The sequence below is a fragment of the Mesorhizobium sp. M8A.F.Ca.ET.161.01.1.1 genome, from assembly GCF_004792105.1.
Lineage (GTDB): Bacteria > Pseudomonadota > Alphaproteobacteria > Rhizobiales > Rhizobiaceae > Mesorhizobium.
Window position 1 is genome coordinate 114624 of the sequence record NZ_SRTD01000012.1, and the last position, 57671, is coordinate 172294.

The window sequence follows — 57671 nt, forward strand, 5'->3', positions numbered from 1 at the left end:
CGAATCAGACAGGAACCGGTGTAACCGATGGTCGTAAATTGCGCGTAAGCTTTCCCCGCCACCGGCACCCCGAAGGGGGTAACCGGCAGGGCGAAATCACTTGGCGATGACCGTATCGACGATGGCGCGCGTCCGGCCGCCGGTGGGAAATCAGCTCCAGGCGTGCAGCGGCGGATTCTCGCCATTGAGGAAATATTTGCCGAGGATCGAATATTTCCAGCGCACCGGATCGTGCAGCGTGTGCGTCCGGGCGTTGCGCCAATGGCGGTCGAGATTGTGCTCGGCCAATGTCGAGCGCGTGCCGGCCAGTTCGAACAGCTTGTTCGTCGCCGCAATGGCGATCTCGGTCGACAGGATTTTTGCTTCCGCGGTGACGATCTGGGCGTGCGCCACGATCTCGGCGGTCGGCTCGGCCACCGCCTTGTCGATCGCGTGGCCAGCCTTTTCGAGCAGCGCCTGCGCCGCGTGCAGGCGCAGCGTCAGGTCGCCGATCGCCTGGATGGTGTAGGGATCGTCCCAGGCATTGTCGACACCGCTGTCGATCCAGGCGCGGCTCCTGGTCCTGACGAAGTGGACCGTCTCGTCGATCGCCGCCTGGGCGATCCCGGTATCCACCGCCACCTGGATGATCTGGAAGATGGCGCCGTCGGCGGTCGGCTTGTCGTAGCCCTTGTAGCCGGGCACCAGATGCGTCTTCGGCACCTTGACATTGTCGATGATGACAGTGCCCGACAGCGTCGTGCGCTGGCCGAAGCTCGACCAGTCGTCGATGACCGTCAGGCCCGGCGCGCCGCGATCGGCGATAGCATACCAGGCACGGCCCTCGTCATCGAGCGCGACGATCGGCACCAGATGGGCGAGCAGCGCGCCAGAGGAATAGAATTTGCGGCCATTGACGACGACATGGTCGCCGGCATCGGTGAAGCGGGTTTCGAAATCGGCGGCGCGTTTGGAGCCGAACTCGGAAAAGGCGTTGCCGAACCGCGTGCCCTTCAGCGCCTCGGCGAAAAGCAGCTTCTGCTGCTCGATGTCGGAGACGGTGCGGATGGCGGCGACGACGCCGAGATGGTTCTGCGCGACCTGGCCGATCGAAGAATCGGCCGCCGAGATGATCTCGATCACCTTGGCCAGCGTTGCATAGGAGACTTCGGGACCGCCGAATGCCCTGGGCACGTTGATCGACCAGAGGCCGCTTTGCGAAAAGGCATCGAGTTCGGCTATCGGCCAAATCCGCTCGCGGTCGCGCTTCGACGAATCCTTGACGAATTCGGCGGCCAGCGCGTGGGCGACGGCGATCGCCTCGGCATCATCCCTGATGATGTGTGCCGGCGCCGAGGGCCTTGCGACAGGCAGGACGGCGGCGGAAGCCTGGTCGGTCTTGACGGTCGAGACGGTCATTTCATTGCTCCTTCGAATTTCGGTTCAGGCAACGGCATGGAGATGGGAGGACTTGGCGGCGGGCGTCGGCTGCTGGCCGAGATAGAGCGCCCTGATATCCTCGCGCTGGCGGAGATCGGCGGCTGTGCCGGAGAGCACGGAGACGCCGTTTTCGAGCACGGTGGCGTGGTCGGCATAGCGAAGTGCTACCGCCGAGTTCTGCTCGGCGACCAGGATCGACAGGCCGGTCTCGCGGTTGAGTTTCCTCAACGTCTGGAAAATATCCTGCACGATGAGCGGGGCGAGCCCCATCGACGGTTCGTCCAGCACGAGCAGGCGCGGCCGCGACATCAGCGCCCGACCTATTGCCGTCATCTGCTGTTCGCCGCCAGAGGTCAGGCCCGACAAGGTCCGGCGCTTTTCCTTCAGACGTGGGAAAAAGGCATAGATCCGTTCGAGGTCGGCGCTGATCTCGGCGCGGCGGCCGCTGCGGCCGATGCCGCCGGCGACCAGATTGTCCTCGACGGTGAGGCTCTTGAAGCAGTGGCGGCCTTCCAGTACCGGCACCAGGCCGGCACGCACCAGATCGCCGGGCTTGCGGCGCGCGACATCCGAGCCCTCATAGCGGATGGTGCCGGCGTTGACCTGGCCCCGTTCGGCCGGCAGCAGGTTGGAGACGGCCTTCAGCGTGGTGGTCTTGCCCGCGCCATTGGCGCCGAGCAGCGCCAGGATCTCACCGCGCCTGATCTCGAAGCTGACGCCGTGCAGCGCCGTGATGGCGTGGTTGTAGGTGGCGTGGACCGCGTCGACAGCAAGGATGATTTCGGTGTCGGGCATGACTGTCTTCCGTACTTGTCGGAACCGAACCGGCCCGGCGCCGCGGAAGGCATCCGCGGCACCCGGCCTGTTGATCAGTTGGTGGTCACTGCGTTGGCATCGTCGGCGGTGCGTAGCTTGATGCCCTTCTCGGCGGCATAGGCTTCGGCGGACTTTTCGATAATCGGCCGCAGCAGCGCCCAGTCCGGGGCGATCCAGTCGGAGACGACGTTCCACTTCTTGCCGTCCCACTGCTGGAAGGTGACGTAGCCCTCGCCCTCATGGTTGTCCCAGCTGACATTGATCGAGTGGAACAGGTCCTTGGCGCCGAGCGCCTCGACCTTGGCCGGATCGAGCTTGAGATGCTCGAAACCCCAGCGGACCTCATCGCCGGTCAGCGTGCGGTGGCCGAACTTCTCCTGGGCGACGCGGATCGCCTCGACGTTGAGAATGCCGTTGACGATGCCGAGATTGTGGTAGACCGAGCCGATACGGGACTTGTCCTCGAGGTTGCCTTTGCCGGCGCCGTAGACGGTCTTCACGATTTCCTTCACCACGGGATAGGAATTGCCCGAAGCCTGGGTGGTGATGGCGGTGTAGCCCTTGGCGGCGTCGCCGGCGGGAATGACGTCCTCTTCCGAGTTCGACCAGACATTGCCGACGATGTGATCGACGGGGTAGCCGACCTTAACGGCGGTCTTCAGCGCCACCGGGTTCATGACGCCCCAGCCGCGCAGGACGACGAAATCAGGCTTGGCGCGGCGGATGGTCAGCCACTGCGACTGCTGCTCGTTGCCGGGATGCGGCACTTCGATCTGCTGCACGGCGAAGCCGTATTTCTGCGCCAGCAGTTCGTAGATCGGTATGGTCTCCTTGCCATAGGGCGAGCCGTGATAGAGCACGACGATCTTCTTGCCCTTGAGCTTGTCGATGCCGCCCTCCTTCGAGGCGATGTAGTTCACGATGCCCGACGTCTCGCTGTAGGGGTTGAGCAGCAGCGGGAAGACGTAGGGGAAAACACGCCCGTCGGTGGAATCGGTGCGGCCGTGGTTGACCGTTATCAGCGGCACCTTGTCGGCGGTGATGCGGTCGATCATGGCGTAGGCGATGCCGACCGAGAGCGGGTTCCAGGCGGCCGCGCCGGCATGGCTCTTCTGGCGCTCATAGCATTCGACGCCGCGCTCGACCTCATACTGGGTCTCGCATTCGTCCCAGGTCAGCTTGACGCCGTTGACGCCGCCGTCGCGGATGTTGATGAGGTTGAGATAGTCGATGAAGCCGCCGAAGAAGCCGGTGCCGCCGGCCGCATAAGGCCCGACGCGATAGCTCTGCAGCGGGAAATATTGTTCGTCGGCATGGGCTGATGGCAAGGCCACCGACACGATCATCGCCGCGGACAAAGCCGCCGCCTTGAGTGTGCTGAGGAAGGTCATGGTTGGGGTACTCCCGGTATGGGCCGTCTTGGGTTCGGCCTCTGGTTCATTTTCAGGCGTGAATGCGGGGCTCAGGTCGACTGCCAGGCGAACAGGAGCCGTCTTCGGACCCTGTCCCACAGGGCCACCAGCCCATCGGGTTCCAGGATCAGAAACAGGATGATGAGGGCGCCGAGCACGATGCGCTGGCTCATGTCGAGCACGCCCGAGTCAAAGACGTCTCCAAGCAGGAAGCCGCCAAGGCGCGACAGAGCGAGCGGGAACACGACGATGAGGGCGGCACCGAAAAAGGCGCCACGGATCGAGGCCAGGCCGCCGATGATGATGATGAACAGGATCTGGAACGAGCGGTCGAGGTCGAAGCCATCAGGCTCGACTGTCCTGAGATAAGCGAAGGCCCAGATGACGCCGGCGACGCCGATGATGAAGGAGGAGATGGCGAATGCCAGCAGCTTGGTCTTCAGCACCGGTATGCCGATGATGCGGGCGGCGGTTTCATTGTCGCGGATGGCGATGAAGTTTCGTCCCGTCTGCGAACTGACCAGCCGATAGGCAAGGAAGGTGAGGATGCTGACGATGGTCAACGCGAAGAGATAGCGGCCGACGGCGCCGTCGAGCGCGAAGCCTCCTATCGAAAGCCTCGGCGCGTCTATGACGCCGGAGGCGGAGTTGTTCGAGAACCAGCTGAACTTGGTCAGCGCCCATTGCACGAAGAACTGTGCGGCAAGCGTCGAGACGGCGAGATAAAAGCCCTTCAACCGCAGGCTCGGCAGGCCGAAGACGATGCCGATCGAAGCGGCGACGATGCCGGCGAGAACGATACTGCCGATCAGCGGCAGGCCCTCGACGCGCAAGTTGAAATTATAGGCGGCGAAGGCGCCGGCCGCCATGAAGGCGGCGCTGCCCAGCGAGACCTGGCCGGCATAGCCTGTGAGGATGTTCAACCCCACACCGGCGAGACCGAGCGCCAGGAACGGCAGCAGTATGGCCTCGAACAAATAGCTCGATCCGATCAGCGGCACGACGCCATAGGCGAAGGCAAGCAACAGGACGGGCGCGATCCATTTCGGCAGCACCGGCGCGGAGAAGTCGGCTGCAATAGCGGCCATGGTCAGACCCTTTCCACGAGCTTCTGGCCGAACAGGCCGGAGGGACGGATCAAGAGGAAGACCAGCGCGACGACATAGGCGAACCAGCTCTCGATGCCGCCGCCGAAATAGTCGCCGATATAGACCTCGGCGAGCTTCTCACTGGCGCCGATCAGGAGCCCGCCGGCAATGGCGCCAAGGATGGAATCGAAGCCGCCCAGCACCAGCACCGGCAGCGCCTTGAGCACCACCAGCGACAGCGAGAACTGCACGCCGAGGCGGGCACCCCAGAGCAGCCCGGCGACCAGCGCGACGAGGCCGGCCGCCGCCCAGACGGTCGCCCAGATCAGCGGCAGCCTGAGGCCGACCGCGAGTGCGGCGAACTGGTCGTCGGCGACGGCGCGGAAGGCGAGGCCGATGCGGGTGTAGCGGAAGAACAGCGACAACACGACAACCATGCCGGCCGCGACCACCGCCGCGAAGATGTCGAACTGGCTGATCAGCACGCCGCCGATTTCCAGCGGCACGTCCTCGATGCCGAGGTCGAGACCGTGGACCTGCGTACCCCAGATCAATTGGGCAGCGCCCTCGATGATGTAGGACAGGCCAAGCGTCGCCATGAACAGGGTAATCGGCGGCTTGTTGGTGAGCGGCCTGAGCACCGTGCGCTCGATGGCGATGCTGATCACCACCATGATGGCGAAGGTTGCCACCAATGCCAGTGCAAACGGAACACCGCGTTCGACAAGACTGACGAAAGTCAGTGCGGCGAACAGCAGCATCGCGCCTTGGGCGAAGTTGAGCACGCCCGAGGTCTTGTAGATCAGCACGAAGCCGATCGCGACCAGCGAGTACATGACACCGGACAGCAGGCCGCCGACGAGCACTTCGATGAAGAACTGGTAGTCGAAATCGGCGATCATATGCCCGCCCTTCCTTCATCACAGGAGAGGGCCTCATTGTCGGAGGCGATGCCGAGATAGGCATCGATGACGCGCTGGTCGTTGCGGACCTCTTCGGGGGTGCCGTCAGCGATCTTGCGGCCATAGTCCAGAACGGCGATGCGGTCGGACAGGCCCATGACGACGCCGACATCATGCTCGATCAGGACGACCGTGGTGGCAAAGCGGTCGCGCGCGGCGCGGACGAAATCAGCCATTTCGCTTTTCTCACTCGCTGTCATGCCGGCCATCGGTTCGTCGAGGAGCAGCAGGCGCGGTTCCGCCACCAGCGCCCGGGCGAGTTCGACCCGTTTCTGCAATCCATAGGGCAGCGTGCCGGCAAGACGATCGCGAACGGCGGCGAGGTCGAGAAATTCCAGGATCTGGGCGGAGCGGCTCAAGGCGTCGCGCCGCTCGCCGCGCGAGCGGCCGATGCCGAGCACCTGGCCGGCGAAGTTGGAACGGACCTTGTAGGCGAGACCGGAGGCAACATTGTCGAGGACGGTGAGCCCCTTGAACAGAGCGAGGTTCTGGAAGGTCCTGGCGACGCCCAAATGCGCCAGCCGCTGCGTCGGCACCTGGGTATAGCCGACGCCGGCGAGCCGGACCTGGCCACGATCTGGGCGGTAGACGCCGCTAATGACGTTGATCAGCGAGCTCTTGCCGGCGCCGTTCGGGCCGATGATGGCGCGGATTTCACCTGATCGAACCGATAGGTCGATATCGGCCAGCGCGACGACACCGCCGAACGACAGGGCGATGCCCTGAAGCGACAGCAGCGGAGCAGTTGCATTGGCAGTAGATCCGGCCGCCCCAGCGTCGCCTTCGGACAACTGTGCAGGCTGGAGCACGGAGGGCAGGCCGCGCGCAAAGACTTCCGGCGCGTAGACCGAGGCTTCCATCGCTCCTAAGGCATAGCTGGGCAACGGCATTCCAATCGTCCTCGATTTCGCCCGCAGGCGCACGAATTCTCGATGCCGCCCGAAAGATCGAGCGCGCTTGAAAACCTGTGCTGGCCGGGCTGCCCGGCCAGCCTTTGGGGGAGATGACTATTCCGCTGCCAGCGACGCTGCCTGTTCGGCGTTTTCCAACTCGCGAACGAGCGGAATGACGTGGTTGCCGAAATACTCGACCTCCTCCTGGAAGTGCAGGAAGCCGAGCAGGATGAGATCGGCGCCGGCGCGCTTCAGGTCGACGATGCGCTCGGCGACCTGCCTCGGCGTGCCGATCAGGTTCGAACGAAAACCGTCATTGTACTGGACCAGATCGTCGAAGGAGGATTTTGCCCAGTTGCCCTCGCCTTCCGGCGAGGCCTTGCCGGCATTCTTGACCTCGTGGCCGAAGGCGTTGACAGCCTCGGGGTTAGCCTTGGCGATAATTTCGGCGAGCACCGCCTTGGCCTCGTCCTCGGTCTCGCGGACGATGGCGAAGGCGTTGACGCCGACCTTGACGGAATGATTGCTGGCCTGTGCCTTGGTCTTGAGATCATCGACCTGCTTGGCGATTTCGGCCGGCGAGTTGCCGTTGGTGAAGTACCAGTCCGAAACACGCGATGCCATGTCGCGGGCGGCGCGCGAGGAACCGCCCTGGAAGATTTCGGGCAGCGGCTGCGGCGGCTTCGGCTTCAGGGAGTATTCGTTGAAGCGGTAGAAATCACCCCGGAAGGTGAAGCTGTCCTGCGTCCATATTCCGCGCAGCGCGCGGATGAATTCCTCCGAGCGGCGATAGCGCTCGTCATGGTCGAGCCAGTGTTCGCCGATGGCGTGGAATTCGCCACGGAACCAGCCGGAGACGAGATTGATGGCGACACGGCCATTGGTCAGATAGCTGATGGTGGCAATCTGCTTGGCCGCCAGCGCCGGGTTCCAGGGGCCAGGCAGGATCGCGGCGATGACTTTCAGCGTGGTGGTGGCGGCCAGCAGATCATGGCTGAACGCGACCGATTCATGCTGCTCGTCGGCACCGTAGCCGGCGGTGAAACGGATCTGGCTCAGCGCGTAGTCGAAGCCCGCCTTTTCGGCGATCTGGGCCAGCTTGCGGTTGTACTCGGCCGAATGGTTGGTGCGCTGCTCGATGTTGGAAATCACCAGGCCGCCCGAAACATTGGGCACCCAATAGGCGAATTTGACCGCGTCGGTTCCTGCATGTGCCATGAACTGTCTCCCATTCCAGGCCGTGTCGTTGATCGGTCCGGCGCGTAGCCGGGTTTCTTCAATATTTATTATGTTTATGGAATTTATATACAAAGAAGGATTTTCCGTTTTTGAACCCTTTGCGGGACGGAAATACCAATTTTCTCCGGCCGGGGCGGCTTGCGCTTGTCAGCGCGCGACCGCAACGCTCCCGGCATTGGCGCCAACCGGTTCGGCTGAGGGGAGCGTGTCGAACAACCCAGCGATTTCGGCCGCGACCCTTTGGGCATGACGAGCGACCTCCGGCAGGCCCATGAGTTCGCCAAACGTGCCCCGCGCCAACGGACCGGCGACGAAAAGCCCGGCAACCGGCTTGGCATCGCTGCCGATCGCAAGGCTATCGAGGCTGGTCTCGATACCGAGCCCGTATGTGTCGGCCCTGATCAGCCCGGCCTCAGTCAGCGAAAGCAGCGCCGGGTTTGACTGGAGCGCCTGGCCATGAGCCGGCCCTGTCGTGTTGATGACGGCATCGAAGCGTGCCGTCTCGATCCGCGTCTGTCCGCGCCGTTGGAAGCTGACCGCGAGGCTCTCGCCCTCGTCGTTCGACGCGACAAGCCTGGCGGCGATGGTGTCGAACGCGCCGTCCGTCTGGCGGCGGTCGAGCACGGCAGCGACCTGGGGGGCGATCCTGAAGCGATGCACGTCCCAGAACACGCGCAGCTGGCGGACCAGCCTTGCACGCTCCGGCGGAGAAAGGGCCGCCCACAGCGCCGGCCCCTGCAGGCGCAGCTGGTCGAAGACCGACTGCCAGTTGACCCTGGCGGCCTGCGCCGCCGCCAGTGTGCCGCGAATGTTCTTCAGCAGGCCGAGCGCCGATGTGGCCGGTGCCGACGCAAAGTCGCCGAAAGGCTCATGTCTGATATCCGGGTGGCCGCGCGAGCGCAGGCCGCGGCGCGACAGTGCCAGGATGCGGCCGCGATGGCCGCGGCGATCAAGTTCGGCCACCATGTCGGCCGAGGTCAGCCCGGAGCCGACGATCAGGACCCACGCCTCCGGGCCGATCCCGGCAAGTGCCGACGGTGCATAGGGATCGGCGATGAAGCCAGGTGCTTCAGCCAAGGAGGCAAGTGGAGTTGGGATCGCCGGCAGAGGATGCGTCGCGGCAAGCACGACGATGTCCGCCGCGACAGGTCCGGCGGAGGTCTGCACGGTCCAAGCCGCGCCATTGGCTTCTCGTATTACCTGCGTAGCCTGAGCTTCGACATGGCGGACAGCACCGGAGTCGAGCCAGGGTGCAAGGTGCTCGGCGACATAGCGGCCGAACACACGCCGGCGCGGAAACACATCGCCGTTCTTCCACAAGGCATCCGGGTCCCGTTCGATTTCGCCACTGCCGGCCAACCAGCGCGCAAAATGCTGCGGGTCTTCAGGAGCCATGCTCATGCGGATGGCCGGGACGTTGACGCGGTGGGATGGTTCTTCGCTGGAATAGGCAAGGCCGCCGCCAAGCGCGGAACGCGGCTCGATCACCGAGATCGACAGGCGCTCCGGCCGATTTGTCCGCGCAAGGTGCCAGGCCACGGCGGCACCGGAAAAACCGCCGCCGATGATGGCGATGCGCAATCGGCGGGCCGGAGGCAGCGCGTTCACGAGGCGCTGGCGAGCGACTTCGGCCGATGGTCGCCGGCGATGGTCTCGCCGAACGGTCCGGTGTTGACCGAAGAGCTGGCGGCCTTGACCGGATGATCGGTCGGCAGTCTCGGCAGCACCAGTTCGCCAAAACGGTAGGCTTCCTCCAGATGCGGGTAGCCGGACAGGATGAAGGTGTCGATGCCGAGGCGCCGGTATTCGTCGATGCGCTCGGCGACCGTGTCCGGGTCGCCGACCAGTGCGGTTCCGGCGCCGCCGCGCACCAAGCCGACGCCGGCCCACAGATTGGGCGCGATCTCGAGCTTGTCGCGGCGGCCGCCATGCAGCGCGCTCATGCGCGCCTGGCCGACCGAATCCATGCGGGCAAAAACCTTCTGCGCCGAGGCGATGGTCGCGTCGTCGAGCCGGCTGATCAGGCGGTCGGCGGCGGCCCAGGCCTGTTCGGTCGTCTCGCGGGCGATGACATGCAGGCGAATGCCAAAGGAAAGTTTGCGGCCGGCCTTTTCGGCCAACTCGCGCACGGCGTCGAGCTTGCGTTCGACATCGGCCGGGGGTTCCCCCCAGGTCAGATATTTATCGATTTCCTGCGCCGCCACTTGCGATCCGGCGTCCGACGAGCCACCGAAATAGAGCGGCGGATACGGCGTCTGCACTGGCGGGAACAGCAGGCGACCGTCCTCGATGCGGAAATGCTTGCCCTGGTGCTCGACCGTCTCGCCGCTCAGCACGCGCTTGTAGATGTGGAGGAATTCCTGCGTCACCTCGTAGCGCTCAGCATGCGAGAGAAAAATGCCGTCGCCCTTGTTCTCCAGCGGATCGCCGCCGGTGACGACGTTGATCAGCAGGCGGCCGTTGGAGATGCGGTCGAGCGTGGCGGTCATGCGCGCGGCAAGCGTTGGGGACTGCAGGCCGGGCCGCACGGCTACGAGGAAACGCAGCTGCTCGGTCAGCGGCGCCAACGCCGAGGCAATCACCCAGGAATCCTCGCAGGCCCGGCCGGTCGGCAACAGCACGCCGTAATAGCCCAGCGTGTCGGCCGCTTTCGCCACCTGCGTCAGATAGGGCAGGTCAACAGCCCTGCCGCCTTCGGTCGTGCCGAGATAGCGGCTGTCGCCATGTGTCGGCAGGAACCAGAGCACCTTGATGCGGTCGGCGACATCGCGGCTCATGACCTGCCTCCCGCTGGATGGCGGCGGTGACGGCCTAGGTCTGGGGCGGTTGAAGGCAGGCGCAAAAGGTCGGGCATGGCGTGGTCCTGTCCGGGAAACAGATCGCCGATGCAGATTGCTTATTCTATAAATTCTGTAGAGTTAGTTTATTCCAAATCCTCCGCCGCAATTAGAAATTCTTCCTCATGCTGCGCCGTCCGCAACGAGCGGAGAGGCCGGCCAACTATGCAGGGCCGGCCTTGGCCTTGTCAGAACGCCGGTTCCACCGCGTTGACATTGTCCTTGGTGACGACGGTCAGCGGGATCGGCAGCCGGTCCTTGACCTCCTTGCCGTCGATGATCTCGGCCATGGTGTCGATCGCCAGGCGGCCGTCCTCGACCGGCGACTGCACGATGGTCGAATACATTTCGTTGGTGCGGATCGATTCGAACGCGTCCTTCTGGCCGTTGATGCCGACGATCGGCGGCGCCGCCTTGGAGGGATTGGCCTCCTTCCAGGCGTCGATGAAGCCGCGTGCCATGGTGTCGTCATTGGCATAGACGCCGCCGATCTGGTCACCGAAGCGAGTGATGAGGTCGCGGCTCACGACCAGCGCCTTCTGCTGGTCGAAGTCGGCATTGACGGTGTCGAGCACCTTGATGTCGGCGCTGGTTTCCTTGAGGCGGTCGGTGAAGCCGCACGGCCGATCGTCGTGCCGTTGCCGGCCTGGCCGGCGATGATCACGACAGAGCCCTTGCCGCCGAGCGCCTTGCTCAGCGAATCCGCCGCCAGCTTGCCTTCCTCGTAGACGTCAGGTCCGGTGAAGGACTTGATGAACGGCTTGGCGTCGTCGCTCATCGGCGAATTGATGAGGATCGCCGGGATGTTGGCCTGCTGCGCGCGGGCCAGGCCAGGGATGTAGGCCTGCGGGTCGAGCGGCCACAGGATGATGCCGTCAACCTTGCGCGCCACGCAGGTGTTGAGCTGCTCGGTGCCCTTCTGGACGTCGAAGTCCTGACTCAGGCTGAGAATCTCGACGCCGAGTTCCTTGGCACGGGCCTCGAGCGCCTTGTTGGCCGGCGTCGCATAGGCGTGCGAATCCGCCGCCGTCACATAGCAGACCGTCTTGGCATTGGCCCAGCCTGTCGACGCCAGCAACGCCACGGCGGCGATCTGGAGCATGCTTCTCTTGCCAATCATATCTTTCCTCCCAATCATGCTTTTCCTCCCAATCATGCTTTTCCTCCTTGAGTGATTGGATTGTCGCGAACGAGCGCGGGGCGTGTGCCCTGAGCCCTCCCCGTGGTGGTAACGGCCCGATCGAGCATGACGAGCAGGATCAGGATGAGCCCCGATACGACCTGCTGGACGTATGCGGGAACGGACTGGAACTCCATCGCGATGGTCAGCGAGCCGATCGTCAGCACGCCGCCAAGCGTGCCGAGCGCGGATCCCCTGCCGCCTTCGAGGCGGGTACCGCCGACAACGACCGCGGCGATGACGGCAACCGTCAGTTCCGAGCCGAAGACGGGCGACCCGGTGTTGGTGACGAGGCTCTGGAGAACCCCGGCGAAGCCAGCAAGCGTGCCGGCAAAGACAAAGCCGAGAAAGACGATGCGGTCCGAAGCGATGCCGCTCTCCTTGGCGGCCGCCGGATTGGAGCCGACGGCAAAGACATTGCGGCCCGGAATGGTGCGCGTCAGCCAGAAATGCAGCAGTACGATCAGGATGATGAACAGTGCGCTGCGAATGGTGAAGACATCGAGGTAGATCTTGGCCAGAGCCAGCGAAAGCATGATGTCAGTGCCCGACACCGGCTGGCTGTTGGTGATCCAGTGCGCCAGCGAGCGGAAGATCAGCATCGTGGCCAGTGTCAGGACGAGCGAATTCACCTTCAGCCCGACGACCAGGGCGCCGTTGATGGCGCCCGCCAGCGTGCCGGCAAGGATGGCGACGATCGCGGCGGGCAGGATGCCGATCTCTCGCTGCAGGATGACGGATACGATCCCGGCCAGCGCGAACACCGCGCCACCGGATAGGTCGATCTGGCCCGATATCAGAAGCACGGTAAGCCCAATGGCGATCAGGCCGATCGTGGCCGCCCTGTCGAGGCCGAGGCTGAGCGTCGAAGCCGACAGATAACCCGGAACGAGCAGCGCGGAAGCGACCAGGGTAAGGCCGAGGATGATCACGACCCGGTATCGCGAGGCGAGGACGAGAAGACGCATCAAGCCACTCCCCGCTTGCGCAACGCGGCATCCATGCCGACAGCCCCGACAATCAGGATGCCGAGCACGAAACCCTGGATCGGCGTGCGCACGCCGTCGAGCACCATGACGTTGGTCAGAAGCTGCACGAAGATCAGCCCGGCGATCGCCCGCGGCACGGAGCCGAAGCCGCCGATGATCGAGACGCCGCCGACCACCACCGCGGTGATGGCGCTGAATTCATAGCCGGCGCCGATGAGCGGTCGTGCGCTTTGCAAGGTCAGGCCGAGCAGCCCGCCTGAAATGCCAGAGGCGAGTGCCGTGATCACAAAGGCGCCGGCCTTCACGGCCTGCACGGGGACGGCACTTGCCTCGGCGGCGCTGTAATTGCCGCCGCTGGCGAGCGTCCATCGGCCCCAGAAGGAGCGCGACAGGACGAAATGGCCGATGAGGGCAATGACCAGGAAGATCAGCACCACGACCGGAATGCCGAACAGGCGGCCCTTGGCGAATTCGGCCGAGGCGGGATTGCTGCCATAGACGATGACGCCGCCAACGGCAGCCTGGACGATGCCCAGCCCGATGGTGCCGATGCCGAGCGTGGCGATGATGGGATTGATGCCGACATAACCGACCAGCACGCCGTTGAGCAGGCCGATCAGACCGGCGAGGCCGACCGCAAGGACAAAGGCGGGCAGAGGCCCGATCATCGGCTGCAGCCCGAGCGACAGGATGGCGCCGCAGGCGATCGTGGCCGGCACCGACAGGTCAGCCAGGCCACCGACCACCAGCACGAAGGTCATGCCGACGACGACGATGCCGACGATGGACATCGAGGTCAGCACATTGAGGAGGTTGCCGGATGTGAAGAAAGCAGGGCTGACAAGTGAGCCATAGAGCATGACGGCCAGGATGGCGAAAGCGAGGCCCGCCTTAGACAGGGCATCGACAAGCTTGCTGCCGCGCGTAAAGCGGTCGGGGGTGACGATCTCCACGGCCGCGTCGGTCACGCCATTTCCTCCCCGGTCGCCAGGGCCATGATGCGCTCTTCGCTGAGTTCGGCGCGCTCCAGCGGCTCGCAGGCATGTCCGTCGCGCATGACCACGACACGGTCGCAGACGCCCAGGATCTCGGGCAGTTCGGACGAGATCATCACCACCGCCATGCCGCTTGCGACGAGCTGGCCGATGATGTTGTGGATCTCGGCCTTGGCGCCGACGTCGACGCCGCGCGTCGGCTCGTCGAGGATCAGCGCCGACGGCCTGGCGGCAAGCCATTTGGCGATGACCGCCTTCTGCTGATTGCCGCCGGAAAGGAGATTGATGCGCCGTTCGCCATCGGGCGGCGAAATCGAAAACTGCTTCACGTAGTCCGCCGCCAATGCCCGGTCGGCACTTCGCCTGATGCGCCCGAAACGGCTCAGGCGCCGCAGGATGGGCAGGCTGATGTTCTCCCGGATGGACATGCCAGGCACGATGCCATCGCCCTTGCGGTCCTCCGGAACGTACGCAATCCCGGCCTTAACGGCCTGCGATGGGGAATTGATCGAGACCTCGCGGCCGTTGACGCTGACCGTGCCCTCGACGAGGCGCGACAGGCCGAAGATTGCGCGCGCCACCTCGGTGCGGCCGGCACCAACCAGGCCGGTCAGGCCCAGTATCTCGCCGGCTCGCACCTCGAAGCTGACATTGCGGAAGCGCGTGCCGTCGCTGATGCGCTCGACGCGCAGCACCGACTTGCCGATCTCGGCCTGGCTTTTGGGAAAGACGTTACTGACCTCGCGGCCGACCATCAGCCTGATCATCTGCGCGGCGGTGATGCCTTCGATCGGGCGCGTCTCGATCATGGAGCCGTCGCGCAGCACGGTCACCTCGTCGGCGATCTCGAGCACGTCCTTCAAGCGATGACTGATGTAGATGATGGCGATGCCGTCATCGCGCATCTTGCGCAGGATCCTGAACAGCGCTGTTGTTTCATGCTCGCTGAGGCTCGATGTCGGCTCATCCAGCACGATGATCCGGGGTTGCGCGGCATAGGCCTTGGCGATCTCGACGAGCTGCTGCTGGCTGATCGACAGATTGCCCAGCCGCTCGCGCGGATTGATGGCCGCTCCGAGTTCGGCAAGGACGGCGCCGGCCTTCCTGACCATCTCGCCCTTGCGCAGAAAGGTCCATTTGCCGGGCATGCGGCCGAGATAGACGTTTTCCGCGACAGTCAGGTCCGGCACCAGATTGATTTCCTGGTGCACCATGCGGATGCCGAGAGCCTGGGCGTCGGCGGGACGGCGAATGCGCACCTCGGCGCCACCGACCTTGATGGTGCCGCTGGTCGGCGCGTAGGAGCCGTTGAGCACTTTCATCAGCGTCGATTTGCCGGCGCCGTTCTCGCCCACGACCGCATGCACGGTGCCGAACCTGACGGCAAAATTGACGTTTGACAGAGCCTTCACGCCCGGAAACGTCTTGCTTATGCCTCTCATGTCCAAGGCGCAGTCGGCGGCGACAGTCATGTCTGGCTAGGTTCCTCCCGGCAGGCCGGCCCGTTGTCCTTGGCATCGAGCTGTTGTGTTATTTTAGTATAATTCCATTTTAGAGCGCGAACCAATGCGGCCAGAAGGCATGCCCTCTCGGCGTGCAGCTTGGTTCAGGCCTTCACTTCGCGGTGAAATTCATCACTATCGAGGATCTATTGCACTAATATAACAATTCTGGCAAGCTGGATTCCGATGACCTGCGCGACCATCCCATTGTCGATAGAGACCACCCCTCGCATCGGGTGCATTCCGATTTACATTCTAATATAATCTGATCATTTCCGGTGAACGAAGCTACGGATTTGCCATGGACCTTGACCCTTCGACCCTCAATCGGGCTCTGCCGCTCCGCGATCAGATCTATCACAAGATCCGCAACCTGATCGTCGTCGGGCAGATGAAGCCGGGGGAAGTGATCAACGAGGTGGCGATCGCCGAAGCGCTCGGCGTCTCGCGCACGCCGGTGCGGGAAGCCGTCAAGCGCATCAGCGACGAAGGCCTGGTGAAGATCCTGGCGCAGACCGGCACCTATGTCGCGCCGATCAGTCGTGCCGATCTGGAAGAAGCCTATGTCATCCGGCGGGCACTGGAGATGGAGAGCGCACGGCGCGCGGCCGTCAAGCTCACACCGGCGTCGGCCGAACTGCTGGAGGACAATATGGCGGCACATCGGCTTGCCATATCGCGCGGCCGATACGCCACCGCGATCCAGCTCGACGACGTCTTCCATCGCACCATTGCCGAGATTTGCGGCCTGCCGATGATTTGGCGCGCCGTCGATATTTCCAAGGCGCAGATGGATCGCGGCCGCTACCTCGCCATTCCAAAGCCCGGCTACGGCGAACAGACGATCGAGCAGCACGAAGCCATCCTCGACGCGCTGAAGCGTCACGATGCTGAAGGCGCCGCGCGGGCGATGGAGCACCACCTCGAAACGTCCTTCCGCAACACGCTCGAAGTCGCCGCCGAGCTTCTCGGCTGAAGCCGGACGGCACCGCAACCGGGACATGATTGGCGCATGCAAAGAATGGGACTTTGTATCGGCCTGAGGCATAGGCGATCGCGGAATACCAGGACGCACGCCGCGGTCTGGCCGGAGGTGCTGGCCGTCATCCGTTCCGCCACCAACTCTCTCCCTTAACACCCGGCGAACGCAGCTTATCCAGGCGACGCTTGACCACTAACATTCTATTATATTAGTATTCTTTACGCCTTTCGCCCCCCGGCTATGTTCGGGGTGGCCTTTTCAGAGTTTGGGTAATGACGCGCTTCATCAAGCTATCGCACGCCGACAACATCCTACTGGCGGTCGATCCATTGGCGGCCGGCGAAAAGGCCGGCGACGTGGCTGCGAGGGCTCGCATCCCGCGCGGCCACAAGATGGCCATGCTCGACATCGGGGCGGATGAACCGATCGTAAAGTATGGCCAAACCATCGGCTTCGCGCGTGGGCCGATCGCGGCCGGAGATTGGGTGCACGAGCACAATGTCTACCTGCGCGATTTCGAGCGCGACTACGAGCATGGCACCGACGTCAGGGAAACGCCGTTCCTTCCCGATGGCGAACGGGCGACTTTCATGGGCTACCGCAGGTCCAACGGCAAAGTCGGCACGCGCAATTTCATCGCTGTCCTGACCTCGGTAAACTGCTCAGCCAGCGTCGCCCGCTTCATCGTGGAAGAGGTCAACCGTTCAGGCATGCTGCGCGACTATCCCAATGTCGACGGCGCCATTGCGCTCGTGCACGGCACCGGATGCGGCATCGACACCAAGGGCCCGGCCTACGATCTGCTGAAGCGCACGCAGTGGGGTTTTGCCACCAATCCCAATGTCGGCGGCGTGCTGATGGTCGGACTTGGCTGCGAAGCTTTCCAGATCCCGCGTTGGATGCAATCTTATAACATCGAGGAAAGCACCACGTTCCGCACAATGACGATCCAGGAAACCGGCGGCACCCGCAAGACCGTCGATGCCGGGGTGAAGGCCATCGTCGAGATGCTGCCGATCGTCAATGCCGCGGAGCGGACGCCACAGCCGGCTTCCGAGCTGGTGCTGGCGCTGCAATGCGGCGGCTCGGACGGCTATTCCGGTATCAGCGCCAATCCGGCGCTGGGCGCGGCAGTAGATCTGCTGGTCGCCCAGGGAGGGACCGCCATCCTTTCTGAAACACCCGAAATCTACGGCGCGGAGCATCTCTTGACGCGCCGAGCCGAAAGCCGGGCCGTCGGCGAAAAGCTGGTCGAGCGTATCCGCTGGTGGGAGGACTATACCGCCAGGCACGACATGGAGATGAACAACAATCCGTCTCCCGGCAACAAGCTCGGCGGGCTGACCACCATCCTGGAGAAGTCGCTGGGCGCCTCCGCCAAGGGCGGCACGACCAATCTGCGCGCGGTGCTGGAATATGCCGAGCCTATCAACGAGCGCGGCCTCGTCTTCATGGACACGCCAGGCTACGACCCGGTCTCGGCGACCGGTCAGGTGGCGGGCGGCGCCAACATATTGTGCTTCACCACCGGGCGCGGTTCGGCCTTCGGCTGCAAGCCGACGCCGTCGATCAAGCTCGCCTCCAACTCCTTCATCTTCGAGCAGATGCCCGACGACATGGACATCAATTGCGGCGACATCCTCGACGGCGTGACGCTGGCGGACAAGGGCGAGGAGATCTTCGCCGAGATCCTGCGCGTGGCATCGGGCGGGCGCACCAAGTCGGAAGCGCTCGGCTATGGCGACAATGAGTTCGTGCCCTGGAGCATCGGCGCGACGATGTAGCAGTACCGCTCACTTTCAACACGTACCCCCCAGTATCTCAGACGGAAAGAACCGCTCGGCATGAACAGGATAGACCTTGACGGCCAACACGCCGTGGTTACCGGAGGCGCGCAAGGCCTCGGCTTCGCGATGGCAAAGCGTTTTGTCGCCTCGGGCGCGACGGTCACCTTGTGGGACCTCGACGAGGCGCGCCTCGATACGGCCAAGCGGGAACTCGGCAAGGCAGCCACGACGCTTGTCGTGGACATAGCCGATTGGGGTTCGGTGGACGCGCGCGTGCCAGGACGGAGGAGATCGCGAACAAGATCTCCATCCTCGTCAATTCGGCGGGCATTGCCGGCCCCGCCGCCCCGCTCGACACCTACGACGTCGATGTGTGGAAGAAAATCATCGACGTCAACGTCAACGGCACCTTCTACGTCAACCGCGCCGTGGTGCCGGGGATGAAGGAGCGCAATTACGGGCGCATCGTCAACATCGCCTCGGTCGCAGGCAAGGAGGGCAACCCCAACGCCGCCGCCTATTCGGCCTCGAAGGCCGCCGTCATCGGCATGACCAAGTCGCTCGGCAAGGAGCTGGCGCAGTACGACATCGCCGTCAACTGCATCTCGCCGGCCACTGCGCAGACGCGCATCCTCGAACAGCTGACGGCCGAGCACATCGAATACATGGGCTCGCGCATCCCGCGCGGCCGCCTGCTGGAGGTCGACGAGGCCGCCGCCATGGTCGCCTGGCTCGTCTCCAAGGAAAACAGCTTTACAACCGCTTCCACCTTCGACCTGTCGGGCGGGCGAACGACCTACTGACGGAAAGACGCTGTTCAGGCAGACAGCCGACCAAGGCTGGCGGCGAAGCGCTGCACCATCGCAAGCCCGGTCTCGTTTGGCCGCATCGCTGGCGCACGGTCGTGAATCTGGATACCGGCGCGGGCGCCGAACAGCCGCTTGCCGTAGCAGATCAGGTTCTCGATGCCTTGCATGACGAAGACCACCGCCGGCAGCATTCTTTCGTACGCCGCCTCGGCCGCTGCTTCGTCTTCGGCGCGGAACGCCTGATAGGCGCGCACGGCGTGGTCGATGCCATCAGGCGCCAGGATCATGCCACGGCAACCGATGCGGAAATTGTCGGTCAATTCCAGCCCGCCCCGCCCGTTGAAGACGGGGATGCGGCCTTCGGTGCGCTCGATCAGGCCGGCAATGTCGGTGACCGGGCCTTCGCCCTTGATCAGCCTGATGTTGGGGTGGAGCGTGACGAGCTCGCGAATCTCGTCCGATGTCAGGCCACGGCCGAAAAAGGCCGGCGCGTTCTGGATCGCCACCGGCAGGTCGGTTGCCTCGGCGACGCGGCCAAAAAAGCGGATGTATTCGGGCGCTCCATAGGATCCAACTGGCGGCGGCTGCAGGATGACCCAATCTGCGCCGAGGCTTTCCGCATGCCGGACCTGGGATATCTGCTCGGCAACGGAAGACCCGAAGATGGTGAAGGCGAGCGGTACCTTGCCGGCGGTGTCCTGCGCCGTCCACTCCATGATCGTGCGGCGCTCCGCCTCGGTCAGCTTGGCGACTTCTGTCGCGAGGCCAAGCGCCGCCATCCCATGCACGCCGCTCGCCAGGCAGATCTCGACCTGCCTGCGCATCGCCGCGCGGTCGAGTTTTTCCTGGGCGTCGAACAGGGCGTAGAGGATGGCGTGAATGCCGTGGAAATCATCGGGCTGGAATTTTGGCATCCCACGCGCCCTCAATGGCTTTCGCGCGGAATGGCGTGGCCACGGTTGCCGACCAGAAAGTCGAGATCGGCGCCACGGTCGGCCTGCAGGACATGGTCGACATAGAGGCCCTGATAGCCGCCGCGCATCGCCGGCTCGGGCGGCTGCCAGGATTGACGCCGCCGCGCCAGCTCCTGTTCCGACACGTCGAGATGCAGCTTCCGCGCCTCGACATCGAGTTCGATCATGTCGCCGCTCCTGACCAGCGCCAGCGGACCACCGACGGCGGCTTCGGGTGCGGCATGCAGCACGACCGTGCCGAAGGCGGTGCCGGACATGCGGGCGTCGGAAATGCGGATCATGTCGCGGACGCCCTTTTTCAGGAGCTTTTGCGGCAGCGCCATGTTGCCGACCTCGGCCATGCCCGGATAGCCCTTGGGGCCGCAATTCCTGAGCACCATGATCGAGGTCTCGTCGATGTCGAGTGCGGGATCGTCGATGCGCGCCTTGTAGTCGTCTATGTCCTCGAAGACGACGGCGCGGCCGCGATGCTTCATCAGGGATGGTGAAGCGGCCGACGGTTTGATGATGGCGCCATCGGGTGCCAGATTGCCACGCAGCACCGCGATACCGCCATGCGGCGTCAGCGCCCTGTCGCGCGGACGGATGACCTCGGGATTGTCATTCCGGGCGTCGGCGATGTTGTCGCGTACGCGCTTGCCGGTGACCGTCAGCGCGTCGAGATCGAGCATGTCGGCGATCTCTTTCATGACCGCCGGAATGCCGCCGGCGTAGCAGAAATCCTCCATCAGGAAACGGCCTGATGGCATCAGGTCGAGGATGGTCGGCACGTCGCGACCGAAGGCATCCCAGTCATCGAGGCTGAGTTCGGTGCCGACGCGGCCTGCAATCGCCAGCAGATGCACGACCGCATTGGTCGAGCCGCCGATGGCGCCGTTGACGCGGATGGCGTTGGCGAAAGCCTGCTTGGTAAGAATGGCCGAGGGGCGCAGATCGTCATTGACCATCTCGACGATACGCCGCCCGGTCATGCGGGCGATGCGGTTGCGTCGCGCGTCGACGGCGGGATAGGCGGCGTTGCCGGGCAACGCCAGCCCGAGCGCTTCGACCATCGAGGCCATGGTCGAGGCCGTGCCCATGGTCATGCAGTGCCCAGGCGAGCGCGACATGGCGCTCTCGGCATTGGCGAAATCCTGCTCGCTCATGATGCCGGCTCGCACATCCTCGGAGAATTTCCACACATCGGTGCCGGAGCCGATCTGACGACCCTGGAAGCGGCCATTGAGCATCGGCCCACCGGAAATGACGATCGACGGCAGGTCGCAGGAGGCAGCCCCCATGACCAGTGACGGCGTGGTCTTGTCGCATCCGGCCATCAGCACGACGCCATCCATCGGATTGCCGCGGATCGCCTCCTCGACATCCATCGAGGCGAGGTTGCGGAACAGCATCGCCGTCGGCCGCAGATTGGATTCGCCGCAGGAGAACACGGGGAATTCCAGGGGCAGGCCGCCGGCCTCCAGCACGCCGGCCTTGATGTGCTCGACCAAGCCGCGAAAATGCACATGACACGGGGTGAATTCGGAGAAGGTATTGCAGATGCCGATCACCGGGCGGCCATCGAAAGCATCGTCGGGCAGGCCGTTGTTCTTCATCCAGCTGCGATGGATGAAGGCATCCTTGCCTTGGCCGCCGAACCAATGCTGCGATCGTCTCCTGGTCAATGGCCTTCTCCCGGTGCTCAGGCGGGATGCTGAAGCTGGCTCAGCCCGCCATCGACGACGAGGGTCGCCGCGTTCATGAACGGGCACTCGTCGGAAATCATGAACACGGCGGCAAGGGCGATCTCGCGCGCCGAGGCAATGCGGCCGCCGGGATGCAGCGCCATGGTGTTGGCGCGCGCCGCCGCCGGATCAGGAAAACTGTTCCAGTAGTCGATGGCCTTCTGCGTCTCGACATAGCCCGGCGCCAGCGCGTTCACGCGCACGCCCTGCCCGGCATATTCGAGCGCCAGCGATTTGGTCAGCCCAAGCAGAGCGTGCTTGGCGACAGGATAGGGAAAAGTGTGTGGGATGATGGTGAAGCCGTGGGTCGAGGCGATGTTGAGGATCGCCCCGCCGCCATTCGCCAGCATGCCCGGCAGCACCGCCTTGCTGCAGTTCCAGGCGCCCTTGACGTTGACGTCGAAATTGCGGGTCCACTCTTCTTCGGTGGCCTCCAGCGGCGTCGAGAAAACGTTCATTCCGGCATTGTTGATCAATGCGTTAACCGGACCTATCTCGGCGTTCGCGCGGGCAACGGCTGCTTTTATCGCGACCCCGTCGCTGATGTCGGCTGTCGCATGCCCGACATGCCCCTTGGGTGCCGCGAGACCCGCGACGGTCTTCTCCAGCAACGTGCCGTCCTGGTCGACGAGGAACAATTTCGCACCCTCGGCAAGACAGGCCTCGGCGATGGCCAGCCCGATGCCTTGCGCGGCGCCTGTCAGGAAGATGCGTTTGCCGGACAGGCGCTCAGCCATGGGTGTCACTCCAGTCGAAGACGGGTCAACGCCGGCCCAAGGCCGACGAACGCAGATTGTCAAGCAGCACGGCGAGGAGCAGGATCACGCCGCGCACGATGTACTGGTAAAAGGCCGGGATGTTGAGCAGGTTCATGGCGTTCTCGGCGATGCCCATGATCAGCACGCCGACGATGACGCCGGACATTGTGGCACGTCCGCCGGCAAGCGACACGCCGCCGAGCACGCAGGCCGAGATGACCGAGAGTTCAAGCCCGACCGCCGCGTTGGGCTGTCCGGAGGTGATGCGTGACGCCAGCAGGATGCCGGCGATGCCGCAGACGACGCCTTGCAGGGCGAAAATCCAGATGCGCGTGCGGTCGACATTGACGCCGGCCAGCCGTGACGCTTCGGGATTGCCGCCAATGGCCAGCGTGTTCTTGCCGAACACGGTGCGGTTGAGCACGAAGCCAAAAATGCCGAACAGAACCGCCAGCACCCAGACGGGCGTCGGTATGCCTAGGAATTTCGACAGCGCGAGCTGATAGAAATCCGGGCTGTTGATGCCGACGGCGCGCCCGTCGGATGCGATGAGTGCAAGGCCGCGCACGATCTGCATGGTCGCCAGCGTCGTGATCAGCGCGTTGATGCGGAATTTGGCGATGACGACACCGTTGATGAAGCCGACAAAGGCACCGCAGGCGATCGCCGCCAGCAGCCCGAGCAGGATCGAGCCTGTGTAGTTCGACGCCATCACCGCGACCATGCCAGCGAAGGCAACGATGGAGCCAACCGACAGGTCGAAGTCGCGCGCCGCGAGACAGAACATCATGGTGCAGGCAACGATGCCGACGGTAACCACCGACTGCAGCAGGCCAAGCATATTGCGGTCGGTGAGGAAATTGGGAACCAGCAGCGAGACCAGCGCGAAGGCAACGACGAAGATGACGACGAGGCCCTGTTCGCCGAGCACAATCTTCTTCAGCTGATCGGTCATGTCAGGTCCTCAGGATGCGATGGCGTCGGGGGTTTTGGTGTCGGGAAGTGCCGCGGCCAGGATCGCCTTCTCGGCGAACTGGTTGCGTGCAAGCTCGGCATTGATGCGCCCGCCGCACATCACCAGGATACGGTCGCAAATGCCCATCACCTCCGGCAGGTCGGACGAGACGACGACGATCGCCATGCCATCCTCGGCAAGCTGGTAGAGCAGTTCGTAGATTTCCGACTTGGCGCCGACGTCGATGCCGCGTGTCGGCTCATCGACGATGAGGACGCGTACGCCCTGCTCCGACAGCCAGCGGCCAAGGATGACCTTCTGCTGGTTCCCGCCGGAGAGATTGATGATGTCCTGCTTGCGCGATGGCGTGCGCACCTTGAGCTTCTTGATGAAGGTTTCGGCCGTGGCGATCTCGCTGGCGCGGTTCAGGATGCCGAAGCGCGCGTGATGGCGCCGCGAGGAGATGTTGATGTTCTCCTCGATCGAGCGGCCCTGGATGATGCCGTCATGCTTGCGGTCTTCCGAACACAGCACGATGCCGGCGCGGATCGCGCCATGTGGGTCGGCGGCATGGATCGCCTCGCCATCCACCGTGATGGTGCCGCCCGAGCGCGGGTCGGCGCCGAAGACCAGCCGCATCAGTTCCGAGCGGCCTGCACCGATGAGGCCGAAGAAGCCGACGATCTCGCCGGCCCTTGCCTCGAAACTGGCCGGTGTCTTCAGTTTTGCTCCGGAGATGGCTTCGACCTCTAGCCTGATGTCGCCGGCCTTGCGTGGCCGAAACCCCCAGATGTCGGAGATTTCGCGGCCGACCATTTCGGCGACAACCTGGTCGCGGGTGACGCCTTTCAGCGATGCGTGGTGCGCCGCGAGCTTGCCGTCGCGCAGCACGGTCAGGCTGTCGCAGAGGCGGAACACCTCGTCGAGCCGGTGCGAGACATAGATGATGACCTTGCCCTCGCCGCGCAGGCGGTCGATCAGGGCAAACAGGATTTCGCTCTCGCGCGACGACAGCGACGAGGTCGGCTCGTCCAGCGCGATGACGCGCGCGTCGAGCATGATTGCCTTGGCGATCTCGATCATCTGGCGCTCGCCGATCGACAGCGTCTTGACCTTGCGGCTGATATCGATGTCGATGCCGGCCGATTTCAGCTTGGCGCCGACGTCCTCCAGCATCTTGCCGCGCGCGATGACGCCGGCGCTGGCGGGAAAGCGGCCGAGGCTGAGGTTCTCGGCGACGGTGAGTTCCGGCACGAGCTGCAATTCCTGATGAATGACGATGACCGCATTGTCGAAGGCATCCCTTGTCGAGGCATAGGCCTGGACCTTGCCGTCGATGCGGATCTCGCCTTCGTCCGCATGCTGGTCGCCCGACAGGATCTTGATCAGGGTCGATTTACCGGCGCCGTTTTCGCCCATCAGGCCATGCACTGCGCCCCTGTCGACGCCGAACGAGACGTCCGACAGCGCCTTGACACCCGGATAGGTCTTGGTGATGTGCGAGAAGTCGAGAAAGGACACGGGCGTCGATCCTTCTTGTGCCACGGCAAACAGGCGGCGGCATGAGCCGCCGCCTGTTTGTACAGGGAGGATTATTCGATGCCGAGGCCCTGGCGGACCTTCTGGTAGTCGTCGCGTTTGGCCAGCGCGCCGGAGGTCAGGATCAGCTTCTCCGGTTCCTTGTTGTTGGCGACCCAGTCATACATGTTGAGCGCCGTCTCGTAGCCATGGCGCTTCGGCGAGATGATCACGGTGCCGACAAAGCCAGTGGCGGTCGGCTTCTTGAATTCGTTGATCGCCGAATCCGCGCCGCCGATGCCGACGCCGATCATGCCGTCAGCAGCAATGCCGACGCTTTCGGATGCGCGCACTGCACCGAGCACCGCTTCGTCGTTGAGGCCGAAAGAGACCCACTTCTTGATGTCGGCATGGGCGTTGAGCACCACCGTCGCGGCATTGAGGGCTGCTTCGGTGTCGGTCTTGGCCTGGGGAGCGTCGAAAATGTTCTCGGCCTTGAAGCCGTTGGCCTTCAGCACCGAGATGGCGCCTTCGACACGGTCGACGGCGGTCGGCAACTGGTCATAGGAAACGCGGATCGCACCGACTTCGTCGGCCTTCCAGCCGCGCGCCTTCATCTCATCGACGATCGCCTGGCCGACGGCCTCACCGATCTTGGTGGCCGAGATGCCCATATGCGGCACGTCTTCGAGCGCCTTGCCGTCGGCGCCGACCAGACGGTCGTCGACGGTCATCAGCTTGAGATTGTTGGCGGTGGCCTTGGCGACGATGCCGGGGCCAAGCTTTACGTCCGGCGTGCAGACGATGAAGCCCTGGGCGCCTTGCGCGCCGAGATTGTCGATCGCCGACATCAGCTTCTCACCGTCCTCGGCGCCGATCTTGACGAGGGTAAAACCCTTTTCCTTGGCGGCCTGGTCGGCGAACTTCCATTCGTCCTGGAACCACGGCTCCTCGGGCTGTTTGACGATGAAGCCGATCTTGGTGTCCTGAGCATATGCAGCGATGGTCGTGACGGACAGCACGGCAAGCGCGCCCGCGACGAGCGCGGTCTTCAGAAGTCGCATGATTACCTCCCAGCGATGGCCGGGCGCTCAGCCCGGATGCAGGAGTCTCTAATTGTTTTTATCATACTCGTCAATTGATCTGGTATGATAATTAAGATACATGCTCTGACCAGGGATCGCTGGCGCAAATCATCCGCATCCGGTAAGGCCGGGCCGGTTGTGCGAAACCAGTGGGTTCGCCGCCTTGGAGGAGGGCTGAGGTGACCGAAACGTCTAAGAAGGCTTCAGCCGACACGACCACGCGCCGCCCGCGCGTCATGCCCGATGTGACGAAGGCGATCGCCTCCGACATCTTTTCCGGGCGCTATCCGGCCGGCTCTTCCCTGCCCACCGAAAACGAACTCGGCGTCGAGTATGGCGTCAGCCGCACCGTCATCCGCGAAGCCCTGAAGGTGCTGGCCGCCAAGGGGCTGGTGCTATCGCGGCCGCGCGTCGGCACCATCGTGTGCAACGAGGACGACTGGAACATCATCGACCCGCAAGTGCTGGCCTGGCACGCGCCGCATGCGCTTGACGACAAGCTGTTCGATGCCATCCTGGAGACACGCCGGGCCATCGAGCCGCTGGTCGCCGAGTTGGCCGCCACGCGCGCGACGCTGCAGGAGATCGCCGATCTGGAGGCCGCGTGGCGCGGCATGGCTGATGCCGGCGAGGACCTCGCCGCCTTCTCGCGCAGCGACATTGCTTTCCACCAGATCGTCTATGCCGCCAGCCACAACCCGATCTTCCGCCAGATCGGCAACCTGATCGACACCGGGCTGAAATTCTCGCTGGAAGCGACGGCAACCATCTCGCTCGACCGCCGCATGAAAGCCGTGGCGGCGCACCGCGAAGTGGTGGAGGCGCTGCGCATGCGCGACGCCGGGGCGGCGCGTGGTGCCGCCAACCGGATTCTCGACCTTGCGGCGCGCGACCTCGTCAGCGCCAAGAAACTCAAGAACAACTGAGACCGCGCATGAAAATCATCTCGCTCACCACCTACATCGTTCCGCCACGCTGGCTGTTCCTGAAGATCGAGACAGATGCCGGCGTCACCGGCTGGGGCGAGCCGGTGGTCGAAGGCCGCGCGTTGACCGTCGAAGCGGCGGTCAAGGAGCTTGGCGATTATCTCATCGGCAAGGATCCTCGCCTGATCGAGGATCATTGGACGGTGATGCATCGCGGCGGCTTCTACCGCGGCGGGCCGATCCTGATGAGCGCCATTGCAGGCATCGACCAGGCGCTGTGGGACATCAAGGGCAAGGCGCTCGGCGTGCCCGTGCATGAACTGCTCGGCGGCAGACTGCGCGACACCATCAAGGTCTATTCCTGGATCGCCGGCGACCGGCCGGCGGAAGTGGCGGCTGGCGCCAAGGAAGTCGTGGCCCGCGGCTTCCTGGCGCTCAAGATGAACGGTACGGAGGAACTGCAGATTGTCGACAGCCACGACAGAATAGATGCCGCCGTCGAACGCGTCGCGATGGTGCGCGAGGCGGTCGGGCCCAATATCGGCATCGCCGTCGATTTCCATGGCCGCGTCCACCGGCCGATGGCCCGCATCCTCGTCAAGGAATTGGAGCCCTACCGCCTGATGTTCATCGAGGAGCCGGTGCTCAGCGAAAACCGCGAGGCGCTGAAGGAGATCGCCGCCCTTGGCTCGACGCCGATCGCGCTCGGCGAGCGGCTCTACAGCCGCTGGGACTTCAAATCCGTGTTCGAGGAAGGCGTCGTCGACATCATCCAGCCCGATCTGTCGCATGCCGGCGGCATCACCGAGTGCCGCAAGATCGCGGCTATGGCGGAGGCGTATGACGTGGCGGTGGCGCCGCACTGCCCGCTCGGACCGATCGCGCTCGCCGCCTGCCTGCAGCTCGATGCCGTGAGCTACAACTGTTTCATCCAGGAGCAGAGCCTGGGCATCCACTACAACGCCGCCAACGACCTGCTCGACTACGCCGCCAACAAGGACGTCTTCCGCTACGAGGATGGCTATGTCGCCATCCCCGACGGCCCGGGGCTCGGAGTCGAGATCGACGAGGACTATGTCAAGGAGCGGGCCAAGGAAGGCCACCGCTGGCGCAACCCGATCTGGCGCCACAAGGACGGCTCCTTCGCCGAGTGGTGAGCAGCGAGGTCAGCAGCCAAGCTACCACATTTTTTTCTCAGCATTATCGAGCAACGGTCTTCTGACACGTCACCAACGCCGTCCGTGTTCACGATGAGATCAGACGGGAACTCTTTTCGATAACGAAACCCAGCTTCTCACAAGCGGCAACGCATCGAACGACGGAAATCGATGCGTTGTTCCCAAGCGAGTTGCGTCCAGAGTTATCCGCCCCGATGAAGCATAGAGCCTGTTTGTTGTCGCTATCGCGGCGCATCCTGACGATGCCCGGCGGAGGGTCGCATGCGGTAAGTGCCAGCGCCAACCCAGCAAGAGCGAGTGTAATCAGACTGCCGTTCCGCATTGACCTATCCCACCCCGCTGAAACGGAGACGGACCAGTTAGCATGCGCGCTGACAAAAAAGCTGAAACTCTAGAGAACTTGGTGGAGCCAATCGGGATCGAACCGACGACCTCTTGAATGCCATTCAAGCGCTCTCCCAACTGAGCTATGGCCCCACTCCCGGCAGTCTGCCGGCGCCGTTTCCGGCGAGAGATCGGCGAGGGTTGGAAGACCGCGCCGTTAGTGCAGGCGGCTTCTAACCCCGCCTTTCCCAGATATCAAGCCTTCATCGGCGGCTTTTTCTTCACAAGCCGTGAAAGCCGGCAAACGCTTGCGTTCGAGACCTTGTCAGACCTCGTCGTCGTCGTCGCCGACGCCGATCATGTCGGCAACGTCGTCGTCTTCTTCCTCTTCGTCGGCAAGGAAGGTGTCATCCTCGTCGTCGCCGAGATCGACATCATCCTCGTCGTCGCCGAGATCGGGAAGATCGTCGCCGCCCTTGGCCTCGTCATCGGCCTCTTCCAGCGAAACGACTTCGGCGCCCTCTTCGTCCTCGGCGTCCACTTCCTTCTCGGCCACTTCCTCCTCCTCCTCGACGGCGGCGATCTTGCCTTCGTCGAAATAGGAACGCGGATAGCTCTTGCCGGTATAGGGCGAGACGATCGGGTCTTTGTTCAGGTCGTAGAATTTCCGGCCCGTTTCAGGGTCGATGCGTTTTGTGCCAAGTTCGGTTTTTGCCACGGCAAGCCTCGTCAATAAAAGAGTGGTCCCCTTAACCACAGTTTGCAGCGCTGTCAAAGCGAAAAGCCGGCGTCACAAAACCAAGCATTCAAAGGCCTCGCGCCAAGTGACGACCATGGGGATGACCATTTCGCCTCGCCGTGATAGGAGACCGCCGCAACAAATGAAAAGCGCCGGACCGCCGGCATTCCGTCCAGGGAAATTCCATGTCACACGCCGCCGCTGCCAAGCCGGCCACCGCCCGCAAATCATCCGCCCTTTCCGGCACGGCCCGTGTGCCGGGCGACAAATCGATCTCGCACCGCTCCTTCATGTTCGGGGGGCTTGCCTCCGGCGAAACGCGCATCACCGGCCTGCTCGAGGGCGAGGACGTGATGCGCACGGGCGCGGCCATGAAGGCGATGGGCGCGCATATAGAGAAGCACGGCGCCGAATGGGTGATCCGCGGCACCGGCAACGGCGCGCTGCTGCAGCCGGAAGGCCCGCTCGACTTCGGTAACGCCGGCACCGGCTCGCGGCTGACCATGGGGCTTGTCGGCACCTATGACATGGAAACGACCTTCATCGGCGATGCCTCGCTGTCCGGCCGGCCGATGGGCCGCGTGCTCGAACCCCTGCGCCAGATGGGCGTGCAGGTGCTGAAGGCGACGCCCGGCGACCGCATGCCGATCACACTGCATGGCCCGAAGCACGCAGCCCCGATCACCTACCGCGTGCCGATGGCCTCGGCGCAGGTGAAGTCGGCGGTGCTGCTGGCCGGCCTCAACACGCCGGGCATCACCACCGTGATCGAGCCGGTGATGACGCGCGACCACACCGAAAAGATGCTGAAAGGCTTTGGCGCCAATCTGTCGGTCGAGACCGACGAGCGCGGCGTGCGCCACATCTTCATCGAAGGCCAGGGCAAGCTCACCGGCCAGACCATCGCGGTGCCGGGCGACCCTTCCTCGGCCGGTTTCCCGCTGGTTGCGGCGCTGATCGTGCCGGGCTCGGACATCACGATCGAGAACGTGCTGATGAACCCGACCCGCACCGGCCTGCTTCTGACGCTGCAGGAAATGGGCGGCCAGATCGACATTTTGAACCGGCGCAATGCCGGTGGCGAGGATGTCGCCGATCTGCGCGTGCGCTATTCCGAACTCAAGGGAGTCACCGTGCCGCCGGAGCGGGCGCCGTCGATGATCGACGAGTACCCGGTGCTGGCTGTTGCCGCCAGCTTCGCCGAGGGCGAGACGCTGATGCAGGGGCTGGAAGAATTGCGGGTGAAGGAATCTGATCGGCTGTCAGCGGTGGCCAACGGGCTGAAACTCAACGGCGTCGACTGCACAGAGGGCGAAGCTTCGCTCGCCGTGCTCGGCAGGCCTGGCGGCAAGGGCCTGGGAGGCCATCCCAACGGCCTGGATACGACCGTGCAGACCCATCTCGATCACCGCATCGCCATGAGCTTTCTGGTGATGGGACTGGCGACGGAAAAGCCGGTCACCATCGATGACCAGGCGATGATCGCGACGAGCTTTCCGGAGTTCATGGGGCTGATGACGGGGCTGGGCGCGGAGATTGAGTGATTGTCGATGGCAATTGCAAACCTCGGAGATTGGATGCCGACATCCCTCCCTTCGTCATCCTGGGGCGAAGCAAGGCGCGGAGCGACGCGGCGCAGACCCCAGGATCCATGCCGTGACTTCAACGCTCCACAACGGTGCAATATTCTGCTCCGCGGCATCCTTCGGTTGAGGACACGGCATGGATCCCAGGGTCTCCGCGACGGAGCTTCGCTCCTGCTCCGCCCTAGGATGACGAACGCGTTGGGATCGACGGCCCGCGAATGACCCACCCCTTCACCATCGCCATCGACGGCCCTGCCGGTGCCGGCAAGGGCACCCTCGCCCGCCGTCTGGCCGACCACTACCGGCTGAACCTGCTCGACACCGGCCTCACCTACCGGGCGGTGGCCTATGCGCTGATCCAGCACGCGCTGCCGCTCGACAATGTCTCGGCGGCGGAGACCGCGGCGCGCCAGGTCGACCTGGCAAAGCTCGACCGCGCGGTGCTGTCGGCGCATGCGGTTGGCGAAGCGGCTTCGAAGGTCGCGGTTTTCCCGACCGTGCGCCGCATCCTGGTCGAAAAGCAGCGCGATTTCGCCAGGACGCCGCCGGGCGCGGTGCTCGACGGGCGCGACATCGGCACCGTCGTCTGCCCCGACGCCGACATCAAACTCTATGTGACGGCGAGTGCCGAAGTGCGGGCACGCCGCCGGCTGGCCGAGATCGAAAGCATCGGCGGCACCGCCAATTTCGCCGAAATCCTTGCCGATATCCAACGCCGCGACGAGCGCGACATGGGCCGGGCCGACTCGCCGCTGAAGCCGGCCGCCGACGCGCACTTGCTTGATACCAGCGAAATGGCTATAGAAGCCGCGTTTCTCGCGGCCATGTCTGTTATCGACGACGTGCTGGCCAAGAGAAACAAGGCCTGATCCGGGTTTTCTCCCGCGTTTCCGTTGCCGGAGGCGAAGAAAATACCCATATCGGGCACGAACCAGCCTGCCAGCATTCTTCATGCGCCGGAATTGCCGCTCGAAAAGCGGCCCAGGGCTTTTTAGCCCGGAACGCCGGCAGGCCAACGCAACGCTAACCCACGGCGCCCGTCCCGCTCGAGATGCGGGGCACTCCAGGAGAAACAATGTCAGCTGCAAATCCCACTCGCGATGATTTCGCGAGCCTGCTCGAAGAATCATTCACCACCGGCCATTCCGGCGAAGGTCAGGTCGTCAAGGGTACGATCACGGCGATCGAAAAGGACATGGCCATCATCGACGTCGGCCTGAAGGTCGAAGGCCGCGTGCCGCTGAAGGAATTCGGCGTCAAGGGCAAGGACACCACCCTCAAGGTCGGTGACACCGTCGAAGTCTATGTCGAGCGCATCGAGAACGCGCTTGGCGAAGCCATGCTTTCCCGTGAGAAGGCCCGCCGCGAAGAGAGCTGGGTCCGCCTCGAAGAGAAGTTCACCAAGGGTGAGCGCGTCGAAGGCGTCATCTTCAACCAGGTCAAGGGCGGCTTCACCGTCGACCTCGACGGCGCCGTGGCCTTCCTGCCGCGCAGCCAGGTCGATATCCGCCCGATCCGCGACGTTTCCCCGCTGATGCACAACCCGCAGCCCTTCGAGATCCTCAAGATGGATCGCCGCCGCGGCAACATCGTGGTTTCGCGCCGTACCGTGCTCGAGGAGAGCCGCGCCGAACAGCGTTCGGAAATCGTGCAGAACCTTGAAGAAGGCCAGGTGGTCGAAGGCGTCGTCAAGAACATCACCGACTACGGTGCGTTCGTCGACCTCGGCGGCATCGACGGCCTGCTGCACGTCACCGACATGGCATGGCGCCGCGTCAACCATCCGACCGAAATCCTCAACATCGGTCAGACGGTCAAGGTGCAGATCATCCGCATCAACCAGGAAACCCACCGCATCTCGCTCGGCATGAAGCAGCTCGAGAGCGATCCGTGGTCCGAGATCGGCACCAAGTTCCCGATCGGCAAGAAGATCAAGGGCACCGTCACCAACATCACCGACTACGGCGCGTTCGTCGAGCTGGAGCCGGGCATCGAGGGTCTCATCCACGTTTCGGAAATGTCGTGGACGAAGAAGAACGTGCACCCCGGCAAGATCCTGTCGACGACGCAGGAAGTCGACGTGGTGGTGCTCGAGGTCGATCCGGCCAAGCGCCGCATCTCGCTCGGCCTCAAGCAGACGCTGGAGAATCCGTGGCAGGCTTTCGCCTCGAGCCATCCGGTCGGCAGCCAGGTCGAGGGCGAGGTCAAGAACAAGACCGAGTTCGGCCTGTTCATCGGCCTCGAAGGCGACGTGGACGGCATGGTCCACCTCTCCGACCTCGACTGGACCCGTCCGGGCGAGCAGGTCATCGAAGAGTACAATCGCGGCGACATGGTCAAGGCGCAGGTGCTCGACGTCGACATCGACAAGGAGCGCATCTCGCTCGGCATCAAGCAGCTGGCCAAGGACTCGGTCGGCGAAGCCGCGACGTCAGGCGAACTGCGCAAGAACGCGGTCGTCACCTGCGAAGTCATCGGCGTCAAGGATGGCGGTCTGGAAGTGCGGCTGGTCGACAGCGGCATCGAGACCTTCATCAAGCGCTCCGACCTCAGCCGTGATCGCGACGAGCAGCGCCCCGAGCGCTTCACCGTCGGCCAGAAGGTCGACGCCCGCGTCATCGCCTTCGACAAGAAGACCCGCAAGCTGCAGGTCTCGATCAAGGCGCTGGAAATCGCCGAAGAGAAGGAAGCGGTCGCACAGTACGGCTCGACCGACTCCGGCGCTTCGCTGGGCGACATCCTGGGCGCCGCGCTGAAGAAGCAGGGCAACTAAGTCCTTCGCAACGCGAAGCTCTTCCAGAGCCCAAAAACAAAACCCCGCCGGATCGCTCCGGCGGGGTTTTTCTTTGGAGCGGTTCAGCGCTTGATAGATTCGCCGACCCGCTCCAACTCTTTGTTTTCACGCAATTCCCAAGGGAAACCGCTACGCGTTCTTCCCGGGAAAACCGTTACGCACTTTTCCTGGAATTGCTCTCGGCGAAATGCTCTTGAAGTTCAGGCCCTGCCGTAGAGCGGCACCAGCGTTCCGCTCATTGCCCGGTTGGTGGGCGAGACGAGATAGGCGATTGATTCGGCCGCAGCTTCGAGGCTGACCCATTTGGTGAAATCGGCATCCGGCATGTCGGCGCGGTTCGCCGGCGTGTCGAGCGTCGAGGGGGCCACGGCATTGACCAGGATGCCATTGGCTTTGAGCTCTTCCGCCATGGCCACGGTCATGGCAGCGACCGCCGCCTTGCTGGCGGTGTAGGCGACCATCCCGGCGCCGCGCCTGGGGTCGAGCCCGGCGCGCGCGGTGACATTGACGATGCGGCCGGCAGAGCCCGACGCCAGCATCGAGCGGATAGCCGCACGGCTGCACAGGAAGGTGGTGCGGGCGTTGGTGTCCATCATCTCGGCGAAGGATGCCGATTCGATCTTTTCCACCGGTGCCATGGCAAAGCCGCCCGCCAGATGGATCGATCCCCACAAGGCAGGGACCTGAGAATAGAAGGCTTCGACCTTGGCGGAGTCCGACAGGTCGACATTGTGCGCCAGCTTCACATTGTCGTGCGCGGTGAAGGGGAAGTGCTGAGGTGCCGCGGCGTGCGCGTTCGGCACATGACAGATCGCGCCCTGCTCCAGCAGCCTGCCGACCACCGCCCCACCGAGCGCGCCGGTTCCACCGGTCACAACGATATGCCTGCCTTCAAGTGTTTCCGTCATCCTGGACCGCTCCTGTCATTTTTATGACTTTTGTCGTTGGTTAGCCGCGCCGACGCGAAGCGTCGCGCCTTTCAGTCGATCACTCAACCGATATCTCGACATGGCAGCCGTCGCGTCTTTGCATGCGTCAGGACACCGTCGAATAGCGAAGCCGCCCGGAAGTGCCTCATGCCTTCCAAGACCAAGCCGGCAAATGGTCCGCTTCCGGTCGGGGGCCAAGGCCGGCCTGGATGGTTCAAACGACCGTGATTTCGATGACACGTGGCAGTCCCGTTGCCCGGGCGTGCCTCAGCGCCTGTGGCAAGGCGTCGATGTCAGCCAGCCTTTCGGCTGATATGCCATAGGCTTCGGCAAGCTTGCAGAAATCCGGCGGCGCCGGCGACACGCCGACAGGTTCCACGCCGACATCGAGCATCGAGGTTTCGATCTCGCGATAGCCCCTGTTGTTCCAGACGACGAAGATGACGGGCGCTTCGGAATCCAGCGCTACGGCTATCTCCGGCAAGGTGAATTGGAAGCCGCCGTCGCCGGTCAGGCAGACAACCGGGGCATCGGGCACGGCGAGTGCCGCGCCGATCGCCGCCGGAGGGCCATAGCCCAGCGCGCCGAATCCGGTCGCGGCATTGAACCAGCCGCCGGGCCGGTCGTGGTCGTAGTAGAGGTTGGCGGCGTAAATCGGCTGGGTGGAGTCGCCGACGATGATGGCTCCGGGCAAGGCATCGCGGATCATTTCCACGGCACGCACCTGCGCCGCATAGGCCGGGCTCAACTCGGCAAAGGCGGCCTTTCGCCCCGCCGCGGCGCGGCCATGGCCGTCTTCGCCGGCGCTGTGGGCGGGATCGATCGCCGCAAGCAGGGCCTCGATCGCCACGGCGCAATCGGCCTGGATGGCGACCGTCGCCGGGCGCCGCGCAAGCTGGTCGGCGCCGATGTCGATACGGATCAGGTTCGAAGGCAGCACGAAGCCGCCGTCGCCATAGCCGTCATAGTCGGTCGGACCGAATTCGGTGCCGGCGGCGATCACCAGATCTGCCTCGGCCATCAGCGCGCGAACCGCTTTCAGGCTTGGGCTTGCCGGCACGCAAAGCGGATGACCATGCATCAGGCCGCGTGCGTTGGTGGTCTCGACAACCGGCGCGCCCAGTCTTTCGGCAAGCCGCCGCAGTGGAGCTTCCGCCTTCCTGGCGCCGCCGCCGGCAAGGATCATCGGACGGCGCGCTACCTTGATTAGCTTCGCCGCCCCGGCAATTGCCCCGGCGTCCGGAGCGGGCGGGGCGGCATTGCTCAACGCAGCCGCAAGACCGTCGGCGGGCTTCACCATGACGTCGGTCGGAATTTCGATATGCACCGGTCCTGGACGCGCGGACGAAAACAACGCGAAGGCACGGGCGAGCGCGCCCGGCAGTTCTGCGGCCTCGGTGATGCGCTCCGAGAACAGCGCTACCTTCTCCATCATGCCGCGCTGGTCGGGCAATTCATGCAGGAAGCCGAACCCCTTGCCGAGCGTGTCGGTGGCGTTGACGCCAGAGATCACCAGCATCGGCACCGAATCGGCGCGCGCCTGGCCCATGGCGGTGATGGTGTTGGTCAACCCCGGCCCGGTGATGACGAAGGCGACGCCCGGCCTGCCGCTGGCGCGGGCGTAGCCGTCGGCCATGAAGCCGGCGCCCTGTTCGTGGCGCGGCGTGACATGGCGGATCCTAGACCTCGCCAGGCCGCGATAGAGCTCGACCGTGTGGACGCCGGGGATGCCGAAGACGGTGTCGACACCATGGGCCTCGAGTAGCGAAATGAGCGCTTCGCCGATGGTGGTCATTGCTTTACTCCCCTGTCTCTTTGTTCTTAGTTCTTACGCAATTCCCAAGCGAAAGCGCTACGCGCTTTTCCTGGGAAAACCCGTTCTCATTTTTCCTGGAATTGCTTGAGCGGCGCGAGGCCGAGCTCGGCCTCGACAGCCTTGATGCCAATCGCCGCCAATTCGCCGGGCGAGAACATCTCGCCGGCCAGGCAGCCTTCGATCCAGAGCCCGTCGATGATCGCATTGATCGCGATGGCATGGTGGCGCAGCTCGCCTGCGTCCGGCTTGTGCTGTTCGGCGGCGAGCACTTCGGCCACGACCGCTTCCACCTCGTTGCGAAAGCCAAGGTAGCCGTCGCGGTGGGCGCGGGCCAAGGCAGGATCGGCACCGGCGCGGCCGAGGAAGGTTGCCCAGAGCGAAAACACCCGCGCGTCGATGATCGGCGCATTGAGGTTGGCGGTGACGAAGGCCGCGAGGCGTTGGCGCGGCGAGGCATCATCCATGACCAGTGCCGCTTTGGCCTGCTCGGTCATGCGGCCGACCAGCGCCGTATAGGCTTCCTGCAGCAATTCTTCCTTGCCCGGGAAATAATGCCGGATCAGCCCGGCGGTGACGCCGGCACGCAATGCGATGGTGCGCAAGGTGGCGCCCTGCAGGCCATATTCCGCCACGCTGTCCAAAGTCGCTTCGATCAGATCCTGCCGCCGCCGCCCCTCGCCCTCGCGACGGAACTTACGGCGCGCATTCATTGGCGCAGAATCGGTCGCGTCAGGCATGTCGGCCCGCCTTCGCAGGCGATGCAGAGCGCATCCGCCTCAAAGATTTCAACCGTGCAGCCGGCGGCTTCCATGGCGGCCTTGGTCCTGGGAAAGCCCGCGACGGCAATGACCTTGAGCGGGCTGGTCGGCAGGACGTTCAGGCTGAGGCCGTCGGAAGCGGCGAATTCTTCGGCGTCGCCTTCGACCAGCCGGATGCCGCGCGCCTTCAGCGTCTGATAGAACGGGGCCGGCAAAAGCGGCGAATAGACCAAAGCGAGGTCGTCGGCCAGCGGGCTGATCACCGACATCAAATGCAGGCACGCTTCTTCACCCTGCCACAGCGGCAGATCAAAGCCGTAGACGGAAATGCCCAGCGGCGTCAGCAGGTTGGAAACCTGCTGGATGCCTTCCTGGTTGGAGCGGACACCGCGCCCGATCGCCAGCGTGCGGGCATCCACCCATACACAGTCGCCACCTTCGACCTGGCCGGGAGCCTCGACGCGGCCAAGGATCGGAATGCCCAGTCTTCTGTAGGTTTCCTCATGCAGCGAGGGCTCGCTGGCGCGCAACGGCTTACCCATGGACAGGATCAGCGCGCCACGGTCGGTCATCAGCGAGGGGTCGTGCGTGAACACCGAATCCGAAAGTCCGTCGGCCCTGTCCTCGATCCATTCGATCTCGGCGCCGGAGGCCGCCACCAGTTCAGCAAGGACCGCGTGCTGCGAGGCTGCTTTCGCCGGGTTGAATCCCGGGCCATAGTGCCAGGCGGCCCTGTCGGCGTCACGCATGGCGTTGGCCGCCGACCGCATCAGCACGCGCCGCAGCGGCGCCGCCATGGACTGTGATCCGAAAGCGCTCATCGATGCCCTTTTTAAGCTGAAAAAAATCGGGAAAATTTCATGAGAGGTTATTTATACACTTGCACAACAAGGCCGCAAGTGCCGTAATGAGCGGGATTGACGGGCTCGCTCTGTTGGGTCCATGCTTGAAGTCTGGAGCGGGGCAGTACAGCGTATGTTGATTAGCCGGATAGACGTTCGACGAACCGCCGGCGGCCATATGGAGGTCATTTGGTGAGCGCTGTGGCAGCTGCCAAACTTCCATCAGGCGAGGTGCAGGACTGCGCCGCAGAAGCCATCCATGTCGAGAACCTGCACAAGAAATTCGGTCAACTGCATGTGCTGAAGGGCGTATCGCTGTCGGCGCGCGACGGCGAGGTCATCGCCATCATCGGCGGCTCGGGCTCGGGTAAATCGACGCTGCTGCGCTGCATCAACTGCCTGGAAAATCCGACCAGCGGCATCATCCGGGTCAATGGTGAGGAGATCAAGCTCAAGGCGGACAGCCACGGCCACACCATCCCGGCCGACCGCAGGCAGATCGAACGCATCCGCTCCAAGCTCGGCATGGTGTTCCAGAACTTCAACCTGTGGAGCCATATGACGCTGATCGAAAACGTCATCGAGGTTCCCGTGCACGTGCTGGGCGTGACGCGCGACCAGGCAATCGCCCAGGCCGAAAAGCTGCTGGCGCGGGTCGGGCTCGCCGAGAAACGCGATGTCTATCCGGCCTATCTCTCCGGTGGCCAGCAGCAGCGCGCCGCGATTGCTCGCGCCTTGGCCATCAATCCGCGCGTCATGCTGTTCGACGAACCGACCTCGGCCCTCGACCCCGAACTGGTCGGCGAAGTGCTGAAGGTGATCGGCGATCTGGCGCGCGAAGGCCGCACCATGGTGCTGGTCACCCACGAAATGAAATTCGCCCGCGAGGTCGCGACCCACGTCGTCTACCTCTACAACGGGCTGGTCGAGGAGGAAGGCCCGCCGGAGCAGATCTTTGGCGCGCCCAAATCCGAAAGGCTCAAGCAGTTCATCCGCAACATCGGCTAGGGACAGGCCGGGACGGAAGAAAACCGGGAACCAACAACAAACTGGGAGTTCTGAAAATGAAGACTGTTCTGAATACATTGGCCGCGGCACTGCTGCTCGGCGTCGCCGCCATGGGCGTGGCCAAGGCCGATCCGGTCAAGATCGGCGTCGCCGCCGAACCCTACGCGCCCTTCACCTCGCCCGATGCTTCGGGCAAATGGGTCGGCTGGGAAATCGACTTCATCGACGCCGTATGCGCCGAGGAAAAGCTCGACTGCGTCATCACCCCTGTCGCCTGGGACGGCATCATCCCGGCGCTGACCACCAAGAAGATCGACCTTATCGTCTCGTCGATGTCGATCACCGACGAACGCAAGAAGACCATCGACTTCTCCGACAAGTACTACAACACGCCGACCGCGATCATCGGCCCCAAGGACCAGAAATTCGGCGCCACGCCCGACGATCTCAAGGGCAAGGTCCTCGGCGTCCAGGTGTCGACGGTGCATGCCGTCTACGCCAAGAAGCACTTCGGCCCGACCGCATCCGAGATCAAGGAATACCAGACGCAGGACGAAGCCAACAACGACCTTGCCGCCGGCCGCCTCGACGCGGTGCAGGCCGATTCCATCGCGCTCAAGGAGTTCCTCAAGACCGACCAGGGCAAGGCCTGCTGCGATCTCAAGGGCATGGTGGCCCCTGACGACGAGGTGCTCGGACCGGGCGTCGGCGCCGGCGTGCGCAAGGAAGACACCGATCTGAAAGAGAAGATCAACGCCGGCATCAAGGCGATCCGCGCCAACGGCAAATATGACGAAATCTCGAAGAAATACTTCGATTTCGACATTTACGGCGGCGCCACGCAGTCGAACTGACGACCCTCGCATGGCTGGAGGACAGGGCGCTGACGCTCCCGTCCTCCAGCCGGCCTGTCCACGCATGCTCGCCGCCGGCCGCAGGTGCCGGCGGATCGAGCCAGCAATCCGGGGGCGACGCTGATCGAATCCTTTCTTCCGGCCTCCGCGGCCGGCATCGTCGAACTTCTCTCGCCCGCGCCCGTCGGCTGGGGCGGGACGCTCCTGGTCGGGCTCCTGCATTCGCTGGAGATCGCCGTCGGCGCCACCATCGTCGGCCTGCTGATTGGAACCTGGGGCGCCTATGGCAAGCTCTACGGCGGACCGGTGGTGCGCGACCTGTTCGCGGTCTACACCACCGTGGTGCGGGCCGTGCCGGAACTAGTGCTGATCCTGCTGCTCTATTATGCCGGCACCGACCTGATAAACCAGGTGCTGGCCGCCATGGGCTACCAACGTGTCGACATAAGCGGGCTGGTGGCCGGCATCGCCGTGCTCGGCTTCGTCCAGGGCGCCTATTCGACGGAAGTCATCCGCGGCGCGATCCTCGCCATTCCGCAGGGCCAGATCGAAGCCGCCCGCGCCTTCGGCATGTCTCCCGGCCTTCTGTTGCGTCGCATCACGCTGCCGGCGATGCTGCCTTTCGCCATTCCGGGCCTCGCCAATCTGTGGCTGATCGCCACCAAGGACACCGCGCTGCTGGCCGTCGTCGGCTTCTTCGAACTGACGCTGGCGACACGGCAGGCGGCGGGCGTCACCAAGGCCTATCTGATTTTCTTCCTCGCCGCCGGCGTACTCTACCTCTGCGTGACGCTGGTTTCGAACTTCCTGCTTGGCCGCGCCGAGAAATGGGCGCGGCGCGGCATGCCTTCGATCAAGGAGGCCCGTTGATGACGGGTGAAACAGTCATCATCGATACGGCGGCGCGCGCTTCGCTCTGGCTGCAGCCGCATCGCATCGTGCTGATCCTCATCGCGGTGGGGCTGGTGGCGTCGGCCGCCTTCTTCATGCGCTGGGACTGGCTGCCGCAATATTGGGAAATGGGCCTGATGGGCATCTGGCGTGCCCTGTGGATCCTAGCCGTCACCTGCGCGCTCGGCTTCATGATCGCCGTGCCCGTCGGGCTGGCGCAGGCGGCAGGCTCGATCTGGGTCGCGGCTCCGGCGAAAGTCTTCTGCACCATCATTCGCGGCACGCCGCTGCTTCTCCAGCTATGGCTGCTTTATTACGGGCTGGGCTCGCTGTTTCCGCAATATCCATGGATCCGCGAATCCTGGATGTGGCCCTATCTCAGGCAGGCATGGCCATACGGCGTGCTGGCGTTGACCTTGTCCTTCGCCGGCTATGAGGGCGAAGTGATGCGCGGCGCCTTTGCCGGCGTGCCCAAGGGGCAGTTGGAAGCGGCCCGCGCCTTCGGCATGAGCCGCTGGAAGATTTTCCGGCGCATCTGGCTGCCACAAGCCTTCTACAGGGCGCTGCCAACGCTGACCGGCGAGACCGTGCTGCAGCTGAAATCGACGCCGCTGGTGGCGACGATCAGCGTGATCGATATCTTCGCGGTCTCGTCCAAGGTGCGGCAGGACACCTACCTCACCTACGAGCCCCTGCTGCTCTTGGCGTTGATCTATATGGCGATCACCGGCATTCTGGTCTTCGCCTTCAGCCGGATCGAGGCGCGGATCCCGGTCAAGATAGGTTAGGGGAGTAGGGGAGTAGGGGAGTAGGGGAGTAGGGGAGTAGGGGAGTAGGGGAGTAGCCAGCCACTTCCGCATTCACATTTCCATCCCCGTTCGCTATTCACCGCGCACAATTCCCTATTCCCTAATTCCTTAGGACCGTCATGATGCAACTCAGTCTCGACCAGGCAAAAGGACTGTGCCGGATGGCGGCACTTGGCGCCGGCGCCAATGAGGAGGCGGCGCAATCGCTCACCGCCTCGATCATCGCCGCCGAGGCCGAAGGACTTGCAGCCGTCGGGCTGTCGCATTTCATCGACTACCTCGAAGCGCTCGAGGCCGGGCGCATCGACGGCAATGCCGACCCGGTGATCACCCGGCCGGCGCTGGCCATTTATTTCTCGGACGCACGCGGCGGGCTGGCGCATACCGGCTTCGACCGCACCATCGACGACCTCGCCAAGGCGGCAAGACTGTTCGGCGTCGCCATCTTCTCGCAGAAGAACGCCTATACGTGTGGGGCGCTCGGCTACTTTACCGGCCGGCTGGCGGCGCAGGGGCTGGTGTCCTTTGCCGCCACCAATGGACCGGCCGTCCTGGCCGGCTCGGGCTCGGTCAAGCCGGTCTACTGCACCAATCCGATGTCGTTCGCCGCGCCCGCCGCCGACGGCGCGCCGCTGGTCATCGACCAGTCGTCGAGCGCCACCGCTTTCGTCAACATCCGCAAGGCCGCGGAAGACGGCAAGAAGATCCCCGAAGGCTGGGCGCTGGACGCCAGCGGCAATTCGACGACCGACCCGGCCGCCGCCATGAAGGGCGCCATGCTTGCCTTTGGCGGCCAGCGCGGCGCCAACATCGCCCTGATGGTCGAGGTGCTGGCGGCGGGCCTGTCGGGCGCCAACTGGTCGCTCGACGCGCCGTGGTTCAGTGGCGGCCCCGACAGTCCGGGAACCGGCCTGTTCGTGCTTGCGGTCGAGCCCAAGCTGCTCGATCCCGATTTCGAGCAGCGCATGAAAGACCAGCTCGACCGACTGCGCCGGCGCTATGGCGTGCATGTGCCCGGCCGTGCCCGGGCCGAAGCGGCCGAGAAGGCGCAGGCGCGCGGCATCACCGCGCCCAAGGCAGTGATCCAGCGCATCTCCGAATTCGCCGAGCGCTATTCGGCCTGAAGAAATCGGCGAATTTTTTCCCGCGCCTCGGTGAACCTTCCCGCGCGTCCCGACGACGAATAGCTATCCGGGTCGGGTTTGCCCGGTCGGTGTCTTCTGTCGGATGCGTCCAGGGCCGAGGCGGGCGTACTTGCTTCACGCCCATGCTGATACCGTCTCAGGTCAGGCCGCCTCGTTGGCCCTGGTTTCGACACGAAACTCACCCGGAAAACCCCGCTTCGGCGGGGTTTTCTGCGTTTGTCGTTCGATCCTGCTGTTCTTCGTCATTCGCGGCGGCAACCGGCACTCGGTCGATGCCCGCCTCGGCAAGGCGTTCTGACACGCCCGAAAGAAGGGCGGCAGCGACGACGCGTCACCCTTTGCCTTTGGCGCAAAACGGACTATGAAACGGCTCAGCCAAGCCATCTGGAACGCGCGCCGGAGCCCGTCATGACCGAAATCCTGCAGACCCCAAAGCTTGTCGTCGTCTTTGGCGGGTCAGGCTTTGTCGGCCGCCATGTCGTGCGGGCGCTGGCCAAGCGCGGCTATCGCATCCGGGTCGCCTGCCGGAGGCCCGATCTTGCCGGCCATCTGCAGCCGCTCGGCAATGTCGGCCAGATCCAGCCGGTGCAGGCCAATGTGCGCGTGCGCTGGTCGGTCGACCGCGCCGTGCAAGGCGCCGACCATGTCGTCAATCTCGTCGCCATCCTGCATCAGAGCGGCCGGCAGAAATTCTCCGCCGTGCATGATTTCGGTGCTCGCGCGATCGCCGAGGCGGCGCGCTCCGTCGGCGCCGGGCTCACCCATATTTCGGCGCTCGGCGCCGATCTGGACTCCGAATCGGATTATGCGCGCACCAAGGCGCTGGGCGAGAAGGCGGTGCTGGAGACGATCGCCGATGCCGTGATCTTCCGGCCGTCGATCAATTTCGGGCCGGAAGACAGCTTCTTCAACCGTTTCGCCAATATGGCGCGTTATTCTCCGGTGCTTCCGCTGATCGGCGGCGGCCACACCAAGTTCCAGCCGGTCTATGTCGGCGACGTCGCCGAGGCGGTGGCGCGCTCGGTCGACGGCAAGATCGATGGCGGCCAAGTCTACGAGCTTGGCGGGCCCAACGTGCTCACTTTCAAGGAGTGCATGCAGGAACTGCTCACCGTGATCGAGCGCAAGCGCATGCTGGTGCCGGTGCCGTGGTGGGTGGCAAACATCCAGGCCTCGATCCTCGGGCTCTTGCCCAATCCGCTGCTGACCAAGGACCAAGTGATGCAGTTGCGCGAGCACAACATCGTTTCGGACGAAGCCGCCAAGGCGAACCGGACACTGGCGGGGCTCGGCATTCAGCCGCAATCGATCGCGACGATCCTGCCCAGCTACCTCTGGCGCTTCCGCGCCGCCGGCCAGTTCCAGCAGCGCAAACCAGCCGTATAAGCGAGTGCAATAGGCCAAAGGCGTGTTGGGATTCAGGTCAGGCCGAGTCGAGAACGCAGGCGGGCATCACCTGAATATCGGCACACCTAGCGAGGCGTGACCTGCATCGGCAGACCGCCTTGCGGCTGCGTGGTCAATTTCTGCACCGGCCAGGGTTTTGTGTCGGCCGTCGTGTCGAAGCGGAAGCCGGACAAAAGTACGGCGAGCGCGATGATCGCCTCCTGCATGGCGAAGCTGGCGCCGATGCAGACGCGCGGACCCGCGCCGAAGGGCAGATACTGGAAACGGTCGATCTTTTCACGGTTCCCCGGGTGGAAGCGTTCGGGCAGGAAGGCGTCAGGCCTGTCCCACAGCTTCCTGTGGCGGTGGACGACCCACGGCATCACCAGCACGGCGGCGTACTTGGGGATGTAGAGATCCTTCCACATTTCGGGCTCGATTGGCTCGCGATTGATCGACGGCGCCGGCGGATAGAGCCGCAGCGCCTCGTCGAAGGCGGCGCGGGTCAGCGGCATGGCGTCGAGCCACTTCGTCGGATCGGGCTCGCGCGCCAGCACCTGGTCGATCTCCCGTTCGATCCGGTCACGCTCCCAGGGCGATTCGGCCAGGCAATACAGCGTCCAGCCGAGCGCGCGCGCCGTCGTCTCGTGGCCGGCGCCGATGAAGGTGATGATGTTGTCCTCGACTTCCGAGCGCGTCAGTCCGTCGGGGCCTTCGGCCTTGAGCAGCAGCGTCAGGAAATCCTGGGGCACGGCATCGGGATCGCGCCTGAACTTTTCTTCGCGCATCCTGACCGTGTCGGTCACGATCTTGCGGAAATAGGCCATCGTCTTGCGGCCGCGGATGCGGGTCAGCCGCGGCAGCCAGTCGGGGGCGCGCAACAGGTCGAGCGGATCGACGCGGCCCATGGTTTCGAACAGGCGATCGATCTCGTTTTCGAAACTGCCCGGCTCGCCCGCGATCTCACCGGAAAACAGCGTCTCGGCCAGGATGTCGTAGGTGAGCAGCGTCATGTCTTGGGCGATATCGGACGTGCCGCCCGCCTCGTAACGGGTGACAAACTCCAGCGTGCGTTTCAGCATCGGCTGTGCGAAGCCGAAAATGTGGCGCGGCGTGAACACCGGCGCCATTGCCTTGCGCGACCGCTTCCACACCTCGCCCTCGGCGGTCAGCAAGCCGTCGCGCAGGATTGGCCTCAGGATCTTCTGGCGCACCGTCGCCATCTTGTAGTTCTTGGCGTTGTCGACCAGCACATGGCGGATCAGTCCGGGATCATTGGCGATGACCAGCGGCCCACCGGCGCCCTTGGCCGAAATCCAGGGTTCGTTGTAGGTCGGCTCGCCCCAGAGTTCGAGCGGATTGCGATAGACGATGCGGATCATCTCCAGCGTCGAAGGCGGCGATGTGCGCGGCTTCGGGGCGGGAGGAACGAAGGGGGCGGGCTGAGTATCCATGAAGTGCTCCGCTGCTCCCATTAATGTAGCGGCTGGCACACCAGGCGTCCATGTGACCGAACGGCAGACCGGACCGTGGCAGAAGGAACACCAGGGCGGACGGTCTGTTCATCCGATCGTGACCGTTCCGCCAGGGTTCCATCTTGTCCGCTGGAACGCTCTGCCGTAGTGACGGTCACCAACGGATACCGCCCGACAAAGGAGCCTGCCTTGAAGCACCAGTTGAACATCATCATCGGCAGCACGCGGCCCGGCCGCGCCGGTCCGGTTTTTGCCGAGTGGCTGGAGACGTTCGTGCGCGAGCACGGAAAATTCGAGCCAGTGCTGACCGACATCGCCGCCTTCAACCTGCCGGTGCTGGACGAACCGCATCATCCAAGGCTCGGCAACTATCAGAACGACCACACCAAGGCCTGGTCGAAGGCGATCGACGCCGCCGACGCCTTTGTCTTCGTGGCGCCGGAATACAACTATTTCGCGGCACCCGCGATCGTCAACGCGATCGACTATCTCGCCCGCGAATGGAAATACAAGCCCGCCGCCATCTTCAGCTATGGCGGTGTCTCCGGCGGCCTGCGCGCGGCGCAGGCGCTGAAGCCGCTGCTGACCGCTGTCGGGATCATGCCGATCCCGGAAGGCGTCGCGCTGCCGCTGTACCAGAAACTGCTCGACGAGAACGGCGCCTTCGATGCCAGGGAGCAGGTGCGGGGCGGGAGCAAGACCATGCTGGACGAACTGTCGCGCTGGAGCGAGGCGTTGAAACCAATGCGCGCAGCCTGAAAGAGCCGCTCTCAACCCGGCTTGCTCGTGCCATAAAGAGATGGAATGGTCGCCAAATGACTGAGCCGGGGGGCGGTTCGACTTGCGGTTGCTGTTTGCCTTGCTGCTGGTGCTTGCGACCACCGCTATCGCGGTGGCGGAGCGGCGCGTGGCATTGGTCATGGCCGATGACGACTACCGGCTGGTCCGGCCGCTGGCCAACCCCATCCATGACGGCGAAGCGATGGAAGCGGCGCTGAAGAAACTTGGTTTCGACGTGGTGCTCGAAACCAACCGCGATCTCAGGCGCATGCGCCGCGCGCTCGACGATTTCCGCCAAGACGCCAAGGGCGCAGACGTTGCGCTGGTGTATTTCTCAGGCCATGGCGTCGAAATATCGGGCGACAACCGGCTGCTGCCGGTCGATGCCGATGCGTCCTCGCTCGATGCGCTGGACAAGACCAGCCTGCCGCTGGAAGAGGTGCGCGACGCGGTCGCGCCCACCGCGAAAGTCGGGCTGATCGTGCTCGACGCCTGCCGCAGCGATCCGTTCTCGGGGAGCGGCGGCGACGGGCGCGGCGCGACCTCGCTGGCCAAGGATGTCGCCGACAAGGTCACGCCGGGTCTTGGCCGCATCGGGCGGGCGGAAAACATCCTGTTCGCTTTTTCGGCCGCACCCGGCGAGACGGCCGCCGATGGCACCGGCCAGAACTCGCCCTTCACCACGGCGCTGGCCAAATATCTCGGCACGGACGGGCTCGAAATCCGATCGGTGCTGACGCTGGTGCAACAGGAGGTCTACGACCTGTCGCGCGGCAGGCAACTGCCCTATGTCGAGAGCGGCCTGCCGAAGCTGTTTTTCGCCGCCGCGGCCAAGGGGCAGTTGCCGGAGCGCGAACGGCTGCTGCTGGCCATGGCCGACGTGACGCCGGACATGCGCGGCGAGGTCGAGCGGATCGCCAGCGACGCCGACATGCCGTTGGCGCCGCTCTATGGGGCGTTGATCAGCGCCGACACCAGCCATTTGTCGGCCGAGAGCCTGAATGCCCGGCTGCGCGAAGCGGCCGACGCCTTCGTCAAGGTACGCGCCGAGATGAAGACGCTGGCCGCCGACGATCCGCGTGTGACGGAACTGCGCCGTCAGGCCGAGGAGCAGTTGGCCCTGGGCGCCTTCGGCGCGGCACAGGCGAAGCTGGCCGAGGCGGTCGATATCGACGAGGTGTCGCGCAAGGCGCTGAAGGTGAATTTCGCCGACCGGACGCTGTCGCAGGCCGCGACGCTGTTCCTGTCGGCGGGAGCGGCGCGCGCCGACCTCAACTATGCGGCGGCCATCAAGGGCTATGAAACCGTGCTGTCGCTGTATGGCGAGGCCGGGCAGACCTCGCTCAGCCTGGAACAGGCCGACCGTCAGAGCCGCACGCTGGAGGAACTCGGTATTCTTTATACGACGGTGGGCAATGTCGACGCGGCCGGCCGGGCCTTCGCCGCGCTGTTGGCCAATCTCGAGCAGCGGTCGCGTCAGGAAACCGATCCCAGCGTCAAGCGCGATCTCGCCATCAGCCATATCAAGCTCGCCAACACTGAGGTGGCGCAAGGCAACCTGCCGAGCTCGCTCGAAAACTATGAGGCGGCCAGGGGCATGCTGCAGGAGTTGACCGCAAGCGTGCCGGACAAGAAAGACTGGCTCGGTGATCTTGCCATGGCCAATGACAAGATCGGCAACGTCCTGGCGACACAAGGCGATGTGGCCGCGGCGGCCCAGGCCTATCAACAAAGCCTGTCGATCAAGCAGAAATTGGCCGACGCCGAGCCGAACAGCGCCTATCTGCTGCGCGACCTGACCATAACCTATGACGAAATCGGCGACCTTGCCCATACCGCCGGCCAGTTGGACAGCGCCCAGACGGCCTTCGAGGAGAGCCTGAGAATCCGGCTGGCGCTGGCCGAGAACAAACCCGACGACCTTGAGCGCCAGCGCGCGGTCTCCGTAAGCCACGAGAGGATCGGTGACGTGCTGCGCGAGCGTGGCGCCGCCGCCGATGCGCTCGTGGCCTACAACAAGAGCCAGGCGATCGCCGAAGACCTGGTGCGCCGCGACCCTAACGATACCGACTTGAAGCGCGACCTGTCGATCAGCTACGCCAAGATCGGCAACGCGCTCAACGACCAGGAGAGCTGGCCGGCAGCGCTGGCTTCCTATCAACAAGCGCTGGCCGTAGCGCGTGAACTTGCCGCGAGCGACCCAGGCAACACCGACTGGCAGCGCGACCTTTCGGTCTGTCTGGAAAAGGTTGCCGGTGTGCTTGATGTCCAGGGCAATGTCAGCGACGCACTGCGAAACTACCAGGACAGTCTTGCCATTGCCGACCGGCTGGCCAAGCTCGACCCGGGCAATTCCGACTGGCAACGCGACCTGTCGATCACATTCTCGGAAATCGGCATGCTGGAGACCAAGCAGCGGCATTTCGAGGGTTCCAGGAAGGCCTTCGAAGCCAGCCTCGGCATCCGCCAGAAACTGGCTCAATCCGATCCGAACAATGCGCTTTGGCAATTTGATCTGGTTCAGGCCTACATCAACTATGCGTATGTGGCCAAGGATCCGAAGGCGGTGCTGACCAAGGCGCTGAACCTGACGCTGGAGCTAGACCGCACGGGCCGGCTGGCGCCAAGGGACAAATCCACGATCAAATATTTGCACGGCCTTCTCGCTAAATTCAACGCTCGAAAAAAATAGCCGGCTGGCGGCTCGGCATTTGAGCCGGAAATGCCTGCAAACCTTGGAAAAACCGCCTTTAGCGCCTATATCTAGTCGATATCAGAAGCGCGATTCGGGGCCGATTTTTCGCGCTGTACAAGCGGCATCTAGACAACAGGTTTTCATGAGCGACCAGACCGAGAACACCAACGGCGCTGAAGCCGAATACGGCGCCGATTCCATCAAGGTTTTGAAGGGGTTGGATGCTGTCCGCAAGCGGCCGGGCATGTATATCGGCGACACCGATGACGGCTCGGGCCTGCATCACATGGTCTACGAGGTGGTCGACAACGCCATCGACGAGGCGCTGGCCGGCCATGCCGACCTGGTTTCGGTGACGCTTAATCCCGATGGCTCGGTGACGGTTATCGACAATGGCCGTGGCATTCCGACCGACATTCACCCCAGCGAGGGCATTTCGGCGGCCGAAGTGATCATGACGCAGCTGCATGCCGGCGGAAAGTTCGACCAGAACTCCTACAAGGTTTCTGGCGGCCTGCATGGCGTCGGCGTCTCGGTCGTCAACGCGCTGTCGGCCTGGCTGAAGCTCAAGATCCGCCGCAACGGCCAGATCTTCGAAATGAGTTTCACCCATGGCGATGCCGACGCGCCGCTGAAGGCGACCGGCAGCTACGAGCAGGACAAGCGCCCGGGCACCAATGAGGGCCGCAGCGGCAGCGAGATCACCTTCTTTCCGTCCGCCGAGACCTTCACCATGGTCGAGTTCGACTTCGGCACGCTGGAGCACCGGCTGCGCGAACTCGCCTTCCTGAACTCCGGTGTGCGCATCGTGCTGACAGACGCCCGTCATGCGGACGTCGTGAGGCATGAACTGCACTATGACGGGGGCCTCGAAGAGTTCGTCAAATATCTCGACCGCGTCAAGAAACCGCTGATCGAGAAGCCAATCGCCATCAGGGCCGAGCGCGACGGCATCACCGTCGAAGTGGCGATGTGGTGGAACGACAGCTACCACGAGAATGTGCTGGCCTTCACCAACAACATTCCGCAGCGCGACGGCGGCACGCATCTGGCCGGTTTTCGCGGTGCGCTGACCCGCCAGATCACCGGCTATGGCGAATCCTCGGGCCTGACCAAGAAGGAAAAGGTCTCGCTGATCGGCGACGATTGCCGCGAAGGCCTGACGGCGGTGCTGTCGGTCAAGGTTCCCGATCCGAAATTCTCGTCGCAGACCAAGGACAAGCTGGTCTCGTCGGAAGTCCGTCCCGTGGTCGAAGGGCTGGTCAATGAAGCACTCGGCACGTGGCTTGAAGAGCATCCGACCGAGGGCAAGGTGGTCGTCGACAAGGTGATCCAGGCCGCGGCGGCGCGCGAAGCCGCGCGCAAGGCGCGCGACATCACCCGCAAGACCTCGCTTGGGGTCACCTCGCTGCCCGGCAAGCTGGCCGACTGCCAGGAACGCGACCCGGCGAAGTCCGAAATTTTCATCGTCGAGGGTGACTCGGCAGGCGGCTCCGCCAAGGGCGGCCGTTCGCGGCAGAACCAGGCGATCCTTCCCTTGCGCGGCAAGATCCTCAATGTCGAGCGGGCTCGCTTCGACCGCATGCTCTCGTCCGACATGATCGGCACACTGATCACCGCGCTCGGCACCTCGATCGGCAAGGACGAATTCAACGCCGACAAGCTGCGTTACCACAAGATCATCCTGATGACCGACGCCGACGTCGACGGCGCCCATATCAGGACCCTGCTGCTCACCTTCTTCTTCCGGCAGATGCCGGAGCTGATCGAGCGCGGCCATCTCTACATCGCCCAGCCGCCGCTCTACAAAGTGACGCGCGGCAAGAGCTCGCAATACATCAAGAATGAGAGCGCCTTCGAGGAATTCCTGATCGATTCAGGGTTGGAGGAGGCTTCGCTTACACTTGGCTCGGGGGAAGTGCGGACCGGACAGGATCTGCACGGCGCCGTTGCCGACGCGCTGGCCGTGCGCCAGCTCATCAACGGCTTGCACACGCGCTACAACCGCAACGTCGTCGAGCAGGCGGCGATCGCCGGCGGGCTCAATCCCGATGTCTTCGCCGATCTTGGCCGTGCCAACGCGATGGCGGAGCGGATCGCGCAACGCCTCGACATCATTGCCGAGGACACCGAGCGCGGCTGGACCGGCCGCATGTCGACGTCGAACGAGGGTATCGGCGGCTATGTCTTCGAACGCACCGTGCGCAGCGTGAAGGAATACGCCCATCTCGACATGGCGCTGATCAATTCCGCCGATGCACGCCAGCTCGACCGCTACGCCCAGCGCCTCAGCGAGATCTACGAGATGCCGCCGGTGCTGCGCCGCAAGGATGTGTCCGAAACTGTCTCGGGGCCGCTGGCGCTGCTCAACGCGGTCTTCGCGACCGGCCGCAAAGGACTGACCATGCAACGCTACAAGGGGCTCGGCGAGATGAATGCCGAGCAGTTGTGGGAGACCACGCTCGACCCGAATGTGCGCTCGCTGCTGCAGGTCAAGGTCAACGACGCGACCGACGCCGACAGCCTGTTCTCGCGGCTGATGGGCGACGAGGTGGAACCACGGCGCGAATTCATCCAGGACAACGCCCTGTCGGTCGCCAACCTGGATATTTGACCGACCGCCCATCGGCGCGCCAGGCAATTCCAGAAAGTGCGGAACGGTTTTCCGGGGAAAAGCGATAGCGCTTTCCCCTAGGGGACTTCGTCAAGACAACGAATAGAGCGGTTCCGCGTTTTCGTGAGACAATGAACCGTTCTACGCCGCGCCAGTTTGTTCCATCGCCGGCAAACAAAATCATTTCATAGCCCATCGGAACGGAAGCTCCCGAGAGACATTGTGACAGTATCGATCACAATTTCTCACAAGGAGACATCCATGGGACGCGGCATCTTGCTCTGGTTGCTCGGCATTCCGATTCCGATCATCATCCTCATCATGCTGTTCGTACGGTAGGGGGCCTGAAATGCAGTCCGCCCTATCGGCTGTCAACGTATCCGCTTCGACGGAATCGTCCTCCACCGCGGTCAGCTGGGGACCGATCATTGCCGGCGCCTTCGCGGCCTCGACGCTGACATTCATCCTCATGCTGCTCGGCTCGGGCCTCGGGCTCACTATGGTTTCGCCATGGTCGGGCTCCAGCGCATCGATCACCACCTTCGCGGTGTCCACCGCCGTCTGGCTGGTCATCGTGCAATGGCTTTCCTCCGCTGTCGGGGGCTATTTGGCAGGACGGTTGCGTACCAAATGGGTCGGGATCCACACCGACGAGGTCTATTTCCGGGACACCGCCCACGGCTTTCTCGCCTGGGCGTTGGCCACGCTTCTCGTTGTAGGCGTACTTGGCTCGGCGCTTTCCGCCGCGATTGGATCAGGTGTACAGGCCGCGTCCACCGTGGCCTCGGGAGCCGCCATGGGTGCGTCGGCCGGCGCCACAACCAATGCCAGCGGCGCATCGGCCGACAATGCGACCTCCTATCTGGTGGATTCGCTGTTCCGGCCGGCCGATCCGGCCAAGCTCGCGGCCACCAATCAAGGCGATGAAGCCGCGGCAGCCGGGCAGGCCTCACGCGTCCTGATCGCCAGCGCCGTCGCGGGCGAGGTCTCCGCGGAAGACAAGACTTATCTTGCGCAATTGGTCGCCGCGCGCACCGGCCTTTCCGAGGCTGATGCCAAGACGCGTGTCGACGCCGTGCTGGCAAAGGCGCAGGACGCGAAGGTCAAGGCGAAGCAGGCGGCCGACACGGCAAGAAAGGCAAGCGCCACCTTTGCGCTTCTCGGTGCCCTGTCGCTGGTCATCGGCGCCTTCATCGCCAGTGCGGCCGCGGCTCTCGGCGGCAGGCAGCGCGATGAAGAGGAAGCCGTTTTCCTGACCAACGGATGAAGGCAAAGCATCAGGACAGCACCAAAGAGCCCGGCATCGACCGGGCTCTTTCTTTATTCGACAGTCAAGATCGGCCGGATCAGTGATCGATCGCCTTGACGATCTCTTCGGTCATCTTCTTGGCGTCGCCGAGCAGCATCATGGTGCCGTCCTTGTAGAACAGCGTGTTGTCGATGCCGGCATAGCCGGAACCGAGCGAGCGCTTGACGAACAGGCAGGTGCGGGCCTTGTCGACGTCGAGGATCGGCATGCCGTAGATCGGGCTGCTCTTGTCATCACGCGCGGACGGGTTGGTGACGTCGTTGGCGCCGATGACATAGGCGACGTCGGCCTGCGCGAATTCGGAGTTGATGTCCTCGAGCTCGAACACTTCGTCGTAAGGCACGTTGGCCTCCGCCAGCAGCACGTTCATGTGGCCAGGCATGCGGCCTGCGACCGGGTGAATGGCGTATTTGACATCGACGCCGTTGGCCTTGAGCTTGTCGGCCATTTCGCGCAGCGCGTGCTGCGCCTGCGCAACCGCCATGCCGTAACCCGGCACGATGATGACCTTCTGCGCGTTCATCATCAGGTAAGCGGCATCGTCGGCCGAACCCTGCTTGACGGTGCGCTCGATGCCGTCGTCAGCCGCGGCGGCCGCCTCGCCGCCGAAGCCGCCGAGAATGACCGAGATGAAGCTTCGGTTCATGCCCTTGCACATGATGTAGGACAGGATGGCACCCGACGAGCCGACCAGTGCGCCGGTGATGATCAGCGCCAGATTGCCGAGCGTAAAGCCGAGAGCCGCCGCTGCCCAGCCCGAATACGAATTCAGCATCGAGACAACGACCGGCATGTCGGCGCCGCCGATCGGGATGATCAGGAGGATACCAAGCACCAGCGAGGCGGCGACGATCAGCCAGAACACCAGCTTCGATTCCGTACCGACCAGGAGCACGATCAGCACGACCAGGGCGATGCCAAGTGCGGCGTTGATGAAGTGACGGCCGCCGATCATAATCGGCTTGCCGGACATGCGGCCATCGAGCTTGAGGAAGGCAATGACCGAGCCGGTGAAGGTGATGGCGCCTATGGCGACGCCGAGGCTCATCTCGATCAGGGCCTGGGCATGGATGTCGCCAGCGGTGCCGATGCCGAAGCTCTCCGGTGCGTAGATGGCGGCGGCCGCCACCATGACGGCGGCGAGGCCGACCAGCGAGTGAAAGGCTGCGACCAGCTGCGGCATCGAGGTCATGGCGATGCGGCGCGCGGTGACGGCGCCCACGCCGCCGCCAATGGCGAGGCCAAGCACGATCAGGCCGAAGCGGCCAGCGGACGGGGTTGCCAGCGCCAGCGTGGTGGCAATGGCGATGCCCATGCCGATCATGCCGTAGAGATTGCCCTGGCGGCTGGTTGTCGGATGCGACAGGCCGCGCAGCGCCATGATGAACAGGACGCCGGAAACCAGGTAGAGGAAGGACGCGAAGTTGGCGTTCATGGCGCTCTACTTGTCCTTCTTCTTGTACATGGCCAGCATGCGCTGGGTGACGAGGAAGCCGCCGAAGATGTTGACCGAGACCAGCATCAGCGCGACGAAGCCGAAGCCTGCGGCAACGCCCGAAGCCGCGATACCGACGGCGAGCAACGCACCGACGACGATGACGGACGAGATGGCGTTGGTGACGGCCATCAGCGGCGTGTGCAAGGCGGGCGTCACCGACCAAACGACATAGTAGCCGACGAAGATCGCCAGCACGAAAATGGCGAAGCGGAAGACGAAGGGATCGATGGCGCCGCCCGACAGCGCGTGCGCGGCATTACCGGCGGCCTCGGTGCCGCCCGGGGCATTGGCCAGGTTCTGCACCGCGAGCCTGACGGCAGCACTTGCCTGGTCGAGTTGATCCAGGGCTTTCTGCAAGGTCTGATCCATCACGCGGTCCCTTTCGGCTTAGACGCGGGCGATTTGGGTGCGGCAGGTTTCTTCGCTGCCGCCTTTTTCGGCGCAGGCGTGGACGCATCGGCGACCAAGGTCGTGGCCGGGATCGCCGCCGGCTCGACATAGGGCTGCTGGTCCGCCTTGGCGAAGGCCGGGTGAACGACCTTGCCGCCATCGGTCAGCATCGTCGCCTTGACCAGGTCGTCGTCGCGGTTGATGGCAAGCGTCTTGGTCGTCTTGTCGACCAGCGTCTCGAGGAAGGCGAACAGGTTCTTCGCGTAGAGCAGCGAGGCGGATGCGGCGACACGGCCGGGCACATTGAGGTGGCCGACGATCTTCACATTGTTGGCGGTGGTGACGATCTTGCCTGGCTCGGCACCCTCGACATTGCCGCCGCGCTCGACAGCGAGATCGACCAGCACCGAGCCCGGCTTCATCGAGGCGACCATGGCGGCGGAGACGAGCTTCGGCGCCGGCCGTCCCGGGATCAGCGCCGTGGTGATGACGATGTCCTGCTTGGCGATGTGCTCGGCGGTGAGTGCCGCCTGCTTGGCCTGGTATTCCCTGGACATTTCCTTGGCGTAGCCGCCGGCGGTCTCGGCGGCCTTGAACTCCTCGTCCTCGACCGCCAGGAATTTTGCGCCGAGCGAGGCGACCTGTTCCTTGGCGGCGGGGCGCACATCGGTGGCGGTGACGACGGCACCGAGACGGCGCGCGGTGGCGATCGCCTGCAGCCCGGCGACGCCGACGCCCATGATGAACACTTTCGCTGCAGGCACGGTGCCCGCCGCCGTCATCATCATCGGCAGCGCCCGGTCATATTCCGACGCACCGTCGATCACCGCCTGGTAGCCGGCAAGATTGGCCTGGCTGGACAGGACGTCCATCGATTGGGCGCGGGTGATGCGTGGCATGAATTCCATCGAGAAGGCGGTGACGCCGGCCCTGGCCAAGGCCGCGACAGCGGCATCGTTGCCGTAGGGATCCATGATGGCGATCACCGCGGCGCCAGCTTTGTAACTCTTCAGCTCGGCGTCCGTTGGCCGGCGAACCTTCAGCACGACATCGGCCTTGGCGACATCCGAGGCCTTGCCGATAACGGCACCTGTCTTGGCGAATTCTTCGTCGGGGATGCGCGAGCGGGTTCCGGCACCGGTTTCGACGATGACGTCGAAACCCAGGCCCGCCAGCCGCTTCACCGTATCGGGCGATGCCGCGACGCGCGGCTCGTTCGCATCGAGCTCACGAGGGATGAAAACCGTCTGTCCCACCGCATGATCCTTTCGGCTGGAACCTGTCTGCGCGACGTGTCGACCGGGATATCCGGCTACGTCAACCGCAAGAGGGTTTTGGAAGGTCTATCGCAGAATGAAGGCGCCGACGGCCATGATCAGCACGAACAGGATGGTCGCCGAAAAAAAGCCGCCCGCGAAGAAGCCGAAAGCCATCGCCAGAAGCAGAGCGCCGCAGAAGAGCGAGCCATATTTGGCCAGCGCCAGAAAGCCCGCATAGGTACGGTCATGCTCGGCATAGTCCATCTTCGCGCCCAGTTCTACAGGACCGGTCGGCGTGTGCTCAGCCATAGGAATACCCCTTCGAAGACATCTTTCAGGCACATACCGAAAAGCTGGGCGCAGAGCAATGGCGCTATTGCCGCATCGCAGCCGACAACTGCCTCAAGGGAAAATTGAAACTGGCTGCCGATGCCAGGCAATCGGCGGCTTTGCGGCACGCTTGACCCGCTGTCTCAGCCGGCCAGATGCGGAAACAGGCCCAGCAGTCCAACGACAATCAGATAGAGCGCGACGATGTAGTTCAGCAGCCGTGGCATGATGAGGATCAGCACGCCGGCAATCAGCGAGATGAGCGGCGTGAGGGCCAGCGAGTGGATGGTCATGACCGTATTCCTTCCCACGAACAATGCGTCACGCCCGGGGCGAACGCCCGTTGGGCAGAATTGCGGCGATACTCGATGGCGATGCCGCTACTCATAACGGCAGATCCGCGGGAAAGGTTCATGATGCCAGGAAGGCGCCCGTTCAGGCAGCGTCGCGATAGTATTTCGCCGTCGGTACGATGGACAGCGGCGTCAGCCGGTTGATGGCCGGATTAGCGAACATCATCCGCTGCTCCACCGCCGTCGACTTAAAGAACGGGAACCGTTCGAGTGTCTGGCGCAAGTTTTCGCCGCAGGGGATTTCGAACAGAGCGATCGGCGCAAGAACACCCGGGAACACCTTGCCCTCTGTCCTCTGAATGGCATGGAAGATGCGAGCATAGTAAGCGGAATGCTCGATCTTGATCGGCGTAAGCACTGCCGTAAGGTTGAAGTAACTGGCGGCCACCATGCCAAGCCTGAGCGTCAGAAAAGGCAGGACTCCGGGCGCGGGCGCACTGTCGGCATCGGTTGCGAAGCGAGTCCCGTCGATGAATGTCTCTCCGCGGGCAAGCCGCTCGGTTAATATTTCCGGATAGGCGTCGACGGACGGCGAATGAGGGTGCTCTCGGGAAATGTAGTGGAGCCGTAGTGTGCTGACCAGGTGTCCATCGAAGTAGACGCCGAACCGATAGGAATTCGGCAGATTGTCCCAGCGATCCTCGAACATCCCGCTGGCGATCGGGCCGCACATGCCCGATTGCAGGTAGGAATGATAGCGAAGGCGGTAGATCGCCTCCAGATCCTCGCCTCCAGTGATGAGACGATAGTCGACATGCTCCAGCAATTGCATGATCGAATGGTTCAGCGCCGACCCAGCATTTGCGCCGGCGCCAGCCCGCGCATCGTTTCTTGCAGCATCCATTCTCAAGTCCTCGTATCCGCCTCTGAACAGGCTATTCGAGTTGAAATGAGACACAAGCCGAAAATTCGACCCTACCAATTTACCACTTGTTAACCTTAACGACCGGAGATTCTGGCGGCAGAGTGGTGTTGGCTAAAGGAGCAGTTTTGGCGTCCAGATCCAAGTTAGCGTGAAAACTACTGAGCGCTTTGCTTGGAATTGTTCCAAGTCACTGC

The 57671-nt window shown here is 63.8% G+C and carries 49 protein-coding genes, 1 tRNA gene and 2 pseudogenes; 19 read left to right on the forward strand and 33 right to left on the reverse strand.

The features are described 5' to 3' along the window. Nucleotides 1-150 precede the first annotated feature (150 nt). The 14 genes and pseudogenes from EN804_RS25390 to EN804_RS25450 form a co-directional block, all read right to left on the reverse strand. Entirely contained in the window at nt 151-1398 is a 1248-nt protein-coding gene (locus EN804_RS25390) for an SfnB family sulfur acquisition oxidoreductase (RefSeq protein WP_135921624.1), read from the reverse strand. A 24-nt stretch (nt 1399-1422) separates the two neighbouring features. Further along, nucleotides 1423-2214, reverse strand: a complete 792-nt coding sequence (locus tag EN804_RS25395; RefSeq protein ID WP_135921625.1) for an ABC transporter ATP-binding protein — start codon at nt 2212-2214, stop codon at nt 1423-1425. Nucleotides 2215-2288: 74 nt separating this feature from the next. After that, on the reverse strand, nt 2289-3626 hold the full coding sequence (locus EN804_RS25400) for an ABC transporter substrate-binding protein (RefSeq protein ID WP_127279153.1): 1338 nt from the start codon (nt 3624-3626) through the stop codon (nt 2289-2291). A 71-nt stretch (nt 3627-3697) separates the two neighbouring features. After that, complete coding sequence (locus EN804_RS25405) at nt 3698-4735, reverse strand: branched-chain amino acid ABC transporter permease (RefSeq protein ID WP_127279154.1); 1038 nt, start codon at nt 4733-4735, stop codon at nt 3698-3700. Nucleotides 4736-4737: 2 nt separating this feature from the next. Next, nucleotides 4738-5637 carry a branched-chain amino acid ABC transporter permease gene (locus EN804_RS25410; RefSeq protein WP_127279155.1) on the reverse strand — a complete coding sequence of 300 codons (900 nt, stop codon included), beginning with the start codon at nt 5635-5637 and terminating at the stop codon, nt 4738-4740. After that, the gene (locus EN804_RS25415; RefSeq protein WP_135921626.1) at nt 5634-6587 is read right to left on the reverse strand and encodes an ABC transporter ATP-binding protein; all 954 of its coding nucleotides are present in this window, start codon (nt 6585-6587) and stop codon (nt 5634-5636) included. Before EN804_RS25415 ends, EN804_RS25410 begins: the two co-directional genes overlap by 4 nt. A gap of 117 nt (nt 6588-6704) precedes the next feature. Continuing rightward, nucleotides 6705-7808: a dimethylsulfone monooxygenase SfnG gene (sfnG, locus tag EN804_RS25420; protein WP_135921627.1), complete on the reverse strand. Its 1104-nt coding sequence runs from the start codon at nt 7806-7808 to the stop codon at nt 6705-6707. 168 nt (nt 7809-7976) lie between these two features. Beyond that, entirely contained in the window at nt 7977-9437 is a 1461-nt protein-coding gene (locus tag EN804_RS25425) for an FAD/NAD(P)-binding protein (protein WP_135921628.1), read from the reverse strand. Further along, nucleotides 9434-10606: an FMNH2-dependent alkanesulfonate monooxygenase gene (ssuD, locus tag EN804_RS25430; RefSeq protein WP_135862364.1), complete on the reverse strand. Its 1173-nt coding sequence runs from the start codon at nt 10604-10606 to the stop codon at nt 9434-9436. Before ssuD ends, EN804_RS25425 begins: the two co-directional genes overlap by 4 nt. A 248-nt stretch (nt 10607-10854) precedes the next feature. Further along, nucleotides 10855-11307, reverse strand: a pseudogene (locus tag EN804_RS38100) (substrate-binding domain-containing protein); the annotation flags it as partial. Further along, on the reverse strand, nt 11190-11822 hold the full coding sequence (locus EN804_RS38105) for a sugar ABC transporter substrate-binding protein (protein ID WP_348642053.1): 633 nt from the start codon (nt 11820-11822) through the stop codon (nt 11190-11192). The gene EN804_RS38105 and the pseudogene EN804_RS38100, both read right to left, overlap by 118 nt. Then, complete coding sequence (locus EN804_RS25440) at nt 11819-12814, reverse strand: ABC transporter permease (RefSeq protein WP_127278179.1); 996 nt, start codon at nt 12812-12814, stop codon at nt 11819-11821. Before EN804_RS25440 ends, EN804_RS38105 begins: the two co-directional genes overlap by 4 nt. Further along, nucleotides 12814-13803 (reverse strand): ABC transporter permease, encoded by a 990-nt coding sequence (locus EN804_RS25445; RefSeq protein WP_189524570.1) that lies wholly within the window; start codon nt 13801-13803, stop codon nt 12814-12816. The genes EN804_RS25440 and EN804_RS25445 overlap by 1 nt, the downstream gene beginning before the upstream one ends. Further along, entirely contained in the window at nt 13800-15302 is a 1503-nt protein-coding gene (locus EN804_RS25450) for a sugar ABC transporter ATP-binding protein (RefSeq protein WP_135921629.1), read from the reverse strand. Before EN804_RS25450 ends, EN804_RS25445 begins: the two co-directional genes overlap by 4 nt. Before the next feature lie 331 nt (nt 15303-15633). Between EN804_RS25450 and EN804_RS25455 the strand changes: the two genes are divergently transcribed. The 3 genes and pseudogenes from EN804_RS25455 (at nt 15634) to EN804_RS25465 (ending at nt 18904) form a co-directional block, all read left to right on the forward strand. After that, on the forward strand, nt 15634-16308 hold the full coding sequence (locus EN804_RS25455; protein ID WP_127278177.1) for a GntR family transcriptional regulator: 675 nt from the start codon (nt 15634-15636) through the stop codon (nt 16306-16308). A 278-nt stretch (nt 16309-16586) separates the two neighbouring features. Next, complete coding sequence (locus EN804_RS25460) at nt 16587-18098, forward strand: altronate dehydratase family protein (RefSeq protein WP_135921630.1); 1512 nt, start codon at nt 16587-16589, stop codon at nt 18096-18098. A 60-nt stretch (nt 18099-18158) separates the two neighbouring features. Continuing rightward, nucleotides 18159-18904 (forward strand): annotated as a pseudogene (locus EN804_RS25465) (SDR family NAD(P)-dependent oxidoreductase). A 14-nt stretch (nt 18905-18918) separates the two neighbouring features. Here EN804_RS25465 and EN804_RS25470 read toward each other — a convergent pair. The 6 genes from EN804_RS25470 to EN804_RS25495 form a co-directional block, all read right to left on the reverse strand. Next, entirely contained in the window at nt 18919-19824 is a 906-nt protein-coding gene (locus EN804_RS25470) for a dihydrodipicolinate synthase family protein (RefSeq protein WP_135921631.1), read from the reverse strand. Nucleotides 19825-19835: 11 nt separating this feature from the next. Continuing rightward, a complete protein-coding gene (gene araD / locus EN804_RS25475) occupies nt 19836-21548 on the reverse strand; it encodes an L-arabinonate dehydratase (protein WP_135921632.1) in 1713 nt (570 codons plus the stop codon). Between the two features lie 17 nt (nt 21549-21565). Continuing rightward, a complete protein-coding gene (locus EN804_RS25480; protein WP_135917321.1) occupies nt 21566-22345 on the reverse strand; it encodes an SDR family oxidoreductase in 780 nt (259 codons plus the stop codon). A 25-nt stretch (nt 22346-22370) separates the two neighbouring features. Beyond that, the gene (gene araH / locus EN804_RS25485) at nt 22371-23321 is read right to left on the reverse strand and encodes an L-arabinose ABC transporter permease AraH (protein WP_135921633.1); all 951 of its coding nucleotides are present in this window, start codon (nt 23319-23321) and stop codon (nt 22371-22373) included. Nucleotides 23322-23330: 9 nt separating this feature from the next. Then, nucleotides 23331-24842: an L-arabinose ABC transporter ATP-binding protein AraG gene (gene araG / locus EN804_RS25490; RefSeq protein ID WP_135921634.1), complete on the reverse strand. Its 1512-nt coding sequence runs from the start codon at nt 24840-24842 to the stop codon at nt 23331-23333. A gap of 71 nt (nt 24843-24913) precedes the next feature. Further along, the gene (locus EN804_RS25495; protein ID WP_127275810.1) at nt 24914-25903 is read right to left on the reverse strand and encodes an arabinose ABC transporter substrate-binding protein; all 990 of its coding nucleotides are present in this window, start codon (nt 25901-25903) and stop codon (nt 24914-24916) included. Between the two features lie 257 nt (nt 25904-26160). On the opposite strand from EN804_RS25495, the gene EN804_RS25500 reads away from it, so the two are divergent. Continuing rightward, nucleotides 26161-26850 carry a FadR/GntR family transcriptional regulator gene (locus EN804_RS25500; RefSeq protein WP_245520832.1) on the forward strand — a complete coding sequence of 230 codons (690 nt, stop codon included), beginning with the start codon at nt 26161-26163 and terminating at the stop codon, nt 26848-26850. 8 nt (nt 26851-26858) lie between these two features. Beyond that, nucleotides 26859-28007 carry a galactonate dehydratase gene (dgoD, locus tag EN804_RS25505; RefSeq protein ID WP_135921635.1) on the forward strand — a complete coding sequence of 383 codons (1149 nt, stop codon included), beginning with the start codon at nt 26859-26861 and terminating at the stop codon, nt 28005-28007. A 422-nt stretch (nt 28008-28429) separates the two neighbouring features. Here the strand turns inward: dgoD and EN804_RS25510 are convergent. Together EN804_RS25510 and EN804_RS25515 are read right to left on the reverse strand one after the other, a co-directional pair. After that, nucleotides 28430-28505 (reverse strand) — tRNA-Ala (locus tag EN804_RS25510). A gap of 172 nt (nt 28506-28677) precedes the next feature. Further along, a complete protein-coding gene (locus EN804_RS25515) occupies nt 28678-29070 on the reverse strand; it encodes a TIGR02300 family protein (RefSeq protein ID WP_127275813.1) in 393 nt (130 codons plus the stop codon). Nucleotides 29071-29276: 206 nt separating this feature from the next. Between EN804_RS25515 and aroA the strand changes: the two genes are divergently transcribed. From aroA to rpsA, 3 genes are all read left to right on the forward strand, one after another. Then, nucleotides 29277-30635 carry a 3-phosphoshikimate 1-carboxyvinyltransferase gene (aroA, locus tag EN804_RS25520; protein ID WP_135921636.1) on the forward strand — a complete coding sequence of 453 codons (1359 nt, stop codon included), beginning with the start codon at nt 29277-29279 and terminating at the stop codon, nt 30633-30635. Nucleotides 30636-30895: 260 nt separating this feature from the next. Beyond that, on the forward strand, nt 30896-31546 hold the full coding sequence (gene cmk, locus EN804_RS25525) for a (d)CMP kinase (RefSeq protein ID WP_135921637.1): 651 nt from the start codon (nt 30896-30898) through the stop codon (nt 31544-31546). A 206-nt stretch (nt 31547-31752) separates the two neighbouring features. Further along, nucleotides 31753-33450, forward strand: a complete 1698-nt coding sequence (rpsA, locus tag EN804_RS25530) for a 30S ribosomal protein S1 (protein WP_135862394.1) — start codon at nt 31753-31755, stop codon at nt 33448-33450. Nucleotides 33451-33671: 221 nt separating this feature from the next. Here the strand turns inward: rpsA and EN804_RS25535 are convergent, their stop codons facing one another. The 4 genes from EN804_RS25535 to EN804_RS25555 form a co-directional block, all read right to left on the reverse strand. Continuing rightward, entirely contained in the window at nt 33672-34379 is a 708-nt protein-coding gene (locus EN804_RS25535) for an SDR family NAD(P)-dependent oxidoreductase (protein WP_127275818.1), read from the reverse strand. Between the two features lie 235 nt (nt 34380-34614). After that, entirely contained in the window at nt 34615-36195 is a 1581-nt protein-coding gene (locus EN804_RS25540) for a 5-guanidino-2-oxopentanoate decarboxylase (RefSeq protein WP_135921638.1), read from the reverse strand. A gap of 86 nt (nt 36196-36281) precedes the next feature. Further along, nucleotides 36282-36926 carry a TetR family transcriptional regulator C-terminal domain-containing protein gene (locus tag EN804_RS25550; protein ID WP_167531483.1) on the reverse strand — a complete coding sequence of 215 codons (645 nt, stop codon included), beginning with the start codon at nt 36924-36926 and terminating at the stop codon, nt 36282-36284. After that, complete coding sequence (locus EN804_RS25555) at nt 36923-37795, reverse strand: dimethylarginine dimethylaminohydrolase family protein (protein WP_135921639.1); 873 nt, start codon at nt 37793-37795, stop codon at nt 36923-36925. Before EN804_RS25555 ends, EN804_RS25550 begins: the two co-directional genes overlap by 4 nt. A 213-nt stretch (nt 37796-38008) precedes the next feature. Here EN804_RS25555 and EN804_RS25560 point away from each other — a divergent pair, with 213 nt between their 5' ends. From EN804_RS25560 to EN804_RS25590, 7 genes are all read left to right on the forward strand, one after another. After that, entirely contained in the window at nt 38009-38824 is an 816-nt protein-coding gene (locus EN804_RS25560; RefSeq protein ID WP_127872947.1) for an ABC transporter ATP-binding protein, read from the forward strand. Nucleotides 38825-38880: 56 nt separating this feature from the next. Then, nucleotides 38881-39678: a transporter substrate-binding domain-containing protein gene (locus EN804_RS25565; RefSeq protein WP_127275823.1), complete on the forward strand. Its 798-nt coding sequence runs from the start codon at nt 38881-38883 to the stop codon at nt 39676-39678. 204 nt (nt 39679-39882) lie between these two features. After that, nucleotides 39883-40548 (forward strand): ABC transporter permease, encoded by a 666-nt coding sequence (locus EN804_RS25570; protein WP_127275827.1) that lies wholly within the window; start codon nt 39883-39885, stop codon nt 40546-40548. Further along, a complete protein-coding gene (locus EN804_RS25575) occupies nt 40548-41357 on the forward strand; it encodes an ABC transporter permease (RefSeq protein ID WP_127275824.1) in 810 nt (269 codons plus the stop codon). The genes EN804_RS25570 and EN804_RS25575 overlap by 1 nt, the downstream gene beginning before the upstream one ends. A 143-nt stretch (nt 41358-41500) precedes the next feature. After that, nucleotides 41501-42502, forward strand: a complete 1002-nt coding sequence (locus tag EN804_RS25580) for an Ldh family oxidoreductase (RefSeq protein WP_167531478.1) — start codon at nt 41501-41503, stop codon at nt 42500-42502. 130 nt (nt 42503-42632) lie between these two features. Further along, nucleotides 42633-42821: a hypothetical protein gene (locus EN804_RS38110; protein WP_245511810.1), complete on the forward strand. Its 189-nt coding sequence runs from the start codon at nt 42633-42635 to the stop codon at nt 42819-42821. A gap of 110 nt (nt 42822-42931) precedes the next feature. Then, nucleotides 42932-43909 carry a complex I NDUFA9 subunit family protein gene (locus EN804_RS25590; protein WP_127280997.1) on the forward strand — a complete coding sequence of 326 codons (978 nt, stop codon included), beginning with the start codon at nt 42932-42934 and terminating at the stop codon, nt 43907-43909. Nucleotides 43910-43995: 86 nt separating this feature from the next. Here EN804_RS25590 and EN804_RS25595 read toward each other — a convergent pair whose 3' ends face one another. Then, nucleotides 43996-45363 (reverse strand): cytochrome P450, encoded by a 1368-nt coding sequence (locus EN804_RS25595; protein ID WP_135921640.1) that lies wholly within the window; start codon nt 45361-45363, stop codon nt 43996-43998. 210 nt (nt 45364-45573) lie between these two features. Here EN804_RS25595 and EN804_RS25600 point away from each other — a divergent pair, with 210 nt between their 5' ends. The 4 genes from EN804_RS25600 to EN804_RS25615 all read left to right on the forward strand — a co-directional run bounded on the left by EN804_RS25600 (nt 45574) and on the right by EN804_RS25615 (nt 52740). Beyond that, the gene (locus EN804_RS25600; protein ID WP_135921641.1) at nt 45574-46143 is read left to right on the forward strand and encodes an NADPH-dependent FMN reductase; all 570 of its coding nucleotides are present in this window, start codon (nt 45574-45576) and stop codon (nt 46141-46143) included. 82 nt (nt 46144-46225) lie between these two features. Then, the gene (locus EN804_RS25605; protein WP_189524571.1) at nt 46226-48856 is read left to right on the forward strand and encodes a caspase domain-containing protein; all 2631 of its coding nucleotides are present in this window, start codon (nt 46226-46228) and stop codon (nt 48854-48856) included. Nucleotides 48857-49001: 145 nt separating this feature from the next. After that, on the forward strand, nt 49002-51473 hold the full coding sequence (gene gyrB / locus EN804_RS25610; RefSeq protein ID WP_135862417.1) for a DNA topoisomerase (ATP-hydrolyzing) subunit B: 2472 nt from the start codon (nt 49002-49004) through the stop codon (nt 51471-51473). 349 nt (nt 51474-51822) lie between these two features. Further along, nucleotides 51823-52740 carry a hypothetical protein gene (locus EN804_RS25615; RefSeq protein WP_135921642.1) on the forward strand — a complete coding sequence of 306 codons (918 nt, stop codon included), beginning with the start codon at nt 51823-51825 and terminating at the stop codon, nt 52738-52740. A gap of 79 nt (nt 52741-52819) precedes the next feature. Here the strand turns inward: EN804_RS25615 and EN804_RS25620 are convergent, their stop codons facing one another. From EN804_RS25620 to EN804_RS25645, 6 genes are all read right to left on the reverse strand, one after another. Further along, a complete protein-coding gene (locus tag EN804_RS25620; protein WP_135921643.1) occupies nt 52820-54217 on the reverse strand; it encodes an NAD(P)(+) transhydrogenase (Re/Si-specific) subunit beta in 1398 nt (465 codons plus the stop codon). 6 nt (nt 54218-54223) lie between these two features. Next, entirely contained in the window at nt 54224-54652 is a 429-nt protein-coding gene (locus tag EN804_RS25625) for an NAD(P) transhydrogenase subunit alpha (protein ID WP_189343545.1), read from the reverse strand. Beyond that, the gene (locus EN804_RS25630; RefSeq protein ID WP_135921644.1) at nt 54649-55926 is read right to left on the reverse strand and encodes a Re/Si-specific NAD(P)(+) transhydrogenase subunit alpha; all 1278 of its coding nucleotides are present in this window, start codon (nt 55924-55926) and stop codon (nt 54649-54651) included. Before EN804_RS25630 ends, EN804_RS25625 begins: the two co-directional genes overlap by 4 nt. Before the next feature lie 87 nt (nt 55927-56013). Continuing rightward, nucleotides 56014-56238 carry an aa3-type cytochrome c oxidase subunit IV gene (locus EN804_RS25635; protein ID WP_127277793.1) on the reverse strand — a complete coding sequence of 75 codons (225 nt, stop codon included), beginning with the start codon at nt 56236-56238 and terminating at the stop codon, nt 56014-56016. Between the two features lie 164 nt (nt 56239-56402). Continuing rightward, a complete protein-coding gene (locus EN804_RS25640) occupies nt 56403-56552 on the reverse strand; it encodes a DUF3096 domain-containing protein (protein ID WP_015314280.1) in 150 nt (49 codons plus the stop codon). A gap of 142 nt (nt 56553-56694) precedes the next feature. Continuing rightward, entirely contained in the window at nt 56695-57510 is an 816-nt protein-coding gene (locus EN804_RS25645) for an acyl-homoserine-lactone synthase (RefSeq protein ID WP_246689178.1), read from the reverse strand. Nucleotides 57511-57671: the final 161 nt, after the last annotated feature.

Bases quoted from the DNA above. Each gene is read 5' to 3' on its own strand.
- ssuD (WP_135862364.1), bottom strand. From the start codon at position 10,606: ATGAGCCGCGATGTCGCCGACCGCATCAAGGTGCTCTGGTTCCTGCCG.
- EN804_RS25405 (WP_127279154.1), bottom strand. From the start codon at position 4,735: ATGGCCGCTATTGCAGCCGACTTCTCCGCGCCGGTGCTGCCGAAATGG.
- EN804_RS38105 (WP_348642053.1), bottom strand. From the start codon at position 11,822: ATGATTGGGAGGAAAAGCATGATTGGGAGGAAAGATATGATTGGCAAG.
- EN804_RS25395 (WP_135921625.1), bottom strand. From the start codon at position 2,214: ATGCCCGACACCGAAATCATCCTTGCTGTCGACGCGGTCCACGCCACC.
- EN804_RS25410 (WP_127279155.1), bottom strand. From the start codon at position 5,637: ATGATCGCCGATTTCGACTACCAGTTCTTCATCGAAGTGCTCGTCGGC.
- EN804_RS25540 (WP_135921638.1), bottom strand. From the start codon at position 36,195: ATGACCACCATCGGCGAAGCGCTCATTTCGCTACTCGAGGCCCATGGT.
- rpsA (WP_135862394.1), top strand. From the start codon at position 31,753: ATGTCAGCTGCAAATCCCACTCGCGATGATTTCGCGAGCCTGCTCGAA.
- EN804_RS25470 (WP_135921631.1), bottom strand. From the start codon at position 19,824: ATGCCAAAATTCCAGCCCGATGATTTCCACGGCATTCACGCCATCCTC.
- gyrB (WP_135862417.1), top strand. From the start codon at position 49,002: ATGAGCGACCAGACCGAGAACACCAACGGCGCTGAAGCCGAATACGGC.
- EN804_RS25500 (WP_245520832.1), top strand. From the start codon at position 26,161: ATGCCCGATGTGACGAAGGCGATCGCCTCCGACATCTTTTCCGGGCGC.
- araH (WP_135921633.1), bottom strand. From the start codon at position 23,321: ATGACCGATCAGCTGAAGAAGATTGTGCTCGGCGAACAGGGCCTCGTC.
- dgoD (WP_135921635.1), top strand. From the start codon at position 26,859: ATGAAAATCATCTCGCTCACCACCTACATCGTTCCGCCACGCTGGCTG.
- EN804_RS25635 (WP_127277793.1), bottom strand. From the start codon at position 56,238: ATGGCTGAGCACACGCCGACCGGTCCTGTAGAACTGGGCGCGAAGATG.
- aroA (WP_135921636.1), top strand. From the start codon at position 29,277: ATGTCACACGCCGCCGCTGCCAAGCCGGCCACCGCCCGCAAATCATCC.
- EN804_RS25575 (WP_127275824.1), top strand. From the start codon at position 40,548: ATGACGGGTGAAACAGTCATCATCGATACGGCGGCGCGCGCTTCGCTC.
- EN804_RS25480 (WP_135917321.1), bottom strand. From the start codon at position 22,345: ATGGCTGAGCGCCTGTCCGGCAAACGCATCTTCCTGACAGGCGCCGCG.
- EN804_RS25590 (WP_127280997.1), top strand. From the start codon at position 42,932: ATGACCGAAATCCTGCAGACCCCAAAGCTTGTCGTCGTCTTTGGCGGG.
- sfnG (WP_135921627.1), bottom strand. From the start codon at position 7,808: ATGGCACATGCAGGAACCGACGCGGTCAAATTCGCCTATTGGGTGCCC.
- EN804_RS25460 (WP_135921630.1), top strand. From the start codon at position 16,587: ATGACGCGCTTCATCAAGCTATCGCACGCCGACAACATCCTACTGGCG.
- EN804_RS25450 (WP_135921629.1), bottom strand. From the start codon at position 15,302: ATGACTGTCGCCGCCGACTGCGCCTTGGACATGAGAGGCATAAGCAAG.
- EN804_RS25565 (WP_127275823.1), top strand. From the start codon at position 38,881: ATGAAGACTGTTCTGAATACATTGGCCGCGGCACTGCTGCTCGGCGTC.
- EN804_RS25390 (WP_135921624.1), bottom strand. From the start codon at position 1,398: ATGACCGTCTCGACCGTCAAGACCGACCAGGCTTCCGCCGCCGTCCTG.
- EN804_RS25615 (WP_135921642.1), top strand. From the start codon at position 51,823: ATGCAGTCCGCCCTATCGGCTGTCAACGTATCCGCTTCGACGGAATCG.
- EN804_RS25580 (WP_167531478.1), top strand. From the start codon at position 41,501: ATGCAACTCAGTCTCGACCAGGCAAAAGGACTGTGCCGGATGGCGGCA.
- EN804_RS25415 (WP_135921626.1), bottom strand. From the start codon at position 6,587: ATGCCGTTGCCCAGCTATGCCTTAGGAGCGATGGAAGCCTCGGTCTAC.
- EN804_RS25455 (WP_127278177.1), top strand. From the start codon at position 15,634: ATGGACCTTGACCCTTCGACCCTCAATCGGGCTCTGCCGCTCCGCGAT.
- EN804_RS25440 (WP_127278179.1), bottom strand. From the start codon at position 12,814: ATGCGTCTTCTCGTCCTCGCCTCGCGATACCGGGTCGTGATCATCCTC.
- EN804_RS25550 (WP_167531483.1), bottom strand. From the start codon at position 36,926: ATGAATGCGCGCCGTAAGTTCCGTCGCGAGGGCGAGGGGCGGCGGCGG.
- EN804_RS25640 (WP_015314280.1), bottom strand. From the start codon at position 56,552: ATGACCATCCACTCGCTGGCCCTCACGCCGCTCATCTCGCTGATTGCC.
- EN804_RS25535 (WP_127275818.1), bottom strand. From the start codon at position 34,379: ATGACGGAAACACTTGAAGGCAGGCATATCGTTGTGACCGGTGGAACC.
- EN804_RS25400 (WP_127279153.1), bottom strand. From the start codon at position 3,626: ATGACCTTCCTCAGCACACTCAAGGCGGCGGCTTTGTCCGCGGCGATG.
- EN804_RS25595 (WP_135921640.1), bottom strand. From the start codon at position 45,363: ATGGATACTCAGCCCGCCCCCTTCGTTCCTCCCGCCCCGAAGCCGCGC.
- EN804_RS25620 (WP_135921643.1), bottom strand. From the start codon at position 54,217: ATGAACGCCAACTTCGCGTCCTTCCTCTACCTGGTTTCCGGCGTCCTG.
- cmk (WP_135921637.1), top strand. From the start codon at position 30,896: ATGACCCACCCCTTCACCATCGCCATCGACGGCCCTGCCGGTGCCGGC.
- EN804_RS25555 (WP_135921639.1), bottom strand. From the start codon at position 37,795: ATGAGCGCTTTCGGATCACAGTCCATGGCGGCGCCGCTGCGGCGCGTG.
- EN804_RS25495 (WP_127275810.1), bottom strand. From the start codon at position 25,903: ATGCGACTTCTGAAGACCGCGCTCGTCGCGGGCGCGCTTGCCGTGCTG.